Origin of the sequence: Desulfosporosinus metallidurans (assembly GCF_001936615.1) — a bacterium.
In the GTDB taxonomy this organism is placed as follows: Bacteria; Bacillota; Desulfitobacteriia; order Desulfitobacteriales; family Desulfitobacteriaceae; genus Desulfosporosinus; species Desulfosporosinus metallidurans.
In genome coordinates this window covers 1-57536 of record NZ_MLBF01000027.1, presented here as the reverse complement: position 1 = coordinate 57536, position 57536 = coordinate 1, and the positions used below count along the sequence as shown (strand labels likewise).

General features: G+C 46.4%; 58 protein-coding genes, 2 pseudogenes and 1 riboswitch. Of the genes and pseudogenes, 5 read left to right on the top strand and 55 right to left on the bottom strand.

The features are described from left to right. Window positions 1-507: 507 nt before the first annotated feature. From DSOL_RS15675 to DSOL_RS15665, 3 genes are all read right to left on the bottom strand, one after another. Window positions 508-924 (bottom strand): sigma-70 family RNA polymerase sigma factor, encoded by a 417-nt coding sequence (locus DSOL_RS15675; protein WP_075365770.1) that lies wholly within the window; start codon window positions 922-924, stop codon window positions 508-510. Between the two features lie 479 nt (window positions 925-1403). Next, window positions 1404-1494, bottom strand: a riboswitch (cyclic di-GMP riboswitch). 492 nt (window positions 1495-1986) lie between these two features. Then, window positions 1987-2352 (bottom strand): ArsR/SmtB family transcription factor, encoded by a 366-nt coding sequence (locus DSOL_RS15670; RefSeq protein WP_075365769.1) that lies wholly within the window; start codon window positions 2350-2352, stop codon window positions 1987-1989. Between the two features lie 147 nt (window positions 2353-2499). Continuing rightward, window positions 2500-5103, bottom strand: coding sequence for a heavy metal translocating P-type ATPase (locus tag DSOL_RS15665; RefSeq protein WP_075365768.1), 2604 nt, complete (start codon window positions 5101-5103; stop codon window positions 2500-2502). A gap of 191 nt (window positions 5104-5294) precedes the next feature. Here DSOL_RS15665 and DSOL_RS15660 point away from each other — a divergent pair, with 191 nt between their 5' ends. From DSOL_RS15660 to DSOL_RS15645, 4 genes are all read left to right on the top strand, one after another. Next, on the top strand, window positions 5295-5627 hold the full coding sequence (locus DSOL_RS15660; protein WP_207649640.1) for an ArsR/SmtB family transcription factor: 333 nt from the start codon (window positions 5295-5297) through the stop codon (window positions 5625-5627). A gap of 158 nt (window positions 5628-5785) precedes the next feature. Continuing rightward, window positions 5786-8230 carry a heavy metal translocating P-type ATPase gene (locus DSOL_RS15655; protein WP_075365767.1) on the top strand — a complete coding sequence of 815 codons (2445 nt, stop codon included), beginning with the start codon at window positions 5786-5788 and terminating at the stop codon, window positions 8228-8230. A gap of 30 nt (window positions 8231-8260) precedes the next feature. Beyond that, on the top strand, window positions 8261-8629 hold the full coding sequence (locus tag DSOL_RS15650; protein ID WP_075365766.1) for a hypothetical protein: 369 nt from the start codon (window positions 8261-8263) through the stop codon (window positions 8627-8629). Between the two features lie 101 nt (window positions 8630-8730). Next, on the top strand, window positions 8731-9894 hold the full coding sequence (locus DSOL_RS15645; protein WP_075365765.1) for a DUF4346 domain-containing protein: 1164 nt from the start codon (window positions 8731-8733) through the stop codon (window positions 9892-9894). A 384-nt stretch (window positions 9895-10278) separates the two neighbouring features. Here DSOL_RS15645 and DSOL_RS15640 read toward each other — a convergent pair whose 3' ends face one another. Then, window positions 10279-10617, bottom strand: a complete 339-nt coding sequence (locus DSOL_RS15640; RefSeq protein WP_075365764.1) for a helix-turn-helix domain-containing protein — start codon at window positions 10615-10617, stop codon at window positions 10279-10281. A 116-nt stretch (window positions 10618-10733) separates the two neighbouring features. On the opposite strand from DSOL_RS15640, the gene DSOL_RS15635 reads away from it, so the two are divergent. Then, window positions 10734-10928: an SLOG family protein gene (locus DSOL_RS15635; RefSeq protein ID WP_075365763.1), complete on the top strand. Its 195-nt coding sequence runs from the start codon at window positions 10734-10736 to the stop codon at window positions 10926-10928. A 496-nt stretch (window positions 10929-11424) separates the two neighbouring features. Here the strand turns inward: DSOL_RS15635 and DSOL_RS15630 are convergent, their stop codons facing one another. From DSOL_RS15630 to DSOL_RS15375, 51 genes and pseudogenes are all read right to left on the bottom strand, one after another. After that, on the bottom strand, window positions 11425-11679 hold the full coding sequence (locus tag DSOL_RS15630; protein ID WP_075365762.1) for a helix-turn-helix domain-containing protein: 255 nt from the start codon (window positions 11677-11679) through the stop codon (window positions 11425-11427). Between the two features lie 12 nt (window positions 11680-11691). Beyond that, complete coding sequence (locus tag DSOL_RS15625) at window positions 11692-13494, bottom strand: VirD4-like conjugal transfer protein, CD1115 family (RefSeq protein WP_075365761.1); 1803 nt, start codon at window positions 13492-13494, stop codon at window positions 11692-11694. Between the two features lie 337 nt (window positions 13495-13831). Further along, entirely contained in the window at window positions 13832-15295 is a 1464-nt protein-coding gene (locus DSOL_RS15620; RefSeq protein WP_075365760.1) for a DUF3991 and toprim domain-containing protein, read from the bottom strand. A gap of 148 nt (window positions 15296-15443) precedes the next feature. After that, window positions 15444-18464, bottom strand: a complete 3021-nt coding sequence (gene mobP3, locus DSOL_RS15615; protein WP_075365759.1) for a MobP3 family relaxase — start codon at window positions 18462-18464, stop codon at window positions 15444-15446. 12 nt (window positions 18465-18476) lie between these two features. Then, on the bottom strand, window positions 18477-18884 hold the full coding sequence (locus tag DSOL_RS15610; RefSeq protein ID WP_075365758.1) for a hypothetical protein: 408 nt from the start codon (window positions 18882-18884) through the stop codon (window positions 18477-18479). A 410-nt stretch (window positions 18885-19294) separates the two neighbouring features. Next, window positions 19295-19546, bottom strand: coding sequence for a DUF6103 family protein (locus DSOL_RS15605; RefSeq protein ID WP_075365757.1), 252 nt, complete (start codon window positions 19544-19546; stop codon window positions 19295-19297). Window positions 19547-19567: 21 nt separating this feature from the next. Then, entirely contained in the window at window positions 19568-19933 is a 366-nt protein-coding gene (locus tag DSOL_RS15600; RefSeq protein ID WP_075365756.1) for a DUF3846 domain-containing protein, read from the bottom strand. Between the two features lie 10 nt (window positions 19934-19943). Beyond that, window positions 19944-20315 (bottom strand): DUF6103 family protein, encoded by a 372-nt coding sequence (locus DSOL_RS15595; protein ID WP_075365755.1) that lies wholly within the window; start codon window positions 20313-20315, stop codon window positions 19944-19946. A 14-nt stretch (window positions 20316-20329) separates the two neighbouring features. Continuing rightward, complete coding sequence (locus DSOL_RS15590; protein ID WP_235838847.1) at window positions 20330-21022, bottom strand: hypothetical protein; 693 nt, start codon at window positions 21020-21022, stop codon at window positions 20330-20332. Further along, window positions 20968-21648, bottom strand: a complete 681-nt coding sequence (locus tag DSOL_RS15585; protein ID WP_075365753.1) for a DUF6329 domain-containing protein — start codon at window positions 21646-21648, stop codon at window positions 20968-20970. The genes DSOL_RS15590 and DSOL_RS15585 overlap by 55 nt, the downstream gene beginning before the upstream one ends. Before the next feature lie 15 nt (window positions 21649-21663). Continuing rightward, entirely contained in the window at window positions 21664-22755 is a 1092-nt protein-coding gene (locus tag DSOL_RS15580; protein ID WP_075365752.1) for a M23 family metallopeptidase, read from the bottom strand. A 4-nt stretch (window positions 22756-22759) separates the two neighbouring features. Further along, window positions 22760-23263, bottom strand: a complete 504-nt coding sequence (locus DSOL_RS15575; protein WP_075365751.1) for a gamma-glutamylcyclotransferase family protein — start codon at window positions 23261-23263, stop codon at window positions 22760-22762. Window positions 23264-23278: 15 nt separating this feature from the next. Beyond that, on the bottom strand, window positions 23279-24307 hold the full coding sequence (locus tag DSOL_RS15570; RefSeq protein ID WP_075365750.1) for an amidoligase family protein: 1029 nt from the start codon (window positions 24305-24307) through the stop codon (window positions 23279-23281). 44 nt (window positions 24308-24351) lie between these two features. Further along, window positions 24352-24828 (bottom strand): hypothetical protein, encoded by a 477-nt coding sequence (locus tag DSOL_RS15565; RefSeq protein ID WP_139314493.1) that lies wholly within the window; start codon window positions 24826-24828, stop codon window positions 24352-24354. Further along, window positions 24825-26657, bottom strand: a complete 1833-nt coding sequence (locus tag DSOL_RS15560; RefSeq protein WP_075365749.1) for a VirB4 family type IV secretion system protein — start codon at window positions 26655-26657, stop codon at window positions 24825-24827. Before DSOL_RS15560 ends, DSOL_RS15565 begins: the two co-directional genes overlap by 4 nt. Then, entirely contained in the window at window positions 26650-27240 is a 591-nt protein-coding gene (locus tag DSOL_RS15555) for a hypothetical protein (RefSeq protein ID WP_075365748.1), read from the bottom strand. Before DSOL_RS15555 ends, DSOL_RS15560 begins: the two co-directional genes overlap by 8 nt. Continuing rightward, window positions 27237-27503 carry a hypothetical protein gene (locus DSOL_RS15550; protein WP_075365747.1) on the bottom strand — a complete coding sequence of 89 codons (267 nt, stop codon included), beginning with the start codon at window positions 27501-27503 and terminating at the stop codon, window positions 27237-27239. Before DSOL_RS15550 ends, DSOL_RS15555 begins: the two co-directional genes overlap by 4 nt. Before the next feature lie 13 nt (window positions 27504-27516). Continuing rightward, window positions 27517-28077 carry a DUF7768 domain-containing protein gene (locus DSOL_RS15545; RefSeq protein ID WP_170871524.1) on the bottom strand — a complete coding sequence of 187 codons (561 nt, stop codon included), beginning with the start codon at window positions 28075-28077 and terminating at the stop codon, window positions 27517-27519. Between the two features lie 5 nt (window positions 28078-28082). Further along, a complete protein-coding gene (locus DSOL_RS15540; RefSeq protein ID WP_075365745.1) occupies window positions 28083-28943 on the bottom strand; it encodes a conjugal transfer protein TrbL family protein in 861 nt (286 codons plus the stop codon). Window positions 28944-29028: 85 nt separating this feature from the next. Next, on the bottom strand, window positions 29029-29370 hold the full coding sequence (locus tag DSOL_RS15535; protein ID WP_075365744.1) for a DUF3852 domain-containing protein: 342 nt from the start codon (window positions 29368-29370) through the stop codon (window positions 29029-29031). 95 nt (window positions 29371-29465) lie between these two features. After that, on the bottom strand, window positions 29466-31193 hold the full coding sequence (locus DSOL_RS15530; RefSeq protein WP_075365743.1) for a DUF8193 domain-containing protein: 1728 nt from the start codon (window positions 31191-31193) through the stop codon (window positions 29466-29468). Between the two features lie 74 nt (window positions 31194-31267). Beyond that, window positions 31268-31810: a DUF6550 family protein gene (locus DSOL_RS15525; RefSeq protein WP_075365742.1), complete on the bottom strand. Its 543-nt coding sequence runs from the start codon at window positions 31808-31810 to the stop codon at window positions 31268-31270. Window positions 31811-31907: 97 nt separating this feature from the next. Continuing rightward, entirely contained in the window at window positions 31908-32453 is a 546-nt protein-coding gene (locus DSOL_RS15520; RefSeq protein ID WP_427854415.1) for a hypothetical protein, read from the bottom strand. Continuing rightward, a pseudogene (locus DSOL_RS15515) lies at window positions 32450-32844 on the bottom strand (DUF4320 family protein). Before DSOL_RS15515 ends, DSOL_RS15520 begins: the two are co-directional and overlap by 4 nt. Continuing rightward, window positions 32838-33206 (bottom strand): hypothetical protein, encoded by a 369-nt coding sequence (locus DSOL_RS15510; protein WP_075365740.1) that lies wholly within the window; start codon window positions 33204-33206, stop codon window positions 32838-32840. The pseudogene DSOL_RS15515 and the gene DSOL_RS15510 overlap by 7 nt, the downstream one beginning before the upstream one ends. Window positions 33207-33224: 18 nt before the next feature. Further along, on the bottom strand, window positions 33225-34097 hold the full coding sequence (locus DSOL_RS15505; protein ID WP_075365739.1) for a secretion protein F: 873 nt from the start codon (window positions 34095-34097) through the stop codon (window positions 33225-33227). A 5-nt stretch (window positions 34098-34102) separates the two neighbouring features. Beyond that, on the bottom strand, window positions 34103-35032 hold the full coding sequence (locus tag DSOL_RS15500; protein ID WP_075365738.1) for a type II secretion system F family protein: 930 nt from the start codon (window positions 35030-35032) through the stop codon (window positions 34103-34105). Then, complete coding sequence (locus tag DSOL_RS15495) at window positions 35032-36387, bottom strand: type II/IV secretion system ATPase subunit (protein WP_235838848.1); 1356 nt, start codon at window positions 36385-36387, stop codon at window positions 35032-35034. The genes DSOL_RS15500 and DSOL_RS15495 overlap by 1 nt, the downstream gene beginning before the upstream one ends. Window positions 36388-36479: 92 nt before the next feature. Continuing rightward, window positions 36480-37294 (bottom strand): annotated as a pseudogene (locus tag DSOL_RS15490) (AAA family ATPase). Window position 37295: 1 nt separating this feature from the next. Next, window positions 37296-38057 (bottom strand): Flp pilus assembly protein CpaB, encoded by a 762-nt coding sequence (cpaB, locus tag DSOL_RS15485; RefSeq protein WP_075365737.1) that lies wholly within the window; start codon window positions 38055-38057, stop codon window positions 37296-37298. Then, window positions 38054-38494: a prepilin peptidase gene (locus tag DSOL_RS15480; RefSeq protein ID WP_075365736.1), complete on the bottom strand. Its 441-nt coding sequence runs from the start codon at window positions 38492-38494 to the stop codon at window positions 38054-38056. Before DSOL_RS15480 ends, cpaB begins: the two co-directional genes overlap by 4 nt. Further along, window positions 38484-38714, bottom strand: a complete 231-nt coding sequence (locus DSOL_RS15475; RefSeq protein WP_075365735.1) for a DUF6133 family protein — start codon at window positions 38712-38714, stop codon at window positions 38484-38486. Before DSOL_RS15475 ends, DSOL_RS15480 begins: the two co-directional genes overlap by 11 nt. Window positions 38715-38833: 119 nt before the next feature. Next, the gene (locus tag DSOL_RS15470) at window positions 38834-39220 is read right to left on the bottom strand and encodes a SpoVG family protein (protein WP_075365734.1); all 387 of its coding nucleotides are present in this window, start codon (window positions 39218-39220) and stop codon (window positions 38834-38836) included. Window positions 39221-39284: 64 nt separating this feature from the next. Next, entirely contained in the window at window positions 39285-39845 is a 561-nt protein-coding gene (locus DSOL_RS15465) for a YodL domain-containing protein (protein ID WP_075365733.1), read from the bottom strand. A gap of 35 nt (window positions 39846-39880) precedes the next feature. Continuing rightward, window positions 39881-44296, bottom strand: coding sequence for a hypothetical protein (locus tag DSOL_RS15460; protein ID WP_075365732.1), 4416 nt, complete (start codon window positions 44294-44296; stop codon window positions 39881-39883). Between the two features lie 99 nt (window positions 44297-44395). Continuing rightward, the gene (locus DSOL_RS15455; RefSeq protein ID WP_075365731.1) at window positions 44396-44980 is read right to left on the bottom strand and encodes a hypothetical protein; all 585 of its coding nucleotides are present in this window, start codon (window positions 44978-44980) and stop codon (window positions 44396-44398) included. Next, a complete protein-coding gene (locus tag DSOL_RS15450; RefSeq protein WP_075365730.1) occupies window positions 44977-45270 on the bottom strand; it encodes a division/cell wall cluster transcriptional repressor MraZ in 294 nt (97 codons plus the stop codon). The genes DSOL_RS15455 and DSOL_RS15450 overlap by 4 nt, the downstream gene beginning before the upstream one ends. Beyond that, window positions 45263-45682, bottom strand: coding sequence for a hypothetical protein (locus DSOL_RS15445; protein ID WP_075365729.1), 420 nt, complete (start codon window positions 45680-45682; stop codon window positions 45263-45265). Before DSOL_RS15445 ends, DSOL_RS15450 begins: the two co-directional genes overlap by 8 nt. Window positions 45683-45698: 16 nt before the next feature. After that, entirely contained in the window at window positions 45699-46025 is a 327-nt protein-coding gene (locus DSOL_RS15440; RefSeq protein ID WP_139314492.1) for a hypothetical protein, read from the bottom strand. Window positions 46026-46071: 46 nt separating this feature from the next. Further along, window positions 46072-47049 (bottom strand): DNA adenine methylase, encoded by a 978-nt coding sequence (locus DSOL_RS15435; protein ID WP_083642633.1) that lies wholly within the window; start codon window positions 47047-47049, stop codon window positions 46072-46074. 302 nt (window positions 47050-47351) lie between these two features. Next, on the bottom strand, window positions 47352-48551 hold the full coding sequence (locus DSOL_RS15425; protein ID WP_075365726.1) for an antirestriction protein ArdA: 1200 nt from the start codon (window positions 48549-48551) through the stop codon (window positions 47352-47354). Between the two features lie 61 nt (window positions 48552-48612). Further along, window positions 48613-48936 carry a hypothetical protein gene (locus DSOL_RS15420; protein WP_075365725.1) on the bottom strand — a complete coding sequence of 108 codons (324 nt, stop codon included), beginning with the start codon at window positions 48934-48936 and terminating at the stop codon, window positions 48613-48615. After that, window positions 48937-49458, bottom strand: a complete 522-nt coding sequence (locus DSOL_RS15415) for a hypothetical protein (protein WP_075365724.1) — start codon at window positions 49456-49458, stop codon at window positions 48937-48939. 308 nt (window positions 49459-49766) lie between these two features. Further along, entirely contained in the window at window positions 49767-50258 is a 492-nt protein-coding gene (locus DSOL_RS15410) for a Csac_0668 family 2Fe-2S cluster-binding (seleno)protein (RefSeq protein ID WP_075365723.1), read from the bottom strand. A 251-nt stretch (window positions 50259-50509) separates the two neighbouring features. After that, on the bottom strand, window positions 50510-51856 hold the full coding sequence (gene rlmD / locus DSOL_RS15405) for a 23S rRNA (uracil(1939)-C(5))-methyltransferase RlmD (protein ID WP_075365722.1): 1347 nt from the start codon (window positions 51854-51856) through the stop codon (window positions 50510-50512). A gap of 20 nt (window positions 51857-51876) precedes the next feature. Further along, window positions 51877-52587 carry a CPBP family intramembrane glutamic endopeptidase gene (locus tag DSOL_RS15400; RefSeq protein WP_075365721.1) on the bottom strand — a complete coding sequence of 237 codons (711 nt, stop codon included), beginning with the start codon at window positions 52585-52587 and terminating at the stop codon, window positions 51877-51879. 145 nt (window positions 52588-52732) lie between these two features. Beyond that, window positions 52733-54061, bottom strand: a complete 1329-nt coding sequence (locus DSOL_RS15395) for an acetyl-CoA hydrolase/transferase family protein (protein ID WP_170871523.1) — start codon at window positions 54059-54061, stop codon at window positions 52733-52735. Window positions 54062-54104: 43 nt separating this feature from the next. Then, window positions 54105-54779, bottom strand: a complete 675-nt coding sequence (locus DSOL_RS15390) for a 3-oxoacid CoA-transferase subunit B (protein ID WP_075365719.1) — start codon at window positions 54777-54779, stop codon at window positions 54105-54107. Next, on the bottom strand, window positions 54772-55446 hold the full coding sequence (locus DSOL_RS15385) for a CoA transferase subunit A (protein ID WP_075365718.1): 675 nt from the start codon (window positions 55444-55446) through the stop codon (window positions 54772-54774). Before DSOL_RS15385 ends, DSOL_RS15390 begins: the two co-directional genes overlap by 8 nt. Continuing rightward, window positions 55443-56900 carry a sigma-54 interaction domain-containing protein gene (locus DSOL_RS15380; protein ID WP_075365717.1) on the bottom strand — a complete coding sequence of 486 codons (1458 nt, stop codon included), beginning with the start codon at window positions 56898-56900 and terminating at the stop codon, window positions 55443-55445. Before DSOL_RS15380 ends, DSOL_RS15385 begins: the two co-directional genes overlap by 4 nt. 184 nt (window positions 56901-57084) lie before the next feature. Further along, a partial coding sequence (locus DSOL_RS15375) for a Zn-ribbon domain-containing OB-fold protein (RefSeq protein ID WP_207649639.1) occupies window positions 57085-57536 on the bottom strand: 452 nt, incomplete at its 5' end.

Below are 57536 nucleotides of genomic sequence, written 5' to 3'. Positions count from 1 at the left end.
TTTAATATCACAAGGATGCGGCAGAACTTTAATAGCTCTGCCGCATAGTTTCTGATATCAAAGCTTTACGCTTGTTCTTCATTTTAGATTGTGCTTAATTTGACACTACGTCCCAAGCAGCGGGGCAACAACTTAAACTATCTGTAGTCAGCAGATATCACAGGAATCTCACCTCCCCGAGAACCTCCGGGCTGCACTCTGGGACTCAACCTCGACTATGCAGGAGTATCATTGTCCACTGTTCAGGTCTTGGCGAAACAGTCCACCACGGACTGTTTCATGGTCAAACATTCTCGCTCGTCACCTTCGATGCCATCGTTTTGACGGATCACTCTTACCGATCCGCAGGCAGTCCCCGCGTGTTTGCCAATGTCGCTTTCGCTCATCACGGCTGAACAGCTAACGTATTTAAGTTGCTGGGTATGAAGTTTTCAAAGAGCAGTGAGGTGGATAAAAATATCCCCTCACTTCTTAAGGAAAAAAGTGAGGGGTTGAGCGGAATTATTTTTACTTTTCTATAATTTTTTTTAATTTCAGAAGAATATTATGCTTCCTGTCGTTGATTGTCTTTTGCGGGATACCTGTTTCTGCCGATAATTGACGTTCGCTGATTCCCTTGAAAAATAGCGCGTAGATTAGCAGCCGTTCTTGTTCAGACAGCTTTTCCATAGCCGAATTCAACCTTACAAGCATGTCCTGCTTAATGATTGTGTCCTCCAAGGATTCTTGTGTGCGGGACAATATGTATTCGACTTGAATGCCTTTTTCTTCACATTCCTCAAAAGATAGGGTATGTCTGTCGGAGAGCTTGTCCAAATATGCTTCGCGCTCTTTGTGCTGATAATATGCCTTATAGACTTCCTCCCCAACGGGTATCCATTCTTTGTTGACAACCAGTTTATATTTACTATCTTGCTTTTCCATGAGCTTGTCCTCCATTTCAAGATTTTTTTAATCTGAAAAATGAAGAACAAGCGGAGGAGAGCGGCACCCTACTGATCTCAATATCTTTTTAGCAGACTGCAAACAAATTAATGAATTCTGCTTATATAAAAAAGGTCGAAATAATAGGTTTTTTGTCAAATGAAAACCCGCAAACTGCGGCATGCAATTTGCGGGTTTCTGTGTTATGTAAAATTTATTGTATTGTAAATTTGAAGGTGGAAGGTAAGTGTGCGTGTCAAAAAAGCCCATCTCAATATAGATGTAGCTTCTATACCTCTTTACATAAGTTGTTTTAAACTTTTTAAGAGAATATCATCTTCCATTTGCAGCACCTCACAATAGAATAAAAAGCTGTCATATTTTATCGAAATGTGTTATTACTCAAATGCCTATCTGTGTACAAATAAAGACAAAAAAATCCTGCCACAAAAATGGGCAGGTTTAGGACACACAGTCGATGCGGCAACCAGGCTATCATAGTGCTGCTTAAGCACCTTAGATCCTATGGCTTTGCGTCCCTGTCTTTAGACAGGTTTGCCCTTAACACTATTCAATTATTAAGAACAAAAACTGTTTGAGGTTGCAATCTTTTTACTGCGGCTCAAACAGTTTGTCTTTTTATTTCAGTTAAAATTATCATGAAAATTACTGTTCCAGCGTTTCCTAAATGGCTTCTTTCTTGAAATAAGCCTCAACTCGCTCACTATAATTTGCTCGACAATTATCACGGGTCCTATTTTATAATTTGTTAGCTCAAATATTTATGCTATTAAAAAGATTTCAATCAAAGCCTTAATCTCCAGCATGAGATATCGAGCTTTACAGGCTGTCGGTATCTGACTAATCACATTCCCCTATAACTCTTTTGACTCAATGTTCTTATTGCATACGGTATAGCACTCACAAATCGTCGACATAGGCGAAAACAGCTCTACCACATCATATCAATTGCCATTGCACCCAATACTAACATTATTTCAATCGTTATAACGCAATTTCTGCATTTACGCCTTATCGTACATTTTACTCCATCTATTATTCTTATTCTTTAACATGAGTTACACATTGGTCAAACATTATTTTGATATGTTCATCATCCAATGAATAATAAGCAATTTTACCGTCACGTCTATATTTGATCAAACGAGTTTGTCGTAATGATTTTAGATGATGAGAAATAGCAGGTTGAGACATGCCCAATAGAGCTGAAATATCACACACACACATTTCCGAAAGCATAAGAGCATTTATAATTTTTAAACGTGTAGGATCACTTAGCACCTTAAATACCGCAGCCATATTAAACAAAATATCATCATCAGTCATTTCTTTTTTTACTTTTTCTAATATATCCTCATGGATAATGGTAATATTACATAATGCATTTTCCTTCTTATCGATAGCCATAGTTTCTCCTTTCATATAAACAATTAAGCAATAACTTAATTATTATAATATCACTTCCTTATTATACTGACAATACATCAAACCGTCCTCCCTTGGTTTGATTAAATCTTTGAAGAAACAAACCAAGGGTGAATCGTGCAAGTAGATTTATAAATTTTTCGTATTCATTACTCTCATTGCGTTAAGAATTGCAAGTATCGCAACCCCCATGTCTCCAAAGACTGCTTCCCACATTGAAGCTATTCCTAATGCGCCTAATACAAGGAAAATCGCTTTAACACCTAAGGCAAAAACAATATTTTGATATACGATGCTCCTTGTTCTTTTTGCTATTTTTATTGCAGATGCTATCTTGGATGGCTCATCGGTCATAATAACGATATCTGCAGCTTCAATCGCTGCATCGGAACCCAGTCCACCCATGGCCATTCCGATATCAGCTCTTGCAAGAACCGGTGCATCGTTGATACCGTCGCCAACAAATACAAGCTTTCCTTTCGGGGATTTTTGACTATCCAGCCATTCGAGTTTGTCAACCTTGTCAGCAGGCAGTAATTCTGAATAAACTTCATCCAAACCTAACTGCTTTCCAATTTTGTCGCCTACAGTCTTTAAATCTCCAGTAAGCATTACTGTTTTCTTGACACCGAGCAATTTAAGCTCTCTAATTGCATGTGCCGAGTCTTCTTTCACCTCATCCGAAATCACGATATTACCTGCATATTTCTTATCTATTGCCACGTGTACTACAGTTCCTAAAGTCTCAACTTCATTAAATTTAATATTTTCGCTGACCATTAATCTGGTATTGCCAGCAAGAACTTCTCTGCCGTTGACATTAACCTTGATACCATGCCCCGCAATTTCCTGGTAGTTTTCAATTCGGTTCTTATCTATTTCAGCGTTGTAGGCACTTATGATCGAAAGTGCAATCGGGTGGTTTGAATAGCTTTCTGCATAAGCTGCATATTCTATTAGTTCCTCATCTGTATAACCATTTTGAGAATTTGTTTCTGTAACTTTGAAAACACCTTTGGTTAATGTACCTGTCTTATCAAAAATAACCGTTTCAACACTGTTTAAAGCTTCAAGGTAGTTGCTGCCTTTTACCAATATACCCCTCTTTGAAGCTCCTCCTATGCCTCCGAAGAATCCCAAAGGTATTGAAATCACTAATGCACATGGGCAAGATACCACTAAGAATACCAAAGCTCTATAGATCCATTCAGAGAAGGTTGCCCCTTGAATTACCAATGGTGGAATAATTGCAAGCGCTAAGGCTCCAAATACTACCACTGGAGTATAGTATCTTGCAAATTTTGTTATAAAGTTTTCAGTCGGAGCTTTTCTACTGCTGGCATTTTGAACCAAATCCAGGATCTTAGTCACCGTTGATTCGCTGTAATCTTTTGTTACTTCGACCGTTAGGACACCATTTTTATTAATAAATCCGCTTAAAGCATCTTTTCCTGGCTCCAATTCTCGTGGAACTGATTCACCTGTTAATGCAGATGTATCAACCATTGATGTTCCTTCTATTACCTTGCCATCCAGTGGAACTTTTTCTCCCGGTTTTACAACGATAATATCACCAATACTTACATCATCAGGGGATACTTTTTTAAGTTCATCTCCTACTTTTAGATTTGCGTAGTCAGGTCTTATATCCATTAATGAACTTATTGATTTTCTAGAATGATCTACAGCCATATCCTGGAACAGTTCACCCACCAGATAGAACAACATAACGGCTACGCCTTCCGGATACGATCCAACGAAGAAAGCTCCAATTGTAGCAACACTCATAAGGAAGTGCTCACTAAACACCTGGCCTCGAGCAATACCTTTTATTGCTCGTAAAACAACATCTCCGCCAACTATGATATAACTTATTAAAAATATAGTAAGTTCCAACCAATTCGGGAATTTAAAAATCATGCCTACTGCAAATAATGCGCCGCCAATTACAAGTTTAGTTATTTGCTTTTTGCGATTGTCTCCTTCTTCATCTTCATCACTATCATTTTCTTTTGTTTTAGTCTTGAAATTATTTTCCTCAAAAGTAACCTTGACATCAGGCTCTATCTTTTTTACTATACCTTCAATCTTTTCACTTAATTCAGGGAAGCTAACATTAGCATCAGTTGCCAGAGTAAGCTTCTTTGAAACAAAATCCACTGAAGCATACTTGACTCCTTCTAAGTTGTTTACTTCTGTTTCTATTTTTGCGGCACAATTTGCACAGCCGAGGCCGTCAAGCATTACTATCCTTTTATTATCCTTATTTTTATCTGCATCGATTACCTTAACATCAGGCTCAATCCTTTTTACTATAGCTGTAACCTCTCCAAGAATTCTATTAAATTCCTTCTTATCAGAAGCTTCTATTGTCAGTTTCTTGGAAACAAAGTCAACTGTTGCATTGTTGACTCCCTCGAGGCTTTTGGTCTGTGTTTCAATCTTAGCTGCACAATTAGCACAGTCAAGACCTTCAAGTATTAATACTTTCTTTACTCCTTTGTTAACTAATTTTTCTTTTACTGCAACATCAGGTTCATGCTTACGTACGATAGACTTAACTTGTTCAAGTACACTCACGTATTCAGTTTCTGATTCAGTTTCTAAAGTTAATGTCTTGTTCATGAAATTCATATATGCTTTGACTCCATTTAGTTCATTAACTTCTTGCTCAATTTTAGCTGCACAATTGGCGCAATCTAAACCTTCTAAAATTAATTCCTTCTTTAACATCGTGTTGAACCTCCTTCTCATATAAACGATTAAACAATTGCTTAATCATTATATTATCACTATCACAATTTGTCGTCAATACGGAAAAACGAAAAATTGTATAATTAATGATATTGACAAAAGAAATCAATAGATATAGAATAATTTTAGGCAATATCAAAAAAAGTTGATATAGGTTAGGAGGAAAGAAAATGGCAGAATGCAAATGTATTTCAGAACAGCCAAGAATATTTAAAAAAGATGTTGACCTTTTAGGTTCTGATAAATTAAATAAGATGTCAAGTGTCGCCAATGCTTTAAGCGACCCTATCCGGCTCCAAATTCTTTATCTTTTAAAACAGCATGAGGATATTTGTACCTGCGAGTTTCAAGAGTTATTGGATTTAAGCCAATCGAAGGTTTCATATCACCTCAAAATATTACTTGATGCTGGATTAATTAATAGAGAAGTAATCGCAAACTGGAGACACTATAGTTTAATAGATAAAAATATTTTGGAGAAAATTGAAAAACTTATGAGTTAATTTTTTTGCATTCAATATCAAAAAAAATTGATATATGAGGGGTTATAGAAATGGCAAAGCAACAAACCTAATAGCTGATTTAAAATTTTTTACCCGGCATATCAAAAAAAGTTGATATATAAAACCATAAAATCAATAAATATTCTAGGAGGGATATTATGAGTAAAGCAATTAACAATTCGCCTATATTAACCAGCACGTTAAAAGTTAGTGGATTGGATTGCCCGGATTGTGCTAAGGATGTACAAAAGGCAGTTTCATCTATACCAGGCGTACAAAGTGCAGAAGTTAATTTCGGTGCCCAAAAATTGAAGGTTGTTCATAACAACAACGAGGCATCGATAGAACAGATTAGTAAGGTTTTAAGTAAGATTGGGCATACCGCAACAGTATTAAGTGAAAACAGGGAATCTAATAAAACCAGCAGTTCACCAATCGTAACCATCACATTAAAAGTTAGTGAATTGTGTTGTCCTGATTCTGCTAAGGATGTTAAAAAGGCAGTTTCATCTATGTCAGGTGTACAAAGTGCAGAAGTTAATTTCAATGCTCAAAAGTTGAAGGTTGTTTATAATAGCAACGAGACATCATTAGAGCAGATTAGCAATGTTTTAAGTAAGATTGGTCATCCAGTAACATCAGTGAAAACAGAGAACGTAGAGAATGCAAAGGCAGCTCCTTCAGAAAATGCAAAGAATGCAAAGACAGGTACTTCAATAACTCCATGGTGGAAGGAGACTAAAAATGTTTTACTTGCAATATCTGCAGTGATTACAGTTTTAACTTTAATTGCTGAATGGACGCACATAGGATTACCTGAAACTTGGGCAAAGGTGCTTTATGGTGTAGCAGTTATAATTGGTGGCATTTTCCCAGCAAAAAAAGGCTTGTCGTCTCTCAAGCATGGCCGCTTAACAATTAATACTTTACTGGTTGTTGGTGCAATTGGTGCAATTTATTTAGGACTTTGGGAAGAAGCTTCTCTGCTTGTAGTTATATTTTCACTAGGGGAAGTGCTTGAGTCTTATGCAGTAGATAAGGCACGTGGCTCTATTCAAGCATTGATCTCATTAGCCCCACAGGAAGCAACAGTTCTTCGAAATGGCAAGGAACTACGTGTCCCTATAGAACAGGTCAATATTGATGAAATAGTTTTAGTAAAACCCGGTGAAAAAGTCTCAGTCGATGGAGTTGTAGTTTCCGGAACATCAGCTATTGACCAGTCTTCTATTACAGGTGAGTCAATTCCTGTTGAGAAGCATGCAGGTGATGAAGTATATGCATCAACCTTAAATGGCAGAGGGGCACTTGAAATAAAAGTGACAAAGCTTGCAGAGAATTCAACTCTTTCAAAAATTGTAGAACTTGTAGAGAATGCACAGATGAAGAAAGGTAACGCACAAAATTTCAGCGAGAGATTTGGCGCAATTTATACACCATTTATGTTTGTACTTGCAATAATAATGGCTATAGTACCACCGGTGTTCTTCGGGCAGCCTTTTGATGCATGGTTATATAGAGCTTTAGTGGTATTGGTTGTTTCATGTTCATGCTCTCTGGTTCTTTCAGTACCAATTGCCATTGTAGCAGGGGTTGGTAATGCTGCAAAGAATGGAGTTTTAGTTAAGGGCGGTATTCACATGGAAACCGCTGGGAAGGTTCAAGTAGTTGCTTTTGATAAGACTGGTACTTTAACTACAGGAAAGCCTACTGTAACTGATGTAGTAGCTTTAGTAAGTATTTCTGATGAAAAGCTTTTAAAGATAGCTGGAACTTTGGAAGTACGTTCTGAGCATCCTTTGGCTGATGCAATCCTTAAATTAATATCGGAAAAAGAATTGGAGCTTGAAACGATTGACGAGTTTATGTCAATTACAGGCCGCGGAGCTAAAGGAATGATAGATGGAGAACAATACTATATTGGCAATCCTCGTCTATTTAAGGAAATTGGTGTTTCGGTAGAGAGTCATATAAAACAAATTGAAAGTCTGCAAGACGAAGGTAAAACTGTAATTTTAGTAGGTAATTCAAAGCAGATTCTTGGTATGATTGCGGTATCTGACCAGCCTAAGGGAAATGCAAGAAAGGCAATTTCTAAGTTAAAAGAACTCGGTATAAGAAAGATTGTTATGCTTACCGGCGACAATAAGGTTACAGGAGAGGCTATAGGCCATAGACTAGGTGTTGATGAAGTAAGAGCAGAACTTCTGCCAGAGGATAAGATTAGTGCGATTAAAGCTTTGCAACAAGGTCATAGTACTGTTGCCATGGTAGGCGATGGAGTAAATGACGCACCAGCACTTGCTCAGGCAGATGTAGGTGTATCTATGGGAGTTGCGGGTACCGATGTAGCATTAGAAACAGCCGATATCGCATTAATGGCAGATGACCTCGACCAGCTTGTATACATGGTTAAAATTAGTAGAAAGACAGTTTCTGTAATAAAACAAAACATTGCATTCTCATTAGCATTAGTAGCATTCTTAGTCCTTACTGCACTGTTCGGCTGGATGCCGCTAACTACAGGACTAATAATCAATGAGGCAAGCGCTCTTGTAATCATAGCAAACGGAGTGCGTCTATTAAAGGTAAAGCAAAGCTAAAATCAAAATTTAGTAAAGGAGCGAGATAAAATGGAAGCATACAACAAGGTGATTAATAAGATTCATAAAGAACTTAATGAGGTTCAACAAATAGAAAAGTGTAAAAACTGTGAGTGCTTTTTAAATGTGTTAGAGGCAGTACAGGGAGACCTTACCGATATGGGCGTTGATAAAGGGGAGCCGATATTTAGAGATATTAAGCAATGGTTAGATGAGGGGTATAAAGGCAAGTATTCATGTCTTGAATGTAAAATTTGTCCACCCCTTAAACCATATGAAGAATTTAGTAAAGAAGTACGTAGCGAAAAGACACCATTAAAAGTCAGATTAGTTCCAACTCCTTGCGCTTGTGGGGGCACATGCCTTACAAAGCCAAAGACATGCTGCGATGAAGAGTAAAAGGCAATTTATAGATCTAAAGAAAAAAAGCGGTTAGGTATATTTGATATTTAGTTATGTTTACCTGCTTTATCCTTAGCTTATGAAAGGAGGTTATGTAAATGGAAGATTTTAATGAAATGATTAAAGAGATTCATCAAGAATTAGATAATGTAAGGCAGTTAAAAAAATGTACCGCATGTGAATGTTTCCTAGACGTAATTGAAGGGGTAAAAGGAGATCTTGAAAAAATAGATACACAAGATTCTAAGGCAGCGCAGGAGGATATGAAGCATTGGTTATCAGCAGGAAACAAGGAACGTCACGCTTGCTATGGATGCGAAGAATGTCTTCCCATAAGTCCATATAACCGATTTAGTGCCAGCCTTAAGGGTGACGGTACATCCAAGGTACCTAATGCTGAAACAATAGAAACAAACTCCTGCGGCTGTGGGGGTGCGTGCAAGCCGCTCACCCCGCAGCCTAAGACAATAAGAAAATGGCCTATCATTGAAGGCGATTATATCGTAGGGAATCCTGAAGCTTCGATAGCTATCTGTACATTGGCAGACATAGACCTTCCGAATGAACTAAAGGAAGTGGGCTTATTAGAGTATGCAGCCATTATTGGCACACTCTATACTGAAAACTTAGGCATTGAACGCGTGATAAGGAATTTAACAGCAAATCCGAATATCGGGTACCTTATCCTCTGCGGAAAGGATTCTCGCGGACACCGGGCAGGTCAGGCCATTTTGTCTCTTAAAGATAACGGACTGGATTTAGATAATCGTATTATTGGTGCGTTAGGGCCTCGACCGGTACTTAAAAATATTACTGCTGGCGAAATAGAAGCGTTCCGTAAGCATATAACCGTGATAAACGAAATTGGTACTCAGGATACTTCAAGGCTTACCGAAGTTGTTAAAGCATATATGGATAAACCAAAAGGGGTGGCTCCAATCCTTCCGCCGAAAGTGCAAATGCCAAAAGTGGTTGAGGCGGTGCCTCGTAGTAACCGAGAATGGACTCACGACCCCGAAGGCTTTTTCCTGCTTCTTTTAGATAGGGACGCTAAAAGCATTATTTGCGAGCACTATGTAGAAGAAGGCGTTATCAACGAAGTAATTAAAGGAGTAAGTGCCGAAGATATTACAAATACGGTTATAAAGCGGGGGTTGCTTTCCCGTCTTGATCATGCCGCCTATCTTGGTAGGGAGCTTGCTAAGGCGGAAACGGCCTTAAATCTCGGTATCCCTTATACGCAGGATGAAACGCTTATTTAGGGAGTGATTCCACCTTTATGTGGGGCTGAACTGTAACCCCATTACAGTTTTAACTCCAAGCAAGCTTCTCCCGTGCAAAATGTTTAATAATAGGGTCTGTCAAAAATATTTGTTTACAAAGAACTGCGCTAAAGTGAAATTTATTCTCCTAATTCCACCACTCCACTAAAACAGAAGTAATGTCTGTTTTAGCTCTAATCTAAATACGGTGTGAGGCAAGTTTTGAAGAGGATTATGAAAAAAGACTCATAATCTCCATACTGTTGATTGGTAAATCCCGACTTTTTGATTTGCAAAAACAAGGCAGGCAAACCAACAAAAAAAGAGCCGACCATAATGATTCGCGTAAATCATTGTGTATCAGCTCTTTTTTGGATTTGTAGATTATTTTCTTTTTCTCAGGGTTTCTTTTAAAGCTTTTATGGTGTCTGCTATAACGCGGATTTCATACTCATCACAGTCCTTGACTTCCTGTGTGATCTCGTTTTCAAACACATCCTTTGCCTTGATAAGGCTGTCACATACCAAATCATCTAACGAAACCGACAGAGTGTTTGCGATCTTAACAAGTGTCGGTAGACTCACCTTGGTATTGCCTGTTTCGACGTGGCTGGTATGGGTGTTGGACAGTCCCGTCAGTTCTGCCAATCGTTCCTGGCTCATGTTTTGCCTGATTCGCTCATTTTTTATGCGTGTTCCAATATCGCTATAATTTAATTCCATTTTAACTCACCGTCCTTAATTTAACTATATACTTGTATTGTATGCACATTTGGCTTATACTATAATGACCTGTATGCACATTGTGATTTTATAGTTAAATTAGGGAGGTGAAATTTATGGACATTACATCATGTGCATTTGTGGGATACCACCCTTTGCGGTTTGGCTATGATGAGGAGGATTCTTTATGCATCAGCATCAAACAGAAAATGCTTTTGCAGATCCTTGCTCTTTATGAAAACGGAGTCACTGATTTTTGCACAAGCTGCGAGGTAGGAGCCTCTATGTGGGCAGCCGAGATGGTTCTCTGACTAATACAAGAACATCCCGAAGTACATCTAATCTGTGTGCTGCCACACGAAGAACAGGCAAAAAAATAGACTCCAGAGCATCGCAACCGGTATTATACCATCCTCGTAAAAAGCAACAACAATATCTTAATCAGCACCCATTACTCCGAGGATTGCTATAAACGCTACGGCTTATATCTCATCAGCCATACCAGCATCCTGATTGCAGTGTATGACAACGAAGCGATTCTAAGTATAGAGCCTACCTCACAAATTGTTGCCTACGCCAGGAAAAAAAGGCGGGGGATCATCTACATAAACCCTGATACGGCTAAGGTAACCCCAATTACCATAAAGGTTTAGGTTATAGGTTGTTGTTCTTTCTCTGCTGTTAAAGATTTTTAAAGTGAGAAGTTACCTGCACGGTTCACAGTGACCCCTCCCATAGTCCAGCGGCAGGACAGATTTCCCCCTTGGTGCAGAAATAGATTTTTAGAGATTCCCATCTCCACTCCTTTCACCGCACATAATACATACAGCTGCTTTTGCCGCCGTTATCACGCCACCTTTGCTCTTTGCAAAGGTGGCCGCTTTTTTCGAGGTCAGCAATGGCTCGTTTGACCGTGCTGCGGGATAGCTTCAGCTCCTTGGCGATGGTACCAATCGCCGGGTAACATTTGCCATCCTTGTCAGATCGATCACGCAAGTACATATACACAGCAACTGCCCTGTGGGGCAGCTCCGAGGCATAGAGGGATGTAAAATAGCCCATGTCATCAGCTCCTTACTCTACACGGACAGGCGCTTTCGGCTTGGATGCGGATTCTAGTTTTTCCACCGGTGTATGAGGCATGCCGCCCTGTGCCGGTGGCGCGGGGACTTCCGATCCTTCCGGCACTTCCTCACAGGCGACATGCCGTTTGATGATTTCCTGTTCCAGCTCCCTGCGGTCGGCGTAGGCCACCTTCCGGGCAGATTTTTCCTCAATCTCATAGACCTTGTTAAACGTAATGCCCCATTTTAAGAACAGCTTTAGAATAGTTCTCATCGGATAGAACCCGGTCTTGGCAAGAATGAAGTTGCCTTTTGGCAGAGTCTTTAGCTCATCCGTTGTCATGAGAGGCCGCTGGATCATCTGCAGGCTCTGCGACGGATCATTTTTTCCCCTGCTGATGGAGCCGGACATCACAGTCTTGCTTCCAAGCGCTTTTGAAAGTATCTCTGCAGATTCACTGTTTGGTGCAAAGCCGCCAAACAGCGTATCCTGACAGTTATCTATGATAATGGATGCACCCTCCTTGCCGTAGTTCTTTTCGAGTTGGGCAAAGGACTGGATGATTGCAACGATGGACATGCGGCGAGAACGGGAGGCAGAGAACATCATTTCGGCGGATTCGATTTTTGGTATGGTGCCAATTTCATCAAGGAAAAACATTACGCGGTTTTTCAGCTTACCGCCTGTTTCATCAGCAACAGAAAGTATCTCACGATAGAGTTGTTGGACGATTAAACTGATAAGGAAATACTTGGTGGAATCTTCCTCCGGCATTACGAGGAAGATGGCGGATTTGGTATTACAGAATTTTTCCGCGTCAATGGCTGTGTCAAAACACAGAACTTGCTCAAGTTCCGAATCCAAAAAGGCATTCAGCCTTGACAGTGCGGTGGAGAGAACAGACTGCATCGCCTGTTCCGCAGTATTGAGCGCCGCGCCCGCGAACCATCTTGCCTTATGCTCTGGAGGCAGCTTCTCAATGAGCAGCTGGAACTGGTTTTTGCCTTTGACTCCTGATGGGGCCAACAGATCCTGTATCAGCTTGAATACGGAAATGATGTGCCTTTTCTCAGGCGGACAGTATTCCGCGATCAGCAGGATGACAGAAGTAAGCAAACCCTCGGCGGCATCGTAGAAAAAAGCGTTCTGCCCATAATTACCAGCATCCATGCTGCCTGAATTTACAATGGTCTTGGCGGTGATCTTGGCATACTTTTCTGCTCTGGCTTTGAGAGAGAGTTTCTCCGGATCAGCGAGATAGGCATCCATATATTTGTTGACCAGATGCAGCATGTTGTTGCCATCGCTACGGGTAGGATTACGAAGATCAATGACCGACACATTGTAACCATAGTAGTCCTTGGCGATGCTGCCATAATTTCTGTAGAGGTCGCCTTTGGTGTCGGTCGTCAGGAAGCTCATGCCGCTGGCGCAGGCATATTCGAGATTTGGATAGAGAAAGTTGGCGGTCTTGCCGACACCTGCAGCGCCGATCATCAGACAATGTACATCACCCTCATCGACAAGAGCCGTTATGGAACTACCTGCAGTTTTGCAGCCGACCACAATTCCCTGTGCCTTGGGCAAATTTTCGCATTTGCGCCATCGCTCCACCTCATAGGGTACATGGGTATATGTCTTTTTTATCTCATCCTTGGTAGCGAACCGGGCCGTACCATGCTGTCCGTCACCGACCGTTTTGGATTTGATTCCATTTAAGGTATAGTAATGTGCTAGCAGGGAAAGAAAACCGATCACGCTAAACATGGTCAGACCTACGGCGATCAGAGTGATAATTTGAGATGCTTGCATAGGGGTACCTCCTTGTTGTTTGACATTGTTTGTGTTTAAAACTATAATTTGAATATGGATTGAGGGGTGCTGGTATAGGTCATGAAAAAACCATCAAATGATCGACGGGCAGTTGCTCCGTACAGATAAATAATTCTGCCATTTAAAGCAGAGTCAGGTTACCAAAATCAATAGCTGGCTTCGTGCCGAATATACCGCCGTGATAAAAGAGCATTACCGCAGCAGGCAAACTAAGTTCTATAGCAGTCTGATCAAGCAAAGTGAGTATATGGATGAGTAAAGGCGGCAGAGGTTTCTGCCGCCTTTACCTGTAAACCATGGATGCATTTTTGGCTTCCTACATGGTGAGAACCGGCTGCGCCGATTGTTCGCAATCCATCTGTTCCCGAACAGTTTTGCACACACTTTGCTTCTGTGCTTCAAGGGTGACAAAAATATGCGTCCTGACACAGTTCAGTGCAAGGTGCATACAGGAACTGATTAAGTCTTGCTTATCATCAAGGCTGCGGATGCCCGCCGTATTAAGCTGACGGTTAGCCGCTGCCACGTCCTGCTGGATGTCGTCTGCCTTGGAGCGCAGTTTGCCCCGATCCTGATGAGGCTTGTAGCTTTCCTGAAGTTCTCCGATGAGCTGCTCTGTCGTTACCGGCTGTTCAAGCTGCCGGTATTCCCTTTGAACAGAAAGCAGAGAATATGCCGCCATGCATTGCAGATGCTCCGTCACGGCAGTTTCTTTTCCACGCACCAACTTTCCATCGGAGATTAATGGTTTTAGCTTTTCGTAATGCTCCAACAGTGCATCGTAGGGATTGCGCGCAGATCTTAAAACTTCGCATGTCTCATGAAGTGATCCGCATACTTCTGGCAAGACTTCCAGCTTGGGATGCTCCTGTGACGGGATCGGCGTGACGCCATTCCTTGCTTTCAGACATTCATTCCAGTCCTTGTATTCGGGCTGCAGACAGGAAACTTCCATATATCCATGCTCATGGATGATTTCCGTCAGACGGTCTGTGGCTTCGATGCCCGCTTCGTCATGATCCAAACACAGCGCCACACTTTGAAGTCGCTTGTTGCGGGAGAGTTGGTAGAGCACGGCGTGTTCGGCCACACCGTCCAAGGCAACATAGCTGTTCTGCTGCCAGTTTTTTGGGTAGAGCGTGATAAACGAGAGTAAGTCAATCGGAGCCTCGAACACATACAGTCTGTCGTTGGTACCGATATAATGAAAGCTGTATCTTGGATCACTGCTTTCCACATTACCTCGATAACCACCACCATTAGAATAAGTACCTCTTTTATGAGCATGCTTTACCACACCGTTTTCATCGAAGCCAACGAACACCGCATTGTGGTATTCCTTATCCTCGTAGAGCATTTTTGCTCTGGAAAAATGAGTCAAAACGGCGCGGTCGAGAAACCGCTGCTTGATAAGATAAGCAAATACACGTCGCATGTCACTGTTGGCTTCCGGCAGAGCAAATGGTTTTCGCTCCGGAGCTGGTGCGCTTTTGTCGGTCTGTTTAAATTCCACGCCCTGTTCACCGCCGAGCAGCATGGTGACTGCGCCTGGAAAGGACAAACCATAAAACTCCTGCACGAAATCGATGGCAAGGCCACCTTGCTCTGTGCCATGGTCAAACCATTGGTTACCTCGAATGGTGATGCTGTGGTCGCTTTTTAACCGTCGATCTCTGCCGGAGCGGATGAGCTGTTCACCCTGTCTTTGCAAAAAGTCCACAAGGTCGACGGAATTAGCCCGGCGTTTCTGCTCGTCGGTGAAGTAAATGTATTCTGCCATGATATCCCTCCTTGTCAGCGCTTTCGTTTACCTGATCTGCGAAAAAAAGCCACCCTTTGAACGGGCGGCTTCAACCTTTGCGGTATCATCGTGACCGGTAGCTTTTCTTTTTTCTATGGGTAGTATTTCTTCATGTGGATGCCTCCTGTTAATAGCTTTGTTGCGGCGCATGATCGTCATAGGCATGACCCTGCGCCGATTTTTTCTGCATAAGTTTTTTGCGCAGTTTGCGGTCAACCTGCATGTACGGGCTGCTGCCAACTCTGTTATGCTCGTCGCGGAAGATATTTCCGAGATGGTGCATCAGCCGTGTTGCGACCAGCAGGACGGCTGGATCACGAAACGAGTCTATATGGTCGATCAAAAACTTCGCGTAGATGTTTCCCTGTGCCGATGATGCGATCAGCCATTTCAATGCGGCATCCCGATCTCGCGGAAGGTCATGTCCCATGAGATACAGCTTGCCGAGTGCGTACTGAGCATATTGGTTGCCTTGCTCGGCGGATGCGGTCAGCCATTTCACAGCTGCCACGATATCCTTTGGCACATCCTCGCCGGACAGGTAGAGCTTGCCGAGTTGATATGCCGCATACTGATTCCCCTGTTCAGCGGAGGCGGTAAGCCACTTAATGGCTGCCGCAATATCTTTTGGTACATCCTCACCGGAAAGATAGAGCCTGCCAAGCTTGTATTCTGCGAACTGATTGTTCTGCAGTGCGGATTTGGTCAGCAGTTCCATCGCTTTCGGAATATTCTTTTCTATGTCCTCACCAGCAAGATACAGTTTCGCCAACGCGTACTGCGCAAACTGATTGCCGATGTCAGCGGAAAGCATGAGCCATTTGACAGCAGCGGACACATCCTTGGGGATGTCCTCACTTGTAAGATACAGCTTGCCAAGAGAATAGGCCGCATACTGATTTTCCTGTTCTGCCGATTGGGTGAACAGCGCCACCGCCTTTGCAATATCCTTGTTCAGATGACTTCCGTCACGATAGAGCTTGCCGAGTGCATACTGCGCATGGGCGTTGCCATTGTTGGTAGCTTTTGTGAGCCATTCCAATGCTTTTTCCATATCTTCATGCCCGCTGTTAGCATCCAGATAAATCTTGCCGAGCATATACTGCGCATGGATATTCCCCAGCTTTGCAGCCTTTTCAAAATAAACAATTGCGGCGGCGGTGTCCTGCTCTGTACCGATTCCAGTATAAAGCATCTGACCAAGACGGTACTGGAGCTTGTCGTCCTTGCTTTGGCCTTCCAAATCTAAAAAGCCGGTGAACGCTTTCTTGAAGTGTTCATCGGCTTTCTCCATATCCTTTTCCGTACCGACTGCATCGCGGAACATTTTTGCCAGCTCATAGGATGCATAGGGATTTTTTTGCCTTGCTGATTTTCGGTACAGGTCAAAAGCCATTACAAAGTCCTGTGAGACACCATGACCTTGATAGTAAAGTCCACCCAGGCTGTACTGCGCGTATTTGTGATTCTTGGAAACAGCCATGTCAAACCAGCCTGCCGCTTCCTCATAATCCTGCGGCGTTCCAAGCCCCGCTGCATACATTTTCCCGATGCGGTATTGGGTATATGGTTTCGGTTTTTCCGATTCCACTTTTAAAAATGCAGTGAGAGCTTTGTCATACCAGTCCAGCGCTACAGCTTCATCCATCTCTACACTGATACCATCTGCATGCATCCGTCCAAGGTCATTCATGGCAAGGGCGTTGCCGGTTTCGGCTTCCTCCATGAAGAGGCGAATGGCCTCCGTGAAGTCCTGCTCCATATCATCACTGCCGTAAAGATACACACGCGCCTCTTTGTAGCGTTCGCTCCATGCCACATGATAGTGTAATTCTACCAATTCATCGGCTTCTGATGCTTCCTCCCATATAGGTTCCGGTTCAGTACCGGAAATGTCTTCGACGGCTTCAGTCATTTCATCATCAACTGACGGTATTTCTTGCTCTGCCGAACGTACATCGCCCGGTACGTCCATGGTGGATTCCGCTTCGTCAGCCAATCCTTCCATATCCTCATCCTGCTCAATGGTGACATGGTGACTGCCAATGTTTAACGCTTCGGCAATCACCATGTTTTTGATCTGTTTAAATTCTTTTTGGTTAGAAAGAGGAAGAGGCGGCGATAGCTTGTCGACATAGGTTTTTAACACCTCGTTGCGCAACTCATACCATTTTGCATAGCATTCTGCCACCCGCGCATCCTTTTCCAATTCATCCACAATCTGATCGATCATTGCTTTGAGCGGCGCTTTTAAATAACCGTATTGCTTTTTGCCGGTTGTGTACTTGAGGCGCTCTACCAAATGCACAATCAGATCCTCGATGGTTTTATTTTTACAGATGCCGGTGCTGATCTGCATGATGATATTCCGCATGGTATCCTGACTTTGTTTTGTCAGGGCAGTGCGGCGCTCCGTCTGTTCAGAATAAATCTGCAGCAGATTCTGCCGGAAGATTTCCCCTGCAAGACTGCTGCGCATATTTTTGATAGCCTCTTTGGTGACATAGGCTTCTGTGGGATCAGTGGAGTATGCAATCAGGTGGATGTGCGGATGATGACTCTCATTATGATAGGCTGCATACCACCTGAGATTCTCCGGCACAATTTTCATCTGCTCCGCAATCATGTTGCGCTGCCCACGAATCAAATCCTGCCATGCCTTGGCGTTATCATAACCGAGCCGCGCTGCATCCTCGCGGCGCAAAGAAATCACATTCGTCCACACATTACCGGGATGGTTTGCGACTTCTTCCGCAACCTGTGACAGCACCACCGGCACACCTGCATCCGTGAACAGGCCATGCGTACCAAGGCTTTCCACCCTTGGTCGCTTGGCAATGTATCCAACGTAGTTTTTCTTCTTGCCAATCAGGTCGAGGTTCTGTTCCACTGCCATGAAGATAAGCTCCGTAGCGTTTTCTCTTGTCTGCTCTTTCAGGTAGTCCTCATATTCAAACAGATCGACGGTGTCCGGAAACTTTTGCAGGATGTCAGCGATGAGCTTCTGCTGTTTTTTTGTGGCAGGAAGCAAACGTGTACTGTCCGGTATTTTTTCAACGCCCTCGCGGGTGGCAACATACTCCACGAGGTTTGAGAGATGCTCCGATGAGTTTTTCAGGTAGCGGCATTTGAATATAATCCTCGGCATTCCTCATCACCCTTACTCGCCATTTTGAAATTTTACTACATCTTCGAAGGTTACGGAGCCGATGGATTTTTTTACATCACTGACGCATTTGCCGCGCAATCTTTGCAGTAGGGTTTCATTGATCTCTGCATTAGATGCGATGATGTTCATCATCATAGACATCTCCACCGCCAACTTAAAAAGCAGCCGAGCCATTCGGTTCTCCGAGCTTTCCACCACACCAGCCATTGCGGAAGTGATGGCGGTGGGTAAAAACTTCATGCTGTTCTCTGCGGAAATATAGCCGCAGTAGAATAGAATTGCCTTTTCGATAAACTCGCTCTGACTGCTGCAGTTGTCCTTTTTGTACCACTCCTTGACCTGCTTTTGTGTTTCGGGATGCATCCAAAGGGGAAACTTCTTTTTATTTTCTTCTGCCATATTCTTGACCTCCAATCCGGCGTATTTTTAGCCGCAACACCTGTTGCAACGCCTGTAAAAAGCTTATATCTATGCGCTTTGTAGAGATTTGCAACCCCTGTCTTGACCCTGATGGGCAAAATCCGACCCCTGAGAGAAACGTTCTTCAGCCCGCATTACGGGCTGATGTGAGCCGAGGCAGGGGCGTTTACGACCCCGCCTCTTTAACCTGCACCGTTTTCGACCCCATGGTTCACCCCCCCTGCAAAGTGAGGGAGATTTCCAACGCCTGTATCTGTGTTTTGGTTTGTTTCTCACAAAGCCCCAACATGGGGCTGAAAGCTGCCCACAGGTGTAACGATGCCACCCTGCTTGTCAAAGTGGCACACAGGGCGATACAACCGCCAAATCCGTGACTATTTGCCCGCTGTTTATGCAGGACTGCTACTGTTATTGGCAGCAGAGGAAGTAGAGGGACGAGTCGGTCTTTTTTGTTTTTCCTGTTCCTCAGAATCACGGTTTTCGATGTACTCACGAACGGGCGCAGGAACGTGTTTTTCATAGAGCTTCTGCATGACATCGTCCAACTCCGTATCGAGGGAAGCATCTTTTTTGCTCATGTACTGTTTGATGGCATTCAGCCTTTCTTCATCAAATTTAATTTGAATCATTGCTTTTTTCATGGTAAATATCTCCCTTCAAAATTAAAAGTTTATGAATGTGAAGCCGATTGTATCATCCACTTGTTCCTTAGTGAAGACCTCCGGCTTTTGAAACCTTTCGTTGTACTGCTGCATTTTATCTTCGGGCAGAGATATAAACTCGCCCTCATCATTGCTGCCAACCACGAGGAAGGTTCCGGCGATAATGTCATTTTCAAGAGAACGGTTTCCCTCCAATCCTATGAGCTTCGCTTCCTCGTTGCAGACAAGGGCTACGTCGTTCTCCATATAGATTGGCTCAATCAGACCGCCAACAACGTTTTGCAATCCCTCCAAGGTGTTTTTAATCATAGCAGGATAGGGTTCTTTTAACGGTTCGACCATTAACACTTTGATTGTTTTCTCCATGGCTTCCTCCTTATATACTCATACTCATGCCTTGGTTTTCTTCCTCGGTAGGGGCTGCGTCTTCCGTCTGGGATTCTGGAGCAGGGGCAGCTTCAGCCGCCGTCTGCTCACGTTGGCGGCGGGATTGCCTTGACTGACGCTCCCTCTGTGGCTCCGGCTGAGACTCCTGCGCCTCCTGTTCGGACGCTTCCTCCTGTGTCGGTGTTTGATCAAGCCGGTTTTCCACATACTCCCGAACATTGGCGGGGACAATCCGCTCGTAGGTTTTATCAAGATAATCCTTTAGCTCCTGCTCAACAGTCAGCTCCTTTTTACCGATAAAAAAACGGAGCGCGTCCAGCCTCTCCGTTGGGAACAGTATCTTCAGTTCAGTTTCTCTCATGGCTCATTGCCTCCTTAAAAATTCATGCTCATGGTGCTTTCTTCTTCCTCCCATGGCTCATCCTCGTCCTCCAGCAGCAGCGAAAACAGGGAGAGCTGCTCATTTTCAGGTAGCTTCAGCTCCCGCACACGCTGGGCGCACTGCTCGAAGGACGGCAGGTATCTTTCAGAATTTTCATGCCGCCGCATGGTCACAAGGTCGTCCGAAGCGATGGCAGCTTCCAAACTCTTGGTATAGTTGATCACGTTTCTCACGCAGAGCCGCTTTGCCTCCTTGGGATCAATGCGGTCAACCCTTGTCAGCAAAAAACAGTAGTTTTCATCCTGCTTATAAAGTGCGAGAGAATGCTTGGCATTCTCTCTGATTTCATCTGCTCTGGCCATGTAATCCTGCGAGACTTCCGGAGGGCTTTCTCGATGATAAATGGCGGGATAGTTCTCCGGCTCACAGCTTTCTTCAATCTGTTTTTTGTAATAGAGAATGTGGTTTCGCACAAGATTTAGGTTCACACCGTCCGGCCAGAAAGGATCATGACCGCCAAATTCATATAAAGCATCCCATTGATCAAAGGATTTTTGCAGCTCCGCTTCGGAACTTTCATTGTTTTTTGTTCTACTCAATTTCACCACCTCCCTTGATGCACGGTGCTTGTTTACAGTTGCTTCATCTGCATATCCGGCGCTTCCGGCGGCTCCTGCGCCACCCATTTCTCATAATCCTGCGAAGAACATTGACCAGCCAGCATGAACGAAAAGTCAGAAAGGCGCTGCGGATCAACACCATTGCACTCCACCTGTACGCCGTAGATTCCGTCAAAGATACGCACCACATCAGCGTTCAGAACGTCAGCCCATTCCTTGCGGCCTGCCTCCGTCAGCGTATCGGATTTCAGTTCCACGATGGTTGCCAGCTCGATGTCCTCATCACTGTGGACGAGGTGAATGTCCTCCAAAGGGATGCGCATCAGGTCTTGGAGCTTGAAGTCCGGAGCGGATTGCTGTTCTTTCTTTGCCTGTTCCTGCTCCGGATGCGCCTCCAAAAAGTCGGCGGCGTTGGGCAGAAATGCCGAGTAGCGCCCGTATCCATACCCCTCTGACTCGATAAGCAGACCATCCGGTCTATCCTCACCGACCACCAGCAGGCAGTGGTATGCGCCTTGACTGTCGCAATGCATAAGGTCGATGTTGTCCTTGATAAAGTCATAGTCGGCCAGCATGTTTTTTGAGAACACATCGTACTTTGCGGCTGTCAGCCGGACTGTCTTTTCGATGATACAATCCTTCGGCTCAAAATCATCGGTTTTTCTTTCAAAGATTGCCTTGGTTTTTAGCATGTTTATTGCCCTCCTTTATGGCAGATAGCTTCTTGGATTTTTCATTTCGCCGTTAATTCGCACCTCAAAGTGCAGGTGGTTCCCGGTGCTGCGGCCTGTAGAACCGACCTCGGCGATGATGTCACCGGCCTTGACCTTCTGCCCCTCGGTAACGAGGATTTTGGAGCAGTGGCCGTAGAGAGTGACAAAACCGCCGCCATGGTCGATGGCCAGATGGTAACCGTAGCCGGTGGTCTTGTACCTGACAAACTGCACCGTGCCGTCCAGTGCCGCATGGATCGGAGTGCCTTTTGGAGCACCCAGGTCAATTCCGGTATGTCCTGCGCTCTTGCCGGTAAACGGGTCAATCCTGTAACCGAATTCAGACGTCACCATACTGCGCCAGTTTTCACCGAGTGGAGAACAGAAACCGTCTACGCCGATAAAGGGCGCGTCGGATAACGGCAATCCGTTTGCCCATTTGTTGAAATCATCGCCGTAGGTTGGTACGCTGCCGCCGTATTTAATGCGGTAATAAATTTCCGATGCGTTGGCCTGTTCCTCATTGGTGATCGTCCTGCCGAGAGTTTTTTCGAGATTTGCGTAAATTTCCGGCAGGGATTTCAGTGGCACGACCACCGTGTATTCTTCTTCCGAGGTGGTGCCGTCGCCATTGTCCACAGTACGGGTGTGTTTCTCATACCGCACGAAGCAGTCGGCAAAGGCTCTGTAGTCAGAGCTGCTCATCCGCAAATTATCCGCGCCGAAAAACAGGGAATAAAAAACAGCCTTAACTCTTGTACTGTCAAGACTGCCGTCCTCCATCCCAGCGGATATATCTGTCATTGCCGTGTTCAGTTTCGAGAAGTTGTTACGCATATCGCGGATATAGTCCGCATAGTCAGCGGGAACCTGCGAAGAGATTGCACCGCCTTTGAAGCACAAATCAATAGCAGCGTTGTTGTGTTCAGCCGCAGCCGAGAGCAGGATCACAATCATCACAATAACCAAAATCAGCGGCGTAAGGGCGGCGGCGATGATGCCGCCTATGACTTTCCATGTCCGCTTGTCGGTAGCAGCAGCCACAGCCGCTTTGACCGCAAGGGTAATCGTTGCGGGATCAGCCATACCATCACCACCATTTCAGGCCAAACAGGGTATTCTGCTCCGGCTCCATTTCCTGCTGCTCTTGTGCTAGCCGGATGGATTTCTCCACCGCCTGTTCTAAATATTCGGTGTCAAATCCTGCGCTTTTGTAGCCCTCCAAGATGGTGCTCAGATAATAATCCGAAGGCGAACCGAAGGGGTGTCCGTCATTCATGATGTACACCATAGCTGGGACATTTTTGCCGCCCAGCTCTACGTCGAGGATTCCCTTGCGGTAAAAGGACGGGTATCCCTCGTAGCGGTCGAGAGCCTCTAAATCTTTTTCTTTCAGCGTCCACAACAACACGGAGACATTGCTGCCTTTTAGAGGTTCGACCGTTGCCACCGATCCTTGGCGACCGCCACGGAACAACAGCTCATAGTCCTTGATTTCGCTTGCGCCAACCACCTTGGCAGTGGGGCAACGGAACGCCATCTGCGGCAGGTTGAGATTGCTGCCGTAGGCAATGTACAGGGTTTTATTTTTCATTTTTGATCAGTCCTCCTACATGGACATAGAAAAACCGGGGCTTTCTTCGGCCTCGGTCTGTTCGGTATCCTCTTGATTTTGTTCAGTCGGCGTTGCGGCGGCTGCCTGCTCATGTTCCTTTTCTTTTTTCTGCCTTAACCGTTCCTTTTGTAGTTCGGCCTGCGCGGGGTCTTTCCATGCAATGCAGCCGTCCAGATGCTCCAGCAGATGAAGCCTTGCCGTTTTGAATTCATCGCCGATCAGTCCAAGCCGCAACAACCATGTGCGAAAGGTATATTTCTCATTTGTACTTTGAGTTTTGGTGCGGCTGGCGCAGCGTTGGGAGAGCGCCTGATGGCTGATGGCGAGGCAGAGCTGAACATATGCCTTGATCTTCCCGGCATGGGTGGTGCTGTTGAACAAACGGAACTCAATCGTACCTTTGGAAAATACGCTGTGAAGGTTCAAACAATGATACCGGCTGTTGTGATAATGCTGGTATCTGCCGTCCTCGCCGTTGTACCAGATCCGGCTGACGTCATCCAGGGTTCTCGGCTTCTTGCGGTTGAGTTCCTCCAGAAAACGTTCGTCAACCTTTTTGCAATAACTGTGTTCACGGGACACATTGACCTGCAGCGCTTTGTAGATCAGATCTTCCTTGCTCGCCATGATGTTGGTGATGTTGCGCAGAGTGTTGGCGTTGTGGGGCGAAGCGTCCACATGAATGTGAATGCCACAGCTTGAGTTAGCGATTGCGCCCGCCCCACGGAGCCTGCGTATAATCTCCTGTATGGTTTCGATATCCTCGTATTTACAGATGGGACTAACCATTTCAACACGATAGGTGGAATCGGCTCTGCCTTGCTTGCATTCTTCATTAATACTCGCATCGCTCACAATTTTCCACTTACGGCTTTGACTGTCCAGAACAGAATAGGTATCGTAACTGCCGCCGTCATGGCACAGGCGCGTGCCGAAATGATCCGACAAAACCTGCGCGGCTCGCTGGCGAGACAGTCCTGTCAGCTCAATTTCAATGCCGAAGCGTTGATCTTTTATATCCAATTGACTGCACCTCCTTTGCAGCTACCACATCCTCCACTGAAAAGTCATGTCGCCCTGCTGCTCCGGAGGCTCCAGACCGGCTGCTTTCGCAGCTCCCTCAATGAAGGCGCACAGTTCCTCCCGCCGCCAAGTATCGACAAGATGCTGCCCTGTTTTTTCATGAAGGAGATGTTGATCTCTTTTGTGACCTGTTCCATGCACCGAGGGATTTTCTCAGTGCTTCCGGCTTCTCTGCAGGCAATCAGGCGGTCGATGTAGCTATCCAGAATTCTTCCGCATTCCACTACGTCTGCTTCCGTATAGGGGTAGGAGCCAAGGTGAGGATCAGGATAATCCTCATCGCGAACACACTGCATCAGGCTTTCCAAAATTTTGGGACGGTCAGTTGGTTCGGCATTGAGATAGTTTTGCATCATAGACATGATGTCCTGCTCACGATTGGGTTGAAAGGTGATGAACCGGAGCATGTCGTCTAGGAGCGGCTGCTTTTTTTCTCTGTATTGTTCGAGCTGTTCCATCATCGACCGCCTGCCTTTCCGAACAGCTTCGCCTTATGCTCTGGAGCCTGAACCATGAGGTTGTACCGCTCATTGCCGCATTTGTACAGGCACACGCCGCGCTGCGGGTAACGGATGAGATTGTATTCGCTCTGTTCAAGCTGCAGGGTGTCAATATAGAATTTGGCATCAATGCTGCCTGCGTTAAACAGGAACTGGTGGGTCGGGATGGAGAACAGGGGCTTGGTATACTCCCGGATGCCGTCGATATTGAAGTCCTCCAGATTCTGAGATGCAAGGATGACAGCAGAGTCCTTCTTCCTCACACGTTTCATGAAGTTTCGGATATACTCCACTGCTGTCAGGTTGGTTAGGAAAAGGTAAAATTCATCAATGCTGGCAACCGTGTTGCCGGTGGTCAGCAGTTCATTGCTCATAAAGGACAGCACGTTAAACAGCAGAGCGTTACGGATATTTTTGCTGGCTTGTAGCAGTCCTTTCACACCAAAAGTGATGAAATGGCTGCCTGTAATGTTGGTGTGTCCGTCAAAAAATTTAGACTCCGCACCCTTGCATATGGAGTGGAGTCCAAGGAGAATCTCCTGCAACAGCTTTGCGGTATAGAGCTGGCGCTTGCTCTCGTCGAAGGCTTTATACTCAGCCTCGATCAGCTCGTACAGGTCGGACAGGATGGGGTAATCAGTGGGTTTGAGCCTGTCAAAATTGCTGCGGTCGGTAATGCCCCATTTATCGTAGAGCTTGCCGAGCATGATCTCGATGGTATCGATCTGCCTGTCGTCGAAGTCCTTGTAGGTTCTGAAAAAGTCCTTGAGAAAGCTGATATGCTGGCTGAGTTTCGATGAGCAGCGAAACGCCTGAGGCGCTTCTGCATCCTTGGGATCGCCGTTTTCATCCCATGTTTTCGGCTCCAGAACATTGATGATGTACTCGCCGCTCATAAGGTCAATAAAGCAGCCGCCGAGGTTATTGGTCAAATCCTCGTACTCCATTTCGGGATCAAGAGCCAGCACATGCATGCCGGACTGCCTTAGATTTGTGAGGACGAGTTTCAATAAATAGGACTTCCCCTGACCGCTGTTGCCAAGGATTAGAATGTTGGCGTTGGTCTTGTCATCGGCACGTTTATTGAAATCCACGAGGATATTGCTGCCGAACTTATCCCTCCCTAAATAAAAGCCATTGGCATCGGTTTTACCACTGTAATTGAACGGATATAAATTTGCGACTGATGATGCTGGCAGCACCCGCTCAAACTGATCGCCGAACACATTCCATCCGGAGGGCATGACACAAATAAAGCCTTGCTGTTGGCGCAGCATGAGGCGGTCAACATTAAGCTTCGATCGGATGAGTTCGGTCAAAACTTCGGTCTGCAGCAGCTTCAGTTGGTCAAGGTCATGTGCTGATAGTTCAATATACACAGCGGCATGGAGCAGCGGTTCCTTGTTCCGGTGCATGCTGGCTACGATATTTGCCACATCCTGCAGGTTGCTCTCGGCGGTGACAGTCTGCTGCAAATCATTGGTGTTACTGCGTTTCATGCGGTTTTTGTTCGCCGCGTTAGATATGATTTTCTTTTCCTCGACCGGTGTGACATGGCGGGTGTAGATGCGCAGGGTGATGCCGTCTTTTTCACCAAGGTGACGCAGGATAGCCTGTTCCTCGGTGGCTGTGGGGTATTCCCTGAGTGCCCAAACACAGCGGTATGTGTTACCGCAAATAAAATAGTCCGTGAAAAACTTAATCACGGACGGGGAAATCATATCAAGAAATTCTTGGATGCGGACGTCGTCGGACTTCTGCGTTGTTTGCTCCTTTCTATCCTTATTCATTTAAAATCACCCATCTTTCTCCGTCGAAGTCCTCGAACTTCTCGGTGGTCACGTTCTGCTCGAAATACACAGCGAGAATGCGCTTGATGTCCTCGCTTCCGGCACGCTTGACCGAGAATCCCTGCTCCCGCAAGGTTTTCTCAATGCGGTTCAAATACGGGAATACTTCGCTCTGTTTTTCATTCCGCAGCCTTATAATGATAAGAAATTCTCTTGCAGTCGCCATCTGCACCTGTATGCGGTCGAGGTGGGTCAGATCTTCTTCCAGCAACTTGCGGATGGCCGGAATGTCCTCCTGTTCGGTGCGCTGTCGCAGGAACCGCTTGTTATCCTCGAAGTTCTCGCGGGAATTGAGGCAGCACATTTCGATCTCGGCCATACCCTTGAGGACAGTCATGAGTGCATAAATCCGTGCCGAGATGCTGGCCTCGGACAGTACGGAAATGTTCGATGGCTTTATAATAAAATACACCAGCTCGCCATGACCGTAGGTCAAAAGGCTGTAGTCGGTGATGGCTTTGGTACCGATGAGCTGCCGTGTGGCCAGCTTTTGCTTAGCTGTCTTTTTTTCTTTTCTGCTCATTGTTCCGTGTACCTCCATTCATAAAATTGCTGCTTGGTTAGAAAAAAGGCGCAGGCATATTTGATAAAATCAAGGATGCTTGTGTCCTCAAACCGGATGGTGAGAAAGCCATAAAGGGCAGTCGCCACTATCGGCAGCAGGAGGCCGAGCTGTGCCAGCGCAAAAACAGAGATAAGACACCCGATGCCGATGATGCCAATGTCCCGAAGCTGCCACAGCCACAGTACCGCTTTGGACTTTAAATTATCGGGGTAAATATACATGACTCAGCCCTCCTTACAGCTTCATATTCATGCCGGAAGATGTCGCTTCATCCAGTTCCGGCTCCATCTCCTTGAGAAAGTAAGAGACATTCGCCGTACCGATGTTTTTCATGAGCATGCTTGCTTTCTCGGCAGCTTCCTCATAGGTATCAAAGGTCATGGGCTTTCCGTCTGACTTGAGCCAAGCCTCCGCTGCTCCGCAGATAGAGGCGGCACTGCGTTTTGCCCAAACACCGTATTGCTTCATATTCATCACTCCTTGATTTTCGATTGATTTGATGTATTTTACTTTGATGCCGAGCCTTTTGGCTTCGGCAATTTCTATTTTCATGCCCTCAGATACACGGTTGCCGCACACCCATAATTCTTCACATGCGGCAAGTACGTGAAGTCCCATTTTAATGCCGATGGCTCTCTCAACAGGATTGGAATCATTCAGAAAAGTTGGATAGAGGAGGTGGACGGCAACCGGAGTGTATCCGCATTCCATCGCGTAACGACAGTATTTCTTTGCCATTTTTATGTTGTATTCGATATCACCGGCATAGGGACTGGCGATATACACCAGTTCCATGTCTATCACTTCGCCACCGCCTGTACTACTGTTCTTGTAATATTGACAGCAGACTGCGCCGCATAGATGGTACTCATGAGATTGCCTTTCGTGCTGGTGTCCAGCCCAAACTGACCGGCAATTCGAGGAATTTCCGAACTTGCCAGCATGAGTCCAAGGCCGAGAAGCATGTTGCTATTAAACACCATCAATCCAGCAACGAGGATGGTGGCCTGTAAAAACGCGGTCAGGCACAGCCCGATGACCTGCTTACACCAACTTACAAAGCCGTCTATATATCCTCTTGGGACACTGAACATATATAGGCTGCCCACTGCAATCTGTATCAGTAGGATGCCGCCGCGTTTCAGATTTGCAAAAAACACTTTAATAATCGCATAGCCCATGAGGATGACAATAAATATCCCCATAATAGGGTTGAGTCCAAGCCCGCCCAGGTTGGTCAATGCGGCAGCGGACATGGTGCTGATGCCTCCGTTTGCACCGATAATCCCGGTGATGCCGGACGTGAAGCTGCCCTGTAAAGAGATGGCCAGTTTGTATAGCTCCACCGGTACAATATTAAATAGATTCACAGCCATAAATCCTTTGATGGCGTTTAAGGCGGTGTCTTTGATGCTGCCTCTGCCGCTTTGGTATTCGATACCGCATTCAAAAACGGAAACCACCAGTCCTGTCCCGTAAAGCGCCCACGCGAGATAGGAGAAGAACAGCACGATGGCCTGCACCCAGCTCATGTCAAACAGTTCAGCTCCCATATTGCCCATCATGGCGAAAAACTCGCCGAGGAAGCCGACAAGTTGGGCATAAATCCAGTCCATGATCTGGCCGAGGACAGTGTCCGCGACAAAATCCCATATAAACAAAGTAATTCACCTCCAAAAAAGGTCAGACTGTTAAACTTCTCGTCTAAATATCTGACCTTTTTTCTTCTTAGTTTTAATTTATTTATCACATCCCCAGGATGCTCCAGATATAGATTGGAGCCGTCAAGGTAAACACAAGGCAGGCAAACAGGATGGCCGGAGCCGCCCACTCAAACTGCCCGTGTTTTCTATAGTCGAAGTACGTCGTACCCAATTTGGCAAAGAAAAACACCGCGAGTATCAAGTCAATTGCGGGGAATATAACCTTGTTAACCACGGTTTTAATTTGCTGCGATGCTGCCGTCCATGTTCCCTCAATGGCTCCCGCCACATCTCCTGAAGGCGCGGCATAAGCAGTCACGCCGAATATGGAAACCAGCAGCATGGTAATGCAGAGGATGAGTAAGAGTTTCTTCCTTTTTTTCATGAAATTTTACCACCTTTCATTTTTTATCGTTAAAGAAAAGACCGCAAGGCTTCATGCTTACCTTACGATCGTGTTCTTTTCCTGATGATATTTTTTTAGGGTTTAACCGGCGCAATATGCCAGTCCGACCACAGGTTGCCGCTGATGGTCACCGAGTCGGTAAGGTTGATACTGAGCATTCCGCTCGGTGTCCAGCAGTCGATCAGATAGGTGTATGGGGTATAACTTCCGTCCGACATCCAGATCGGTGTGAAATGAGTTCGCCGGTTATAGGTTGAGTATTTGTTCTTGGCAAACTCAAACTTGGCGTTATAGCCGCTGCTTGTTCGCTCCAGCAAACGCCAATAAGTTTGATACCGGAACTCGGGAAAGTAGGTCACGGCAGTCTGGGCTCCGGTCACCGCCGAAGATTGATTCGTGCTGACATTGGCGGTGGTGGTTTGATTGACACCATATCCTGATTTCATAGTTTTTCCTGACGCGGTCGGCGCTTTGGCGTCAGGGACGATACTCATGGACGCCGAGAGACTCGCCGAGTAAGAATTCCAGCCAAAGTCCCACCAACCGTGATCTTCCCAACTGCCATCATCCTCCCAATGACCACCCTCATCTACGTCACTGTACCAATTCCAGTCGGAGACCCACACCCAATACGCATGCCAGCGTGCGCTCCATATTCCCCATGAAGAAGATGTTTTCTGCGGGTTATTTGGAACACTTGGACGGGAGTAGGAATCATTGCGGTCATCAGCAACGGGATTAGGGGGATCGTTTCCAGACAGGTCTACAATGTTGGCAGTGATGGTTCCTTGGCTTGCCCTGCCGCTGCCTGTAACAGACACATTAATTGTCATAGTCTGCGGGGTGGACGGTGTTGTCCATCGCACCCACACCAGTTGGCTGTCGCCATCAGGGTAATACACATTGCCGACCGTATAAGTTCTGCCTCCGATGGTGAAACGCACCGTCACCGGATGGTCGGGATCGGACTGACCGCCGCTGACCGTTACCGAGGTGATAACCTCCGTATTGACCCGGTAAGTGTAGCTATGGGAACTGACCACCGGAGGTTCTGCCTCAGAAAACCGCACGATGCCAAGACCGAGAGACGAAATAATATCAGCATTGGATGCGCTGCTGGTTGTGGAGCCAGACCATGCGGGATAGCCAAGGTCTGGCGTTTCAAGAAACATAGCCAGTGGCAGGTTCTTATGCGAAAGAGACACCATCTTGCTGCGCAAACCGCCGCCCAGCTGCTGGTCATATAGGGCAGCTTCAGTTGCAGTAACAGCAATTCTCACACCTTGGAAGGTCATGTAAGCGATGGGTTCCAGCAGGATTTTGTAATCTCCGTTGATGAGTGTGTCGTAATTAAAGCCTGTAATAGATGAGATATATCTTACTATTAGCTCATCTGTGAAGTAGCTTTTAATGGCTTCAATGTTTGCATTTCCGCTGCCAGAGCTAATGATGCGCGGGAGAACTTTAGAGGGGTTTACATAGGTGTATGTTTGTGCATTAGGTGTCAGAGAAAAACCATTTGTATAAGATATTTTGCTGACTTTTCCAAAATGTGCCTGTATATTATCTGGACTTTTATTTGTGAAATCTACAGGAGTGGTAACCACTGCATGATCGCTTGCTCTGACCACTGTAACCCGTACGCCTTCGTCACCTGTATTCCAATAGTTTTCGTTGGTGCCGCTGCCCATCCCCCCGCCTCCAGAATCAATGTTGCCTTCACCGACAGCATAAGCAGTGAGTGGAAACAGTATGGTCAGCGATAAGGCCAGCATAATAAAAATGCTAAGTATTCGTTTCATAATGCCTCCTTAAATAGCAAGAAGCACAGTATTTTTGCTGTGCTTCTTGAAATGGTTTATTCAATTGTTGATGATTAATCCATACTCCCCACCTTATTGCCGGTAAGCTCATCACCTGGATTCCCCACTGTTGTACCCGAGCCACCTGTTTCGGTTACCCATCCGAAGCCGGGGAGATAAACCTTGCCGTCTTTTTTCTCCCCGCCCTTGGGTTCTGGCGGTTTGCTCACTGTAGTATCCTCAGGTTTGTATGTGGGAGCCTTGCTGGGATTGGTGGTCTCACCCTGCGGCGTTGGCTTCTTTGCTGGAGCCTCCGGTTTCACCGGGTCTGGCTGAATGGTCTGCTCTGTACCTGTAGAGACTGCAGTGCCCGGCGTTTCCGTTGATGTCGTGGTTGGCTCATTGGCCTGAACGACCACATCTTTTTCTCCTGCCGGATTACTGACAACAGGGCTTGGATTGACCTCTCCTATAGCCGTGGACGCTGGAGCAACCGCGTCGTCCACCGGCGCTTTCGTTTTGAATTGTGAGGATATTGCTATAATGAGAGCTATGCACACAACGCCGAGTCCGGCGATGGTCAGCCATCTCTTATTTTTGTCGGATAGGTTTTTCATAAAGGTTGACCTCCTTTTCATATTTGCTCTTGACAGTTTCTTACATACCACACCCTACCACAAGAGCTTTCGAAAGTCTATTTAAATTGTAATACAGTTAAAATAAAGGCATATATTTTGCCTGCACCTTAAGTTTTATGCGCATGGGCGGCAGGGATTTGCCGCCAAATGACACCGGAACCTCCAACTGGACTACCGCATCGGCGAGAAAACTCTGTACGCTGCCGGGATCGGAGGGTGCAAGCGGTGCATTAGTGACGTCCACAGACAGCCCGGAGAGCTTAAACTCCACAGCCTCGCCCGCATACTTCACATGATATCCGCTTTCAGGCCTCAGCCCGAGGGTTTGATCAAGTCGTCCGTAAATGTCGCCGTAGTCTATGCTGGCGCTCCATGAGGAACTGCTCGGTTTATAGCCTCCGGAGTAACCTTCACGAACACCGTGATAGACATCATCATAGTTGTCGTTTACTGTCGAAATAATGGCGGACTGCACCGCGTCCCGAACACCTGACGCGATAATCATCAGCCGCATGTACTCGGATATGCCGCACACGATGATTACAAGTGCAAGGGCAATGGCCACAATCAAGGGAAATGACGAGCCTTTTTTATTCCTTATTATACCATATATTTTTGTCACTTCCAATACACCTCGCTTTTGCCTGTGGCTGTGCCTTGAGTGTAATGGGAAAGGAGCCGAAGCCTCCGAAGAGACCGATGTCGGCTTGCATGGTTACTGTCACCGTGAATTCCTCATCAAGCTGGATTTTACCGGTCTTTGACCATGTAATGACAGGATTCAGCCCTGCTTTTTCTTTCAGCACCTGCGCCCTTTGGGTGGTTTCGCTGCCGACCCTGCCTGCAATCTCTGCCTCACGGCAAAGCTCGCTTGCAAAGGTGTCCAGCTGATTTTTGGCGATATACACGGGGAACACTTTGACGGCGAGGGCGATTACCAACATGGCGCAAAGCACCAGCACCGCCACATCGATATATCCCTCGCCGCCCTTAGTTTTCAGTATTTTCAGCACATCTGCACCCCCTTGTTCTGTTCAGCCTCTCTTAGATCATCCATCATCGGATAGTCTTGCTCAATATCCTTCCTATCACATATATCATTAATCAGAGTCTCTAATGCGTATGATAGGTCATTTTCCATAAGCAGACACTGGTCATGGATCATCATCAGCGGTTGTTTAAATTTCAGCAGGTATTCTAATTGACGATTTTCCATGTGAACATCAGTCTTCAAGGCTTCATAAATCTGGTGTACTGCGCTGATTTCCTCTGCCTGACTAATTAATTTTTCTTTTTCCTTAGTCATCAGCTCATCAATGTACGTATTATAATCATCCGTAATTTTTTCTTGAAACCTTAAGGTCAAATCATTCATTCTGTGAAGCCTCCTTTCCTAAAACATACTGCCGAGGGACTTCATAATCTCATAGCTGATTATGACAAGATAGGTAAAAAGGAAGCACATCAGCATGATGAAAGAGAAAACCCGGATTTTCGGCGGAATCTTTTGCGCCTCGCCTTTAAGCCTCTGCAGTTCCAGTGCCTTGAAGTCATGCGCCAACATTTTAAAGTAAATTGCACCGTCATCTCCGCGAAGGACACCGATCAGTCCGCGCACTATGTCGGAAAGTTGCGGTGAATTGAGCCTCGCCTCAAAACGGGTAAGCGCTGCTTCATAACTGGATGAGCGCATGTCTGCTGTCACAATATCCAGCTCTGAAGCAAAGGCAGCACCAGCGTTTTTCTTAAAGTGTTCCAAAATTGACAGCACATCACGGCTGCTTTTCAGCTCCTGTTCGATGGTAGCCACGAACCTTGGCAGTTCTCTTTCGATCTGTTCGCGCTTTGCTCTAAGCTGCTCATCCGCTTTTCTCGTTTCCTTAAAATAGACCAGCACCGAGAGAAACACCAGCACCGGTGAGAGCAGCGGGAACAATAACAGGCAGGGGATCACGCCAAGAAGAATCGCTCCCGCCTTGACAATGGCATATGCGGTATAGACCTCCGGTGTCATGCTGATGCCCGCCGACTTGAGAACATTGGTCATGCGGCTTTTGCGGTACTCATCTATGCGGATAAATCTTGACAGCCTGACAGCATCGGACATGAGATATGCCTCCACTGTTTTAGAGGCTTTTTTGTCCCGCTTACCGGCATTGAGCATGGCCTTGGCTGCGCCAATGGTCGGCAGCTTCAGTATGTCGGCCAAAATAAAAAACAGCCCTGCTGCAAACAAGACTGCGAATAGAAATAAAAATGTTATCATATTCGCTACCTCCTGTACTCAATGGGCTTGGTCAGCTTGATAACAAAAGCCGTAGAGAAAAAAATTGCCGCTGCGCAGATGGCGAGAACCAGCTGTCCTACAGTGGTGTGCATCAGCGTGTCGTACCAGCTCTTGTTGAGGAAATACATCACGGGAATGTTGCCGATGACAAGGATAGCCATGATAATGAATTCTTTTCTCGGCTCGAACACAAGGTATTCCAGCTCCGAGTTGACAATCCTCATGTCGGAAAGCTTGCTGACGATAGGAGTCAGTGTGGTTTTCAGGCTCCGGTCATACTGGCAGGCGGCGATGGCATCGCACCATTCCTGAAACACCTCATTTTCGATCTTGGGCTTCATGGTTTTCAGCGTCGCGTCCACATCGGGATTGATGAGTCTTGCCTGTGTCAGAAATTCGGCAAACACATTGCGAACCGGTGGGTTTAAATAGAGGATGTTTTCCTCCACGGCAGTCAGTATATCTTCATTTCTGAGATATGCCGTAGTGATAATGGACAGCGCCGTTTCCAGTTCGGCAGCAATGTTCTTTTTGTAGTGGGTGGCGGTCAGCCTGATATACCAAAAAGGCAAGAACATGAGTCCTACCGCCAACACTGGCACAAGAAACACATTCTGCATCAGGATGGCAATGCTTGCGCCGACAGCGAACAACAGAAGCGAACACGCACAGACCAGCGAAAAGCGGCTGCTCCGTCCTGTCAGTGCAAGGATGTCCTGCGCTTCCATGATCTCACGGCGCAGGAAGGATGGTTTTTTACGCTTTGTTGCTTCGTTGATCTCGTCCTTAATGCTTTTCGGGCGCTTGCTCAGGAAACTGAACAGGCTGTCTGTAAACGCTATTGGAGAGATTCCGAACAAAGCAAAAGCACCAGCAATCAGGCCGATGCAGGCGATTAATTGAACAGCAGTCATCAGTTAATTCCTCCCTTCAAAATGTTATTGAGTACCTCCTGCGGCATTCCGTTTTCAAGGAACCGCTTTTGCAGGCTTTGCGAAATGCCCTGTACTGGATGGTACTGCCCGCTGATGATGAATTTATCGCCCTCCATGCGGTTTTCCGTGATGTGAAATCGGAACAGGGTGCGGTAATCACGAGTGCCATCAGACAAAATCTCACATTCCATAATTTCCATCATTTTGCGCTGCTTGTTCTCCAGCTGTTTTGTGAACACGACAATTGGAAACGCCTCGGTCACAAGGGACATGAGGGTGTCATCGGAAATATCGTACTTCCTTTTACAAAGGGTTGCCATCCTGCGCCATGTGGCTTCGCAGCTATTGCTGTGGATGGTGGTCAGTACCGTGTGTCCGGTTCTCGCTGATTCCTGCGCGGTGTAGGCTTCTGCGGAGCGCATTTCACCGACACAGATGATCTCCGGATTGAAGCGCAGCGCCATGTCAAGGAGCATATCTTGATCGATGTTCTGCTTCTCGTTATCGCTGCTTCGGGTCAGGGTATGGATAACGCTGCTGACCACCTTGCCGTCTTTTTCCCTTACCAGCGCCAGTTCACGGGAGCCGTTTTCAATGGTGAAAATTCTTTTATTATCAGGGATTGTGGTCAGCAGCCAGCCTGCCACGGTGGTCTTGCCGGATGAAGTTGCGCCAGCCACACATACTGAGATGCCATAGCGCAGGCACTCGGACAAAAAGTCGAGCATCTCACCTGTTGCCGTGCCGCCATTCACAAAATCATCTTTTGTGAGGTGTTGGGGGTTGACGATACGGATGGATGCGCAAACACCCACATCCTCATCTACCAACGGAGATTTCAGCACGGCGATGCGGATGTTCTTGGATAGATGTCCAAGGATGGCGGGGCTGGCATTGTCCAGCACCATGCCGGACACATGGAGCATTCTTCTGATGACGTTGATGGCGTGTTCAGGAGAGTCAAAGTGTTCGTCAAGCTTTACTGTGCTGCCATTACTGTACTGGATTTCGATGTCGTTCCATGCATTTATATCAATTTCCTCAATGCCTGTGCCGAAGATATACTTAGTAAGGAATGAAAATTCGGCCATTTCTGTGTACAGGGCATCGACGAGCTGCTGGTCGGTCATGCCGTTTACAGCGATGCGGTAATCCATCAGGTATTTACTGATATATCGCTTCACCTGTGTTTTGACCTCGTCCTTGCCGCCGTCAATGATGAGGGTGGAATACTTGCTTGAGATATACTCCTGCACTTCATGTAAAACAGTTCCAAAATCCTTGGAGCTGTCATTAGGAGAAAAGAACAGGTTATGGTTATTGACTATGTTCATCGGATGGACAGCTTGCGGCGATTCCACAGCAGGTGCTTCTTCACACATAACCTGTGAATTTTCGCGGATTGTCTGCCCGCGTTTTTTGCTTTTCATATTCCGAACACCTCCTTGCTGATTCTCTCAATTTCTTTCCGGAAGCCCCGGCTGTCCTTGAGCGCCAGCTCCCGAAACAGATCCCCGGCGAGAACCTGATTCTCCAGCTCATCGGAATGCGGTATCTTAAACGTCACGTTGCCCATCACCTGTTCGATGTTTTCACTGGCTTCATTGGTCTTTACATTGCTTGCAACCTTGTATTGCTTGTCCGCATCCCATTTGTTGTCCCTTAAGAGCGGAAGCTGGGAGGATAGGTAGCTGATGGATTTCAGGTCACAATTGACCAAACGAAGCACTGAGTCTGCTTCCATCAAGGCAACAGCAGACAGGATGTCCGTTGCAATGGTGCTTACACAGTCGATGATGATATAGGGAGCAACATCCCGCAGATGGTCAATCAGCTCCGTTGCCAGCTCCGCGTTATACGGCGGATAGGTGAACACATTCTCCCCCTTGAGCATGCCGATTAAGGTCAGGTAGCTGATTTTCTTGTGGGTGATACAGTCTGCTTAATCAGGGTGTCCGTCACATGAGTTGCCGCCAGAATACTGCCAAGGGATTTCTCGCATTCAAGGTCGGAGGGCGGGCAGACGCAGGGCAGCATTGGCGCGGTCATGTCGCACAGAAGCAGCAACACATTGCGTTTTTTGTCTGCCAAATATTTGGCCAGTTTAACACTGACTGTTGTTTTCCCCGATGCCGGGCTGCCCCATACAGCCAGCACCTGAACGTCCTTTTCCGGCTCTGTATGCTGCGGTTCATCACCAGTGTTTTGGGAGAAGATACTCCCTGTTTTGAAGTTAAACATTTTACTTACCCCCCTGGCTGGAAGAGGCAGGCGGGTAAAGCTTTGCAAGCACCTTGTCCTGCGCCTCGGTAAACTTGGCGGCGTTTTCCTTGCTGCCCCGGTACACAAGGGACAGGTGAAGCTTTCCGTCCGCCTCCAGCTCGGCAAAAATTTTGGATTGCTCCGGCGATACCAGGAGGGTTACGGTAGATGGAAGCTGCTTCCCTTTGTCTGTTGATTGATCTGCCGTACTGGTGTTAGTGTCATAGCCGGTGCTGGCAGTGACGCCGATGACCTCTACATACTGCAGTTCGGCAGGGATAACAGTTGTACCTTGTTTTTTGTAATCCGGGGCAATGACCGACACGATATCGCCGGAGATCAGTTTGCCTGATAAGCCGTTACTAAAGTTTTTAATGGTGACAGAGATGGCCTGTTTCTCACCATTGAGGTTGTATAAATAAGCGTTTTCAGCCGCAGGAACATCGGTGAGTTTGGTGTTTAAGATATAGTCGCCTGCTTTCATGTCTGCCATGAAATATTTTCCAATAACATTATCCTTATTTTTAAGGACATTTGCTGGCAGGTTGTAACTGCCAACCTCCATGGTCTGCACCATGTCTTTTGTGATCTGATCTCCGGCCTTGACGTCCTTGGTGACGCGGACAATGTCCGTCTTTTGGGATAGGCTTGAGTTAAAAAGCGGCGTGACTGCAAAAGAGATAAACAGTGACAGCACGATGCAGAGTACGCCAAGAACAGTTCGGTTTTTTAGAAAACTCATAATGGGATTCCTCCATTCATAAAATAGGCGGCAATACAGCCGACTGATAGAAAAGGTGCGAGAGGAAACGCCTTTTGTCGATCCCTCTCGCGCAGTCTTTGGATTATTGCATAAATGGTATAAAAAAGAAGCATGGCGCTCAGTCCGATAATCATGGCCGCCATACCTCCACGAAAGCCGAGAACGATACCCGACGCTGCCATCAGCTTAATATCACCACCGCCAATGCCACCCCATATCAGGGCAGCGAGAAGAAGCGGCAGGGCCGTAAGTACACCGAACAGCTTCATCGGTTCAAAGCTGATAAAACCTGTTAGGGCAACAACCAAGCAGATGGTGTCTGGGATAATTCTTTTTTTGACATCAAAAACGGATGCCGTCAGCAGCAGGACAATAAAAATGCCGCCCTGTAACATGAACGACAGATTAACCTGCATAATTGAACATTTCTTTGATACGCTGGGTGAGTGTCGGCAGAATGGTATTGCCGAAGAGGGCATACAACCCCGCGAGAAGCAGCGCGCCGATAACAACAGCAATTAGAATCTTGATGGCACTGTCCACGAAGCCCTCGGCGGATTGGGATTTGATGATGGATTTTGCTATCAATGCCTTGCCCGTGATTTGATCTTTTAGTTTGGTTGCAAGTTTTTTCATCTTGAATTACCTCCAAAATATAATTTTTTTGTTGGGGTTCCCGTGTTATAAGGGGTTTTAATTCGTGTGAATCTATATCGTGTACATGAAACATGAAGTACACAAAACTGGGATGGACTCTACATCCCATTCATCTGCATACCGGAGTTCTGCTCAGGTGCTTCAAAATGGGATGGTGCTGCTGCTTTCTGGCTCTGTGTGAGCGTTTGATGGTAGGCATCAATGACCGCGTCGTTCAGCTGCTGCCTGAAAGTGGCTGTCACCGGGAAGCAGATGTCCTTGTACTCGCCGTTTCCCGCCTTATAGCTGGGCATGGCTACAAACAGCCCCTTGGTACTGTCCACCACCTTGACATTGCGGATGGCGAAGCAGTCGTTTAAGTTCACTGATGCGATGGCTCTCACGCTACCCTCCGGTCGGATGGAGCCGATCTTCACATCCACTTTCATAGGGAACTGCGTCGTGTTTTCCGGTGCAACAGCTTGGGAGTTTTCCGATTTCTTCATGAATTTTTCCTCCTGTGATTGATTTTTTTGTACAAAAAAACAGCCGCTTGGCTGTCATGGAGTGCTACAGATTCATAGTCTGGCCATTTTGCTGCTCCTGCTCGGGCGGTTGGAATGCAATCTCCTTGAAGCCGAACCGGTCGACATAGCAGAAGCTGCTACCGTTACTGTCATACAGCTCGATAACATCCGACATGGAGAGTGAATGACCTTGATAATCGGGCGGATGGTTCAGGTTGAATTTCTCATAGATGGCATCGAGGTTGTTGGTTTCCAACTGCCCGTCATACACCGCTTGGTAGTTATCCGGATTCGGCTCACCGAAGTGTTCCAGCAGTTCGTCATAACCTATAAACTTCATCATGATATCCACGTCCGGTTTAAGCTGGTGAATGCGGCAACTTTTCAGGATTGGAGAGCTTCCATCAATGTCGGTCTTGCCATTTGCCATTCTGTCGAACACGCCGCTTGTCCATTGAATTTCCAGTTTCTTTTTCTCTGAAAGGTAATCTTTTAATTCCTCGCACTGAAACATAGGATCAACGATTGCCTTGCTTCCCTCCACATAACCTGCAGTATTGCCGTAGAACAGGATGCGGTCGTTTTTAATCGTGATGCCATTCATTCAGATTCCTCCTTTCAATGGGTTCCCCATGGGGCCTATTCAAAATAGTACGTGACCGAATAGGTGATATTGCTCTTGTTGTACATGCAGTTGTGGTTGGTATAGTAGTAAAACTCCAGCTGTGAATACACGCCTGCGGTCAGCGTCCGGCTGAAGGTGATGCCGTTGGTGGTCGTTTGGTAGTCAAGCTGATCCCATACGCCTTTTTTCACGTTGTAGCCGCGCACCCGACCGTAGTCGCTTCCGCTGTGACCGCTTACCGGTGGAACGGTGAAGGTATACTCGGTGATGGTCGCGCCCGCAAGTCCTTGTTCAAGGATAACGGATTCAGGGCCGGTCAGCGTCATGCCGCCGCCATTGGTGCTATCCGCGACAAAGAATACGATAGCCGTCCACGGGGACTCCGCGCCTGCTGCGTCCACCGCTTTCACACGTACAGTGTTTTTGCCCAGTGGATAGGCGGATGTTTGAGACGGCCTGCCTTCCCATAAATAGGTGATGGCATCTCCTTCCGGATCAGTAGAGGATGCGGTAATAGTTACAAGCGTGTTGGGTGTGACACTGTTGCCGTTTGGCGTTCTGGTGATGACCGGGGTGCTTGGCGCTGAATTAGTAATGGTGAAGTTGATATCCGTCCAATCGGAATATGCGCCGTATGCATCCTTTGCCCTTACCTTGACGGTGTGGGAGCCTGCTGCATAATAGCCGTCTGCGCTCTGACTGCTGTATTCATAAATGACGGTATCTCCGTCGGGATCAGTGGATGAGACCGTGGAGTTTACAAGGAATTTCTGATCCTTGACGGTTCTTGTCATCGTTGCGCTTGCTGTCGGTTTATTGGGAGCGGTGTTGGTGATGGTTACGTTCTCGGAATGGGTGAATACTCTGCTCGCATCGTCCGTAACGCTGGCTGTCAGGGTATAGGTTCCGGTAGCGCCGACAGCGATGCTGCCGCCGTTGTTGTTAAGGCTGCCGGTATAACTTGCCGCACTGCCGTCCTTGGTCAGCGACCACACAATGCTTTTGCCCTCCAAGCCGGAGACGCTCTTCATGGAAACATTAAAGTTTGTACCAACATGAACGGAAGACGGGATCGTAAAAGAGCATTGTACAGTGGGTTTCACAGTAGCTGTTCCGGAAACAAAGGTAAAGCTGCGGCCATTGTCATCTTTTGCAGTTGCGATGAGTTTTACAATGATGGTCTTGTCCGTGCTGATACGCAGCTCACCACCATTGTTTCCGAGGGTGCCGGTCGCGTATTGGGTGTAGGGCACCGTAGTGCCGCCATCTACTGACATGCTCCAAATAATATTGAGGCCGTTCAGTTCACTCCCCGCAATAGTAACAGGAAGGGCTTCGCCGCTGTAAGTAAGCTGCGGCAGGCTGATCTGCATGTCAGGTATGGAATAGATGGTGATGGCTTTGCTTTCAGAAAAAGTCCTGCCAAGCACATCTGTCATGGTGACGATTAGCACATAGCTGCCTTTTTCTGCGAAGGTGATACTGCCTCTCTCATTGGAAAGGCTGCCACCGGCATAGTCGGTATAGGTAGCTGCAGTACTGTCGTTAGCCGATATCGTCCAAGTAGTGGTTAGATTTTCAAGGTCACTTCCGCTCACTGTCACAGCAACGGCTTCTCCCGCATAGGAAACCTGCGGAATCGTCAACTGAATTTCCGGTATCGAATAGACGGTGATTGCCCTGCTATCGTAGAAGGTTCTACCAAGGGTGTCAGTCATGGTGACAGTCAGCATATAGTTGCCTTTTGCTTTAAAGGTGATACTGCCACCATCATTGGAAAGGCTGCCACTGGCGTAGTCAGTATAGATAGCTGCAATACCATCGTTAGCCGATATCGTCCATGTAGCGGAAAGATTGTCGATATTATTACCGCTCACCGCCACGGCAATAGCTTCTCCTGCATAGGAGACCTGTGGAAGCGTCAATTGGATTTCCGGTATCGGATAAACGATAATTGCCTTACTCTCGGAGAAGGTTCTGCCAAGCACATCCGTCATGGTGGCGGTCATAACATAGCTGCCTTTTGCTTTGAAGGTAATACTGCCGCCCTCATTGGAAAGACTGCCGTTTGCATAGTCGGTGTAAGGATTGGTATCGCCATCGTCCGTTGAAATCGTCCATGCGACAGTAAGGTTTTCGAGATTGCTTCCGCTGACAGTGGCTGTAACGGCTTCCCCCGCATACGCGACTTCCGGCAGAGCAAGCTGTATTTCCGATATTGGATAAACGGTAACCGTACCGCTATAGGAGAAGGTTCTGCCAAGAGCATCGGTCATAGACGCGGTCAGGGTATATTCGCCAGCCTCGGTGAAGCGGATTTTTCCTCCCTGTGCGTTGAGCGTTCCATTCACATTCGTTTCAAATGGTACCGTTTTGCTGTTCTTTGTAATGCTCCATTCGATAGGCAGGACACCGATGTTTCCGGTGGTTCTGAGGTCGATTGTCCGGTCGGTGTAGGTTGACTCCGTCAACTCAAACCGAATATCCAGCACAGGATGCACCTCGATCTTGTCACCGGTTTCGAAGAGGAACACACGGCCTGTGGCATCGGTCACCCTTGCCACCAGCTCATACACTCCAGCATGCTTGAAGCGGATCGTGCCGCCGTCATTCTTCAGTTTACCGTCTACATAGGTGCTCCAATCTTGGAAGCCATAGGTATTGTCCACCAGCCACTCCACTGTCAGTCTGTCCATCTCAGTTGTTGTGGTATCAATCTTAAGGTTGGTATCGGTGTGTGCCGTGGCAGGCATCTGAAACGTAAGGCTCGGAACTGGATAAACAGTAACCGTCGATGTATAGCTGTAGGTTCTACCCGCTCCATCGGTAAAGGCTGCTTTCAGCACATATTTTCCCTTCTCCTTGAATCGGATGGTACCGCCGTCGTTGGTCAGGGTTCCCTCGATATAATCGTCGATGGCTGTCTCTTTATCTTCCTTGGTCAGCGACCATACCGCAATGGCAGTGTCAATGTTTTGGAAAGTCGCCTCTACAGTGACAGCCGTATCCGTATGGGTGATTTCCGGCAAATAAAAACCTGCGGCCCCAACGGGGTAAACTGTGGTAGTCGCTTTGGTTTCAAAAGCTCTGCCGCTTTTGTCTGTAACCTTGGCGGTTAATAAATACACTCCTTTTTGTTTAAAGCGAATTTTACCTACAGCATTCGTCAAACTTCCATCGATGGCATCGCTGATGGCAACCGCTTCACCGTTTTTAGTGAGACTCCACTCGGCAGTTAAGCCATCCATCTCGGTCAGGGAGGTGACAAGTTCGATGGAGGTGTCGGTGTGCGCAGTAGCCGGAAGCTCAAAGGCCACACCCGCAACAGGAAAGATCGCAACAGACTCGCTGTGGGTGAAGCTCCTGCCAGTGGCATCGGTAACGGTGGCGGTAATCGCATAGCTACCTTTCGTTTTAAAAGCAACCGTACCGCCATCGCTTCCGAGGCTGCCCTCAATGATACTTTCCAATTGAGCCACTTCGCCGTCCTTGGCTACCGACCATACAATATTAAGACCGTCTAACTTGGCGTAGGTTGCAATGGTAACCGTTCTGTCCGTATGGGTGTACTCAGGTAAATCAAAACTTACATCGACCACGGGATAGACTATGATGCTTTTGGTGCAAATGGTTTCTCTGCCGCCATAATTGACAGCGGTGGCGGTCAGGGTATAGCTGCCACTTTCCTTAAAGGTGATGGTACCGCCCTCATTAGTGAGGGAGCCGTCTATCGCTTTTGAAAGTTCAACGGCGGTTTGCGCTCCGTCTACAGCTTCCTTGGTAAGTGACCATGTGAGGCTTCCGGTGTATTTCAGAGTAGGAACTACATGGATTTCGGAGTCGGTGTGCGCCGTGGCTGGCAGCTCAAAAGCGACCTGCGCCCTTGGGTAGCTGATAGAACCGCCGCCTGATTCACTACCCGGACTGCTGCCAGAACTGTTATCCGAATTGCTATTACCCGGATTGTTGCTATCAGAACTGTTTCCAGAACCGTCATTGCCCGGATTGCTGCCATCCGAACTGCTTCCAGAACCACTATTGCCAGGACTGCTGTTATCAGAACTACTACCTGAATTGCTATTAGAGCTGCTGCTGGAATTTTCGCTTGTGTTGCTAGGAGAGGCTTTCTCTGTTTCGTTCTTTACTTTATTCTGTTTGTCGTCCTTTACTGCATCAGCCGGACGACTGGTGTTGCTGGGGCTGCTGGCATTGTCATGTCTACTGTCTATCAAATCGTCCTGATCCAGAATAGTGAGATTGCCCTTACCCGCATCGTCATCTTTGAGGGAGGTATTGTCTGCTGGATGCTTGGTTTCCTCCCCCCTATTTGAGTCGGGAAACATAAGCGTCCTCCCTACGTAGATGCTGCCGCAAAGCAGCAACAACAGAACAAGGACGACGGCACAGATTTTTTTACTTTTCTGTTCCATGGTTTTTCATTCCTTTCATAATTTTTTTATGGATATTTAAAGAGCCAAGGTCATTCCGTTGTTCTGACCTTGGCTCTATTCCATCTTTGCCATTATGCTTCACAGATTCATATTCATGCCGCCGTCCTGTCGCTCTGTTCGGAACGCCTCGATGACCTCCGTCGAAGGATGGATAATCTCACCTTTGATCATCTCGAACACGCAGAAGTCATTGCGGTCACAAATCATCACCCTATGCTGGTAATCCTTTTGCATTTCAATGTAGTCCATAACTTCTTTCTCATTACAGAGCCACACGCCTGCGGTATACCTGTCATCCGGCAGGAAGCTGTAGCCGCTGTACTTTGGTTCATGCTCCCGCAGGTCAAGCGCACCGCTTGGGCGAATTTGAGAAAGGTGCAGTTTGGCGGAGTCGGGCAGCAGTTCCGATTTCAGGATACCGAGGACATCACTGCGGTTCCACCGGACTCTTTCACCATTCGCGAGCGAAACCGTGAAGATGGAGCGCCCGATGGGATTGGGATTGCTGCCGTTGCCGCCCTTGCAAAAGTACAGTTGATGGCTGGCATCCTGATATTCCTGCGGCAGCGAGGGCAGCTTCAGCACAATGACCTTGCCAACGATGGGCATTGCATAGCCGATCTCGGTGCAGTCCTCATGAGTGAAAGTGATTCTTTCCGTCATTTTCTGATCCCCTTTCTGCGCTCCACAAGTTCAAGAATATGGGCGGCGATGGCGATCTGCGTTTCCTCTGGCATATCCTTAATGGCTGCTCTTATAAAAGCCTCTACCGCCTCTGGCGACTGGTCACCCACCTCAATGATGTCAACCTTTTTTGTGGTGACAACGCCCTTTTGAATACCCAGCCTGACAATGTCGCCGTAGTCCATTTCGGCGGCGGTGCGCAGCTCCTTGGGAATCAGGACGCGGCCTTTGCCGTCCAGTATCTTGTAGATGGGCTTTTCCTTACTCATGTGCAAACCCTCCGTTTCTCATGACCTCCCGAACTGTATCGGGATTGATACCGAGGTCAGCGAACAGCTCCCGCAGCTCATCGGGAAGGCTATCCAACAGGTCTGCCTCCATGATGACGACAGTACCCTTAGCACAGACCACTTCAAGGTCACTGTCCAAGGGTATTTGTGCCGCCTCCAGCAGCTCATGGGGCAGTGTGAGTTCATCTTCTTCGTCATCTTCGAGCGCAGCAATGCCGTTCGAGGTAAGGATAAATTCCTTGAAGGTGTTGGAGATAGAGCCGGTAGAGTCGCTGATGTACGCCAGCTTCACCGTGTCGCCGGACACAAGTCCCATGTCCCGCAGGAGCTGTGCAGCGATGGTAAGCTGCCCTTGCTGATCCACAGTGCTTTGGATTTCAATCATTTTCATAGTCTGTTCCTCCTTATCACCCCATAGCTGGGGCGCTATTCATATTGGGTATGGCATTTTTTATGCTGGCGGCGAAAGCAATCAGGCTTCTTACATCCCGTGCCGTCCCGTCCTCCAGCGCCAGCTCATAGCGTTTCAGTTCATCTGCTGATAACACCGACAGCTTTTCGGATAGGACATACAGGTCGTCTAAGGTTTCGCCCTGCTGCAGCTTCCCACTGAGACCTATTTTGCTGCAGCTGTATTCCACGGCAATTTTCACGCCGATGAGCTGTTGGTTTCTTTTGATCCGCTGCAGAGCTTCCTCCACATATTCATTGTTGTTAGGTATATTACAAGTCATAGGAGATATCCACAGCGGCGTTTGAGTCATACTGTAAACTTTTATATTAATCATTAGCACCTCCTGTACATGTTTGTGAAGTCATATCAACCGGCTTGTTCATCCAGTCTGTGTCGATATCAAACAGCCCCATCTGCATCGGGATATCCCGCATACGCTCCGCGGTGTCGTAGTTGGATATAAAGATTTCCGCATACTCGCAGCCGCTGTCATACCGCTGCGCGAGATTGTTGATGCGGGTGACGGCTTCGATATGGTATCCCTCATACAGCTTGCGGATATATTCACAGTCGTTGTAGGACACCAGCCAGTTGCCTTTGCATTGTGTCAACGTATCCCGAAGACGCACATGATCCTCCTTTTTAAATTCCACCTGATAGTGATCCTCGGTTTCAAAATACGGCGGATCGCAATAAAAAAAGGCGTTGTCCCTGTCGTATTGACGGATCAACGCCTCGAAGTCTTTATTCTCAATAACCGTGTTAGCGAGTCTGCGGTTTGCCTCCCATATGAGGAAGAAGCATTTACGAACATCGAAAGGCTGACAGCCATATGAAGTGCAGCCGCTGCCGTAGCTGTAACGAATCAACTTGAAGAAGGAGGCGGCACGCTTTACATTAGTAACCTCAGCATTTTCAAGGAGAATCTCCTTGATCACTTCAAATTCAATCGGGGAGAGATTGTGCTGGGCTAACTCCAGTTCTTCTTTTAAGTAGTCGCGGTTGAACTCCCCCTTGTCTATAAATTTTCTGATGACGACGAACTCATCTCTGGAATTCATCGGGAGGAAACCGAGTTCTTTTAAAAAAGCAAGAGTGCGTTCTTTCACGCAAAAGAATAGGTTGGCAAGATTTGAGTTAAAGTCGTTGTAAACCTCCATGACGGTATCGGGCGGCCTGCCGAAAAGCACCCAGCCTCCGCCGCCAAAGACCTCGATGTATCGTCCGAACTCCTTGGGCAGCCTAATGTAGATGAGTTGTCGCAGGGCTTTTTTGCCGCCCACCCAGCTGATGATGCTGTTCAATACTCATCACCTCCTTGGCCTGCTGATCCTGTCCATATAGGTTCGCAGACAGGTTCCATCCGGATCCCAGCAGATGAAGCCGACACGAGGATAGGGGCAGCCTTCGCACCTGACAGTGTCTTTGGGAAGAGGGACGGTAAAAATTTGTCTTGGCGGCGCAGGATCACTGCCGCCTTTTTTCCTTTCTGATTTTATATCTGAGTTCATGTTTCAGCTCCTTTCTGGCAACAAAAAAGACACCGCCTTTTCAGATAGCGCCTCATGGGTGATTGCCCTTGTGTATTCCGATTCAAATTTTTGTTTTATATCATCTGCTGCCCGATAGACGGTCGGCAATATTCCAGCACCAGTTCTTTTTCATTGCGGCGGACAAGGCCATACGCGGTACTGTTGACGCCGTCCTTTTCCATCATGGTATAGCCGTAATGAGTGAATTCAAGGTACTTGAAGGCAATGTCATCCGGCTTCAGTCCGGAGGCTTTCAGCAGCGCCAGCTTTCCAAAGTCCTCCGGCGAGGACATCTCCGGATAAAAGTCGAAGCAATTAAGGTTTTGCGTGAGGTCAAGGGTGTGGTCGATGTCTGTGCAGTCTGTGAATTCAAGGACAGCCTTATACTTTGACAGCATGCCTTGACTCTCCAGTTCTTTGATTCTGTCCGCAAGGATACTGATTTTTTCAATGTCCTCGGAGAAGGAAAAGTTGTTATCCAACCGGGGAATGATACTTTCGCTCCTTGCGATGATGCAGTCGTCAAGGCTGGTCGCTTTTAAATAGCGGAGAGCCTCGCTGATTTCTTCCGGTGAAGCAGGAAGGGCAAGACATTGACCCCCATTATTTTTCAATTCCTCTACACCGTTTTCCAAAAGCAGATTAAACACATAATCGTTTCCTGCTGACTGCTCCGGCAGTTGGGAACCATCATATACCTGTTTCAAGTTCTCAAAATCTTTGACCACATAGTGGCTATCCATATAGACACCGCCCTCTGCTTTCCGCTGGATGCGTCCGACTTTTTCCAGATCGATAAACTCCAGAATTCCCTCCATGTATTCATCCGGAATCTCATTTACCGCATCAACGAAGCCGTTGTCGAGATAAAATTCACCTAACTCCGCATCGTTCTTCACGGGAACACACTGGATATCGTCCATATTATAGGTGATGTTGATGAGCGTCTGCATGGTGGGTGGCGTTTTCTCCATTTGGACGAGACCCTTAAAGGCAATTTTCTGCCAGTCCTCCATTTCTTCCAGCCGGGAGGCAATAAAGTTCAGCTCGTCAAGCGACGGATTTTCAGGAATGAAGTCAATGTACTCCCCCTGATTGTTGTAACACTCTACTATTTTAAATGGCTGACTGGCGGTAATTCTTGCACGTTCCATCGCGTCCTGCATCTCGTTTTGATTTGCTGGGAGCCGGAGGTATGCGCCAGTATAGGCGGGGCTGTCGTAAAAATCGGCCCGCATCAGGGTTATGGTCATTACTTTTTGTATCTCAGACACTTTCTTTTCCTCCTATCGATAAAATAAAAAAAGCGCCTTTCAGTTCTTAAAACAAAAGGCGCTACATGAAGTGCTGTCCTTGATCGGGATATAGGATGGTGAAGGTGGCATCCTGCAATGATGTAACCTCATCACTGCTAATAAATTCCGGATGTGATTTGATCCATTCCAGATCCTCGGCACCGGCATTTTCGCTTTCACCGTCACCGTAGATGTAAGGGTTAACCGTGACATTGATATATTCGGAGCCGCCGCAGTCCTCCACAAGCTCTTGGTAGAGGTCGGAGCCTTCCACGTCCTCGCGGTCAGGTATGCCTCCCATCAGTCCGCTGTCACTGATGCCAGTGCTGGTTTCCAGCTCCACCATGGAAAATATCTTGCTCATTTACATTCCTCCTCTCGTTTGCGTATTGCATCCGAGGTCAGGCTCACTATTTTGCTTCAGCTCCTGCTCAGGTTTGATGAAGAAATTTTCACTGTTCCAGAAACTGACGTAAATTTCACCATCCTCGACTTTAATAGGCCGCTGCTCAAACCCCTCTCCGTAACCATCAGAATACTGTCCGGTAAAGTAATCGGTGAGTACTTTAATTTCAGATTCAGTCAGTTCACCTTTAACCTCGGCCACCATGACACCCCATAGCTCGCCGTTCCATTCCTCAACAGTCGGATTGAGACTGTAAATCTTTTCGGCCAGCACCTTATCCTCGTCAAAATAGACCATCAAGCCGCGGTCACCCTCGCTGGGAAGCTTTTCTTTTTCGATGGCCGCAAGAATTTCATCTTTGTAATACAATGCTTCTGCCGATGAGAGTTTTTCAAGCATATCGTCTGCACTGCATTCGTAATACTCATGGGACGGATAAGAATTTATAGTCAAGGGACTAAAAAATTTAAGAGTTTGCATGTGTTTTCCTCCTTGTCATATTTTATTGGTTTTACACTGCTACAGGAGCTTGAGTCATTTTTCTCGAGTTAAATGGATTACATTTTTGTCCTTTTTTATTTTTTTGACAATACAAAAAACGGCTACACTTTTTTCAAAATGTAACCGTTAGTTTTTAAATTGTTATTTAGTTTTTTGTTTCGCTAAAGGTTTCAATACTTTTCTACATCATGCTTAAGTAAAGGTTTATAAGATATTTACCCATTCGCCTTAGTCTTTTTATAAAATAATCCTTACAACAATTGCACCTACATATCAAGCCGCTATAATTATTTCATGGATAATCCCTTATCTATTGCATCCTGAATTATTTGATGGCAGCACTTGCCTAATGGATTTTTATTCTGACATTGTGAGTTGCTCATTGCTCCAGTAACCTTTAGAACCTCTTTCATTTTAGTAGCACCATCTTTCACGACAGCATTTATAACTTGTTCCTCCGTTACTTTACTACAGTAACAGGCATATTTAGGATTAGCGTCTTTCTTAAACCATATTGGTACCCTTACTTGCTGTTTATTAAATTTGATATTGGATTCTGTATTGTAGTACGTAATATCACATTCCTCACTCATACATAGAAAATAATCGTTGTCGCCAACTTGCTCCATTAGCTCGTCAAGTACCATATGCATTACAGTAATATTTTTTACAAGAGTACCTTGTTTTTCACATACAGGACACAAATTAGTTTTTTCTATTTCAGAACGAGATTCTATTGTATTTCCACAACAACTTTTATTTAAAATTTCTTTTCTCATTGTTTAATTTTCCCTCCCATGATTCATTTTTTCATTCCACATTATTTTATACACATTAGTTCTCTGATTTTAAAATCCTTTAACTTTGTATTTGAATGAGAGGTACAACATTTTTCTTAACCAGAGCCATAATTTTAAAGTTCATCAGTGGATTAGCGTTTTTAAGTGGATAAAACAGTGTTTCATTTTATCCTGGCAAATATCAATATATTGCGACATACATCTTAAGCACACACTATATATTGTGGTTTTTATGTTCTCTCTTTAAAGTTCATCAGTACCACTGTCTCCACGTGCATCGTCCACGGGAACATATCCACCGATTGCACACTATCCACCCCATATCCTCCAGCCGTAAGCCCGCCAATATCCCGTGCCAGGGTTCCCGGGTCACAGGACACATAGATTATGCGCTTGGGATTCAGCTCCAGTAAGCGCTTCAAAACGTCCGCATGCAATCCGGCTCGTGGAGGATCTAAGACCACCACATCCGGTTGTTCTTCTATCTTCATCATACGCGACTCGACTTTCCCCTTCAGGAATTCGATATGACCAATCGCGTTGTTGTTCACGGCATTCCGCATGGCATCTTCAACCGCAAACGGGTTTTCCTCGATGCCTGTAACTTTCTTTGCCTTTCGAGCTAACGCCAAGGCCAGCGTCCCTATTCCCGAATAAAGATCCCATACAGTTTCTTCTCCGTTCAGAGCAGCTACTGCCAAAACCTGGGCATAGAGGACATCCGTTTGCAACGAATTGACTTGCAGAAACGACAGTGGAGACACCTCAAAGGTCATGTCGAGAATCGTTTGACTAAACGATTCGTCTCCCCATATCAATTCTAAATTTCCTCCTAAATCATTTCCTGTGCCAATCCCCCATACAGAACGCAACCCTTCCTGAGAAAGAGCCTTAAAATAATCCGAATTTTCTTCTGGAGAAAGAACTTTAACTGGAAGTCCCTCTAAGAGTAAGAGGCCTTCCCCCTTTCTGTTCTCACGAAAGGTTAATGTGTGTATTTCAGGATACCCATCGGCTAAAAACTCCTCAGTCAGTCGAATCCACCGATTCATGCGCTCACTTAAGAGGAGGCAATCTTGAAAGTGAACAAGAGACTTTGATTTTTCCTTGTAATAGCCTAATTCCCCAGTTGGTTCACGGTGGAGACGTGCTTTATTTCGATAGCGCCAAGGGTACTCCATTCCAAGCGTCGGTTTGACCTCTACCTTTAGTTTCCCAATTCTAGTGAGTGCATCCTCCACCCAGCGTTGCTTCCACTGAAGGGTCTGTTTGTAAGTCATGTGCTGCAACTGACAGCCACCACACCCTTCAAAAACAGAACAAGGAGCATCCATGCGGTCAGGAGAACGATTGATAATCTTCTGTAGCCGAGCCCGTTGATATTTCTTTTTGGCGTCAAAAACTTCAACCTCTCCAGTTTCTCCCGGCAGAAGTCCCGGCACGAATGTGGCGATGCCGTTCATATACCCCACCCCAGAACCATCTGATAGGAGACGGAGACATTCTACTTCTAAATTTGAATTTTCTTCCCGAGTATTCGTATTCCGATAATTGTGGTTTAACTTCTTATTATTCATATTGTCTCCTTCTTTAACCATTAAAAACGCTGAATCAATAACGCAACCGCCATTAAACTATTCCAAGTTCCATGGGCCACGATCGAAGGCCAAATACTTGACGAGCGCTCGTACAACCAAGTGAGAACGACCCCACCAATAAATAAAGGTAGAAACCGAACTAGATCAAAATGCAACGTCGCAAAGAACAGCCCTGTCAACAGCATTCCTTTACCTTTGCCAAGAGCTCGACGAAGCGGTGGGTAGATTAATCCCCGAAAAAGCATTTCTTCCTTAATTGGGGCCACGATGCCACCGAGAATTGTGAGCAGACTAAATTCCCAATAGTTTGCCCCGTTAACCGCTTCTGCAAAACTCTGTGGAGGAGGAGTTCCTAATAAATGTGTCAAAGCATTTCCCAAAATTCCGATTCCCAAAAACAAAAGCACTCCCACGACAAACCCTAATACAACAAATCGTTTGCGTGGTTTGACAAAGCCAAGTTCAGAAAACGGTCGGTGTATGAGGCGCAGAAATAACGCGATCACTATAAAATAAAGCAACACATCCCCAAGACCGACCCCGATAAAGGATAAAATTCCACGCGTCGAATCCAAAATTCTTGGTGTTTCCAACCAACCGAGAGGATACTCGATTAACGTCACAATGGCAATCAGAAAAAACCCTTGCCAAATATTCCAGACTGGCTTTCGTGGTGGAATCCGCAGGTCAATTTTTTTGCTTTTGCCCATTTCATTCATCCTTATCTTAAACAGTTTCAAAACGCACTAATCATTCTCTTCAATTCTACTGGGTAAATCAAACATTGTCCATAAGATACAAAAAGAAGGAGCTCTAATGATTTATAGAGACTCCCCTCTCAACCTATTTATACATCTATGCCTTCCGACGCCAAATCTTAAGTTTTCTTGCCTCAGCGATCAATTTCTCTCTAAAGTCAGGGTGCGCAATTGAAATCAAAGCTTCAGCCCGTTGCCAAGTCGACAACCCTTTAAGATTGACCTTTCCATACTCTGTAACCACAAAATGAACGGTTGTCCGAGTATCTGTTATCACTGAGCCCAGTGTCATAAGCCCTTTAATGCGGGACTGAACTTGCCCCGGTTTATCTTTATAGGTGGAAGGTAAGCAAATAAAACTTTTACCTCCTTTAGAATTATAGGCTGCTTCTACAAAATCAAGCTGACCACCTGAACCACTCATCATATTAGTCCCAGCCGATTCAGAACAAACTTGACCTGTCAAGTCGATCTCCAAACAACTGTTGATGGAAATCAATTGGTCGTTTCGCGAGGCATTACAGGGATGATTAGTGTAATCCACAGGATATGCGGCTAAAACTGGATTATTTTTCATGAAATTATAGAGTTTCTGTGTCCCAGCCGCGAAGGAAAAGGTGATTCTTCCCCGGTCTAATTGTTTGCACGATCCGTTAACTTTTCCTGCCCCAACCATATCTACAAATCCATCGACCAACATTTCCGTGTGAATTCCCAAGTTTTTTAGATTTGATTCAGCAATCATCTGTCCTAAGGCGTTCGGCATCCCACCAATTCCCAATTGAATACAGGCCCCATCCGCAATTTCAGGTAGGACATAGGCAGCAATTTTTTTATCAATTTCAGTGGCGGGGGCCGAAGGTAATTCAGGAAGTCCACGGTGCCCTCCTTCTACTATATAATCCACCTTTGAAATATGGACCATATGGTCATACCCACCATGGACACTGGGCATATCTTCATTAACCTCTACGATGACGACACGAGCCTTTTCAATCGCTGCCGCATAGTGAGAAATAGTGACCCCAAAACTAAAATACCCATGTTCGTCCATTGGTGCAACCTGTATGGCCACGACATCCGTCTGTAAATTCTCGCGGATCCACCGAGGTACCTCTGAATATTTGATAGGAATGTAATACGCCTGACCGTTTTGAACCAATTTTCGTTCTCGCCCACTGAGGTGCCAACTATTCCAGGTAAAATGTTCTCCCATTGGGTCACTATCCAAAATAGCCAACGGTTTGAGGAGCACGGCTCCGCGTATATTCACATCATGGAGTTCTTCTGTTCGCCGAGCCAAAGCTTCCTCTAATAAGCTTGCCATACTTGCCGCCCAGCAAAATTCAACCCAGTCTCCACTGCGGACCACTTTTACGGCTTCATCGGCAGAAACACACTTGTTGCGGTACTCATCTACGCGCATAGATATCTTCCCTTCCTACTCTTCTATTGAATCACCCCACCCCTTAACACGTGCATTCTACGAATGCTTGGATGTCCTTTTCTGGTGTAATCAAAATTGCCTCTGTACAGGCTTGCACTTCCTCGAAGGTTAATCCCGGTGCAATCTCTTTGAGAACCAGACCCTTGGGAGTCACTTCGATAACTCCCATATCAGTGACAATAAGATTGACTTGTTTTGCTGCCGTTAAAGGCAAAGTACACTTCTTTAGGACTTTTGCACCACCATTTTTAGCAGTATGCTCCATGGCAACAATAACTCGTCGTGCACCCACTACTAGGTCCATTGCTCCCCCCATTCCAGGCACCATCTTGCCCGGAATCATCCAGCTGGCTAAATTTCCCTCTTCATCTACTTGAAGAGCTCCTAACACCGTAGAATCCACATGACCGCCCCGGATGATGGCAAAAGACATGGCACTATCAAAGCTGCTTCCACCCGGTAAGATGGTAGCATATTGCCCTCCGGCATTAACTGTATCAGGATCTTCTTTTCCTGCCTCCGGAATAGGACCAACACCCATATAGCCGTTTTCTGACTGTAGAATAATTTTTATCCCTTCGGGCAGGGCGTTTGCTACCTTAGTTGGGATTCCGATTCCTAGATTGACGACATCTCCGGTTTTAAATTCTTGAGCTACTCGTTTTACTAGCCATTCTATCCTTGCTTCCTTATCCAATGTTGGTCACCTCCCGTGGCTGTTTCTGAACTAAAAAATCCACAAAGATCCCTGGGGTCATGACTTCGTCCGGGTCGATTTCCCCGACTTCAACGATATAATCCACTTGAGCGATAACCATATCAGCAGCCATTGCCATTAAGGGATTAAAATTACGAGCAGCTCGACGATATACGAGATTTCCGGCCTTATCCGCCTTATAGGCATTTAATAAAGCTACATTAGCGCGCACAGGGAGTTCTAGAAGATACTCCGTACCATTGACAACAAGCTTCTGCTTCCCGTCTTCCACAATTGTACCAATCCCAGTTGGCGTTAAAATTCCTCCTAAACCCGCTCCTGCTGCCCGAATTTGCTCGACTAACGTACCTTGGGGCACCAACTTTACATCAAGCTCGCCCGCCGACATTTGCTTCCCCGTTTCTTTGTTCGTGCCAATGTGGGTGGCAATCAACTTCCCAACGCATCGTTGTACGATGAGTTGGGACATCGCATCTCCGAGAATACCCGTATCATTAGCGATGAGGGTCAGTTCTTTTGTTTCTTTCTGGCAAATTCCTTCCAGTAGTTGTCCGGGTGCTCCACATCCAATAAACCCTCCGACCATTATGGTCATCCCATTCTCAATCTTACTGATTGCTTCTTCTAGACTTATTACTTTAGTCATTTCTCAATTTCAACCTCCCTCAGACTGAGCCGCATTTCCGCCGACTCTGCAACTCGCGAGATTCCTAATTTCTTGCATTTGCGCAAAAGGGTGGAGATGTCGATACCGAGGGCCCGTGCGGCAGGACCGAGGTGATTATATTGCTGGAGAGCTCCTTCGATTAATAACCGTTCTGTAACAGCCACTGCCGCTTTCAGCGGAATAATTTTTCGCTCTTTAGGATGTGCAGGGTCGGTATCTAACAGAATCACAGCCTGATTCGCGCGCCGAATCTTCTCTGGCAAATCTGCCTTCTCAATTAGACCAGTCTGACTAAGGACGACTAATCGTTCCACGACGTTCTCCAGCTCACGTACATTGCCAGGCCAAGAGTATTCGTATAAGCTGTCCATGGCTTCTGGGACAAAACTCAGACTGCGATGATATTTCTGACAAAATCTTTCTAAGAAGGATAAGGTCAACCCAAAGATATCCTCTTTTCGTTCCCTCAGAGGCGGAATAGCGACCGGTATCACATTAAGTCTGTAATAAAGATCCTTTCGAAACGTCCCCTCATCCACCATCTTCTCAAGATCTCTGTTGGTGGCACACACGAACCTAATGTCCATCTCTAGTGGCACGGTTCCTCCGACGCGCAGTATTTTATGGTCCTGTAAGACACTCAGCAGTTTGACCTGAAGAAACAGGGGTAACTCACCGATCTCGTCCAAGAAGGCTGTACCATGATTGGCCTGATCCAACAATCCCGATTTGCCCTCCCGTCTTGCCCCTGTAAATGCCCCTCCCTCATAACCAAACAATTCAGATTCAATTAATGAGGAGGGAATGGCACTGCAGTCCACTTTTATAAACTTCCCTTTATTACTACGACTACTGTGCTCGTGGAGCAGAGAGGCAATTAACCCTTTTCCTACCCCTGACTCGCCGTAGATCAATACTGTTGCGTCAGAATCGCCGATCCTAGGCAGTTCATCTAAAATACTTTGCATTTTGGGGTCGCGAACCGTTATTTTCTGGGTGGCATTGGGCACTGTAGGACTATAATTTCTTATAATTTCTCTGTATTGCTTGTTGAGTTGCTTTGCACGTTTCAATTCATCTTTTAATGTGTTAAGTTCGCTTAAGTCACGCACTTCACAAACCACGTTAATCAAGTTGCCCTCTTCGTCAAAAGATGGGTTACCGGTTACTAATGCCTCGCAACCACTTGGAAATAGAGTCACCTTAGACACACGCTGCCCGCTACGAATAACCTCAAGAGACGCGGATTCCGATATAAAATTATCGTCTATAAGCGTTCTGACGTTCCGCCCCACGACATTTATAGGAATCCCTGTAATACGTTGAAAAGCTTCATTATGAGCAGTGCAGTACCCCTCCGAATCGGTAATATAGATACCATCACTAATTGAGCTTATCATCGCCCGAAACGTCATTTCCAAACACTGGCTCATCTCTTTATCCCCCCCTACTCCATCCAAACCAGCAATGCAGAGAGGCAGACTCCTTGTACAACCTAATCAATCTGCAGTAACGCAGTCTGCCCGTAAACTTATTTCCACAGTTTGCTCCACTTGTACTTCTAACTTAGTGAGTGAACCACCTAGTCGCATGGGAAGAAGGGCAAGAGAAGATGTATCAAGCAGGAACAAAATAGACGTCAGTGGGTTTGAACTGGCTCAATCGTTTGAACTTCGCCTTAATATCCATGCCAATTTTCACATCTTCCGGAGCTACTCCGATCAGACGGGATAAAAACAGGGTGTCAACCCCTGGCCATTCGACCATAATGAGGGTGAAAGGGGTTTCTGCCAGAAACTCTTGCCCTCCAAAATAACACGTTGTATAGGTATGCACTTTCCCTGTCAAGGGGAGCTGCATCCATTCTGTCTCCGCTCCACAGGTCATGCAGTGACTCCTCGGGGTCGCAAACGTACCGCCACACTTTGTGCATTTACTTCCTTTGAGTTCTCCTTTTGCTAAACCTTCAAAAAAGGGTGAGTCTTGGGCATAACTATGGATATAATCCACTTCATAGTGGTATTTCATAACGATGGGATCTACGTTATAAAGTACACATCCTTGTTCGA

Coding starts and splice junctions, on each gene's coding strand:
- DSOL_RS15675 (WP_075365770.1), bottom strand. CDS start 924: ATGGAAAAGCAAGATAGTAAATATAAACTGGTTGTCAACAAAGAATGG.
- DSOL_RS15670 (WP_075365769.1), bottom strand. CDS start 2,352: ATGGCTATCGATAAGAAGGAAAATGCATTATGTAATATTACCATTATC.
- DSOL_RS15665 (WP_075365768.1), bottom strand. CDS start 5,103: ATGTTAAAGAAGGAATTAATTTTAGAAGGTTTAGATTGCGCCAATTGT.
- DSOL_RS15660 (WP_207649640.1), top strand. CDS start 5,295: ATGGCAGAATGCAAATGTATTTCAGAACAGCCAAGAATATTTAAAAAA.
- DSOL_RS15655 (WP_075365767.1), top strand. CDS start 5,786: ATGAGTAAAGCAATTAACAATTCGCCTATATTAACCAGCACGTTAAAA.
- DSOL_RS15650 (WP_075365766.1), top strand. CDS start 8,261: ATGGAAGCATACAACAAGGTGATTAATAAGATTCATAAAGAACTTAAT.
- DSOL_RS15645 (WP_075365765.1), top strand. CDS start 8,731: ATGGAAGATTTTAATGAAATGATTAAAGAGATTCATCAAGAATTAGAT.
- DSOL_RS15640 (WP_075365764.1), bottom strand. CDS start 10,617: ATGGAATTAAATTATAGCGATATTGGAACACGCATAAAAAATGAGCGA.
- DSOL_RS15635 (WP_075365763.1), top strand. CDS start 10,734: ATGGACATTACATCATGTGCATTTGTGGGATACCACCCTTTGCGGTTT.
- DSOL_RS15630 (WP_075365762.1), bottom strand. CDS start 11,679: ATGGGCTATTTTACATCCCTCTATGCCTCGGAGCTGCCCCACAGGGCA.
- DSOL_RS15625 (WP_075365761.1), bottom strand. CDS start 13,494: ATGCAAGCATCTCAAATTATCACTCTGATCGCCGTAGGTCTGACCATG.
- DSOL_RS15620 (WP_075365760.1), bottom strand. CDS start 15,295: ATGGCAGAATACATTTACTTCACCGACGAGCAGAAACGCCGGGCTAAT.
- mobP3 (WP_075365759.1), bottom strand. CDS start 18,464: ATGCCGAGGATTATATTCAAATGCCGCTACCTGAAAAACTCATCGGAG.
- DSOL_RS15610 (WP_075365758.1), bottom strand. CDS start 18,884: ATGGCAGAAGAAAATAAAAAGAAGTTTCCCCTTTGGATGCATCCCGAA.
- DSOL_RS15605 (WP_075365757.1), bottom strand. CDS start 19,546: ATGAAAAAAGCAATGATTCAAATTAAATTTGATGAAGAAAGGCTGAAT.
- DSOL_RS15600 (WP_075365756.1), bottom strand. CDS start 19,933: ATGGAGAAAACAATCAAAGTGTTAATGGTCGAACCGTTAAAAGAACCC.
- DSOL_RS15595 (WP_075365755.1), bottom strand. CDS start 20,315: ATGAGAGAAACTGAACTGAAGATACTGTTCCCAACGGAGAGGCTGGAC.
- DSOL_RS15590 (WP_235838847.1), bottom strand. CDS start 21,022: ATGGGTGGCGCAGGAGCCGCCGGAAGCGCCGGATATGCAGATGAAGCA.
- DSOL_RS15585 (WP_075365753.1), bottom strand. CDS start 21,648: ATGCTAAAAACCAAGGCAATCTTTGAAAGAAAAACCGATGATTTTGAG.
- DSOL_RS15580 (WP_075365752.1), bottom strand. CDS start 22,755: ATGGCTGATCCCGCAACGATTACCCTTGCGGTCAAAGCGGCTGTGGCT.
- DSOL_RS15575 (WP_075365751.1), bottom strand. CDS start 23,263: ATGAAAAATAAAACCCTGTACATTGCCTACGGCAGCAATCTCAACCTG.
- DSOL_RS15565 (WP_139314493.1), bottom strand. CDS start 24,828: ATGATGGAACAGCTCGAACAATACAGAGAAAAAAAGCAGCCGCTCCTA.
- DSOL_RS15560 (WP_075365749.1), bottom strand. CDS start 26,657: ATGAATAAGGATAGAAAGGAGCAAACAACGCAGAAGTCCGACGACGTC.
- DSOL_RS15555 (WP_075365748.1), bottom strand. CDS start 27,240: ATGAGCAGAAAAGAAAAAAAGACAGCTAAGCAAAAGCTGGCCACACGG.
- DSOL_RS15550 (WP_075365747.1), bottom strand. CDS start 27,503: ATGTATATTTACCCCGATAATTTAAAGTCCAAAGCGGTACTGTGGCTG.
- DSOL_RS15545 (WP_170871524.1), bottom strand. CDS start 28,077: ATGGAACTGGTGTATATCGCCAGTCCCTATGCCGGTGATATCGAATAC.
- DSOL_RS15535 (WP_075365744.1), bottom strand. CDS start 29,370: ATGAAAAAAAGGAAGAAACTCTTACTCATCCTCTGCATTACCATGCTG.
- DSOL_RS15530 (WP_075365743.1), bottom strand. CDS start 31,193: ATGAAACGAATACTTAGCATTTTTATTATGCTGGCCTTATCGCTGACC.
- DSOL_RS15525 (WP_075365742.1), bottom strand. CDS start 31,810: ATGAAAAACCTATCCGACAAAAATAAGAGATGGCTGACCATCGCCGGA.
- DSOL_RS15510 (WP_075365740.1), bottom strand. CDS start 33,206: ATGAATGATTTGACCTTAAGGTTTCAAGAAAAAATTACGGATGATTAT.
- DSOL_RS15505 (WP_075365739.1), bottom strand. CDS start 34,097: ATGATAACATTTTTATTTCTATTCGCAGTCTTGTTTGCAGCAGGGCTG.
- DSOL_RS15500 (WP_075365738.1), bottom strand. CDS start 35,032: ATGACTGCTGTTCAATTAATCGCCTGCATCGGCCTGATTGCTGGTGCT.
- DSOL_RS15495 (WP_235838848.1), bottom strand. CDS start 36,387: ATGAACATAGTCAATAACCATAACCTGTTCTTTTCTCCTAATGACAGC.
- cpaB (WP_075365737.1), bottom strand. CDS start 38,057: ATGAGTTTTCTAAAAAACCGAACTGTTCTTGGCGTACTCTGCATCGTG.
- DSOL_RS15480 (WP_075365736.1), bottom strand. CDS start 38,494: ATGCAGGTTAATCTGTCGTTCATGTTACAGGGCGGCATTTTTATTGTC.
- DSOL_RS15475 (WP_075365735.1), bottom strand. CDS start 38,714: ATGAAAAAACTTGCAACCAAACTAAAAGATCAAATCACGGGCAAGGCA.
- DSOL_RS15470 (WP_075365734.1), bottom strand. CDS start 39,220: ATGAAGAAATCGGAAAACTCCCAAGCTGTTGCACCGGAAAACACGACG.
- DSOL_RS15465 (WP_075365733.1), bottom strand. CDS start 39,845: ATGAATGGCATCACGATTAAAAACGACCGCATCCTGTTCTACGGCAAT.
- DSOL_RS15460 (WP_075365732.1), bottom strand. CDS start 44,296: ATGGAACAGAAAAGTAAAAAAATCTGTGCCGTCGTCCTTGTTCTGTTG.
- DSOL_RS15455 (WP_075365731.1), bottom strand. CDS start 44,980: ATGACGGAAAGAATCACTTTCACTCATGAGGACTGCACCGAGATCGGC.
- DSOL_RS15450 (WP_075365730.1), bottom strand. CDS start 45,270: ATGAGTAAGGAAAAGCCCATCTACAAGATACTGGACGGCAAAGGCCGC.
- DSOL_RS15445 (WP_075365729.1), bottom strand. CDS start 45,682: ATGAAAATGATTGAAATCCAAAGCACTGTGGATCAGCAAGGGCAGCTT.
- DSOL_RS15440 (WP_139314492.1), bottom strand. CDS start 46,025: ATGACTTGTAATATACCTAACAACAATGAATATGTGGAGGAAGCTCTG.
- DSOL_RS15420 (WP_075365725.1), bottom strand. CDS start 48,936: ATGAGCAAGATATTTTCCATGGTGGAGCTGGAAACCAGCACTGGCATC.
- DSOL_RS15415 (WP_075365724.1), bottom strand. CDS start 49,458: ATGCAAACTCTTAAATTTTTTAGTCCCTTGACTATAAATTCTTATCCG.
- DSOL_RS15410 (WP_075365723.1), bottom strand. CDS start 50,258: ATGAGAAAAGAAATTTTAAATAAAAGTTGTTGTGGAAATACAATAGAA.
- rlmD (WP_075365722.1), bottom strand. CDS start 51,856: ATGAATAATAAGAAGTTAAACCACAATTATCGGAATACGAATACTCGG.
- DSOL_RS15400 (WP_075365721.1), bottom strand. CDS start 52,587: ATGGGCAAAAGCAAAAAAATTGACCTGCGGATTCCACCACGAAAGCCA.
- DSOL_RS15395 (WP_170871523.1), bottom strand. CDS start 54,061: ATGCGCGTAGATGAGTACCGCAACAAGTGTGTTTCTGCCGATGAAGCC.
- DSOL_RS15385 (WP_075365718.1), bottom strand. CDS start 55,446: ATGACTAAAGTAATAAGTCTAGAAGAAGCAATCAGTAAGATTGAGAAT.
- DSOL_RS15380 (WP_075365717.1), bottom strand. CDS start 56,900: ATGAGCCAGTGTTTGGAAATGACGTTTCGGGCGATGATAAGCTCAATT.